The 56,500-nt window shown below is 66.8% G+C and carries 58 protein-coding genes and 1 riboswitch (2 of these 59 only partly in view); of the genes, 33 read left to right on the top strand and 25 right to left on the bottom strand.

What is annotated here, in order from left to right:
• From BST10_RS05570 to BST10_RS05520, 11 genes are all read left to right on the top strand, one after another.
• Positions 1–33, top strand: the final stretch of a protein-coding gene (locus BST10_RS05570) for a single-stranded DNA-binding protein (protein WP_013831228.1). 489 nt of this gene lie to the left of the window's left edge; the window shows 33 of its 522 coding nt (coding positions 490–522); its start codon lies off the left edge, out of view; its stop codon occupies positions 31–33.
• A gap of 35 nt (positions 34–68) precedes the next feature.
• Positions 69–323: a 30S ribosomal protein S18 gene (rpsR, locus tag BST10_RS05565; RefSeq protein ID WP_013831227.1), complete on the top strand. Its 255-nt coding sequence runs from the start codon at positions 69–71 to the stop codon at positions 321–323.
• A 31-nt stretch (positions 324–354) separates the two neighbouring features.
• A complete protein-coding gene (gene rplI / locus BST10_RS05560; RefSeq protein WP_013831226.1) occupies positions 355–813 on the top strand; it encodes a 50S ribosomal protein L9 in 459 nt (152 codons plus the stop codon).
• Positions 814–1,293: 480 nt separating this feature from the next.
• Positions 1,294–2,670: a replicative DNA helicase gene (dnaB, locus tag BST10_RS05555; RefSeq protein ID WP_013831225.1), complete on the top strand. Its 1,377-nt coding sequence runs from the start codon at positions 1,294–1,296 to the stop codon at positions 2,668–2,670.
• A 428-nt stretch (positions 2,671–3,098) separates the two neighbouring features.
• Positions 3,099–4,607, top strand: coding sequence for a GMC oxidoreductase (locus BST10_RS05550; RefSeq protein WP_083036950.1), 1,509 nt, complete (start codon positions 3,099–3,101; stop codon positions 4,605–4,607).
• Between the two features lie 53 nt (positions 4,608–4,660).
• Entirely contained in the window at positions 4,661–5,332 is a 672-nt protein-coding gene (locus tag BST10_RS05545) for a carboxymuconolactone decarboxylase family protein (RefSeq protein ID WP_083036947.1), read from the top strand.
• Positions 5,332–5,802 carry a hypothetical protein gene (locus BST10_RS05540; protein WP_083036944.1) on the top strand — a complete coding sequence of 157 codons (471 nt, stop codon included), beginning with the start codon at positions 5,332–5,334 and terminating at the stop codon, positions 5,800–5,802. The genes BST10_RS05545 and BST10_RS05540 overlap by 1 nt, the downstream gene beginning before the upstream one ends.
• Before the next feature lie 68 nt (positions 5,803–5,870).
• Positions 5,871–6,470: a TetR/AcrR family transcriptional regulator gene (locus BST10_RS05535; RefSeq protein WP_083036941.1), complete on the top strand. Its 600-nt coding sequence runs from the start codon at positions 5,871–5,873 to the stop codon at positions 6,468–6,470.
• Between the two features lie 9 nt (positions 6,471–6,479).
• On the top strand, positions 6,480–7,130 hold the full coding sequence (locus tag BST10_RS05530; protein ID WP_083036937.1) for a carboxymuconolactone decarboxylase family protein: 651 nt from the start codon (positions 6,480–6,482) through the stop codon (positions 7,128–7,130).
• Between the two features lie 277 nt (positions 7,131–7,407).
• Positions 7,408–8,799 (top strand): LAGLIDADG family homing endonuclease, encoded by a 1,392-nt coding sequence (locus tag BST10_RS05525; RefSeq protein WP_083036934.1) that lies wholly within the window; start codon positions 7,408–7,410, stop codon positions 8,797–8,799.
• A gap of 599 nt (positions 8,800–9,398) precedes the next feature.
• A complete protein-coding gene (locus BST10_RS05520) occupies positions 9,399–11,093 on the top strand; it encodes an SIR2 family protein (RefSeq protein WP_133054405.1) in 1,695 nt (564 codons plus the stop codon).
• A 142-nt stretch (positions 11,094–11,235) separates the two neighbouring features.
• Here the strand turns inward: BST10_RS05520 and BST10_RS05515 are convergent, their stop codons facing one another.
• Positions 11,236–11,994 (bottom strand): alpha/beta fold hydrolase, encoded by a 759-nt coding sequence (locus BST10_RS05515; RefSeq protein WP_264079745.1) that lies wholly within the window; start codon positions 11,992–11,994, stop codon positions 11,236–11,238.
• A 907-nt stretch (positions 11,995–12,901) separates the two neighbouring features.
• On the opposite strand from BST10_RS05515, the gene BST10_RS05510 reads away from it, so the two are divergent.
• Positions 12,902–13,159: a DUF3297 family protein gene (locus BST10_RS05510; protein WP_013831223.1), complete on the top strand. Its 258-nt coding sequence runs from the start codon at positions 12,902–12,904 to the stop codon at positions 13,157–13,159.
• A 91-nt stretch (positions 13,160–13,250) separates the two neighbouring features.
• Here the strand turns inward: BST10_RS05510 and BST10_RS05505 are convergent, their stop codons facing one another.
• Together BST10_RS05505 and BST10_RS05500 are read right to left on the bottom strand one after the other, a co-directional pair.
• Positions 13,251–14,264: a CobW family GTP-binding protein gene (locus BST10_RS05505; RefSeq protein WP_041320433.1), complete on the bottom strand. Its 1,014-nt coding sequence runs from the start codon at positions 14,262–14,264 to the stop codon at positions 13,251–13,253.
• A gap of 59 nt (positions 14,265–14,323) precedes the next feature.
• Complete coding sequence (locus tag BST10_RS05500; RefSeq protein ID WP_371869180.1) at positions 14,324–15,802, bottom strand: serine hydrolase domain-containing protein; 1,479 nt, start codon at positions 15,800–15,802, stop codon at positions 14,324–14,326.
• A gap of 173 nt (positions 15,803–15,975) precedes the next feature.
• Between BST10_RS05500 and BST10_RS05495 the strand changes: the two genes are divergently transcribed.
• A complete protein-coding gene (locus BST10_RS05495; protein WP_085975795.1) occupies positions 15,976–16,866 on the top strand; it encodes an alpha/beta fold hydrolase in 891 nt (296 codons plus the stop codon).
• A gap of 144 nt (positions 16,867–17,010) precedes the next feature.
• The gene (locus BST10_RS05490; protein ID WP_083036927.1) at positions 17,011–18,138 is read left to right on the top strand and encodes a mechanosensitive ion channel family protein; all 1,128 of its coding nucleotides are present in this window, start codon (positions 17,011–17,013) and stop codon (positions 18,136–18,138) included.
• Positions 18,139–18,156: 18 nt separating this feature from the next.
• Here BST10_RS05490 and BST10_RS05485 read toward each other — a convergent pair whose 3' ends face one another.
• Positions 18,157–19,161, bottom strand: a complete 1,005-nt coding sequence (locus BST10_RS05485; protein ID WP_235673663.1) for a PE-PPE domain-containing protein — start codon at positions 19,159–19,161, stop codon at positions 18,157–18,159.
• Between the two features lie 244 nt (positions 19,162–19,405).
• Between BST10_RS05485 and BST10_RS05480 the strand changes: the two genes are divergently transcribed.
• A complete protein-coding gene (locus tag BST10_RS05480; RefSeq protein ID WP_013831217.1) occupies positions 19,406–20,386 on the top strand; it encodes a PE-PPE domain-containing protein in 981 nt (326 codons plus the stop codon).
• Between the two features lie 31 nt (positions 20,387–20,417).
• Here the strand turns inward: BST10_RS05480 and BST10_RS05475 are convergent, their stop codons facing one another.
• The 6 genes from BST10_RS05475 to BST10_RS05450 all read right to left on the bottom strand — a co-directional run bounded on the left by BST10_RS05475 (position 20,418) and on the right by BST10_RS05450 (position 27,877).
• A complete protein-coding gene (locus BST10_RS05475) occupies positions 20,418–21,917 on the bottom strand; it encodes a bifunctional phosphatase PAP2/diacylglycerol kinase family protein (RefSeq protein ID WP_083036923.1) in 1,500 nt (499 codons plus the stop codon).
• 126 nt (positions 21,918–22,043) lie between these two features.
• Positions 22,044–23,486: an alkaline phosphatase family protein gene (locus BST10_RS05470; RefSeq protein WP_083036920.1), complete on the bottom strand. Its 1,443-nt coding sequence runs from the start codon at positions 23,484–23,486 to the stop codon at positions 22,044–22,046.
• A gap of 145 nt (positions 23,487–23,631) precedes the next feature.
• The gene (locus BST10_RS05465; RefSeq protein WP_083036917.1) at positions 23,632–24,534 is read right to left on the bottom strand and encodes an MBL fold metallo-hydrolase; all 903 of its coding nucleotides are present in this window, start codon (positions 24,532–24,534) and stop codon (positions 23,632–23,634) included.
• A 280-nt stretch (positions 24,535–24,814) separates the two neighbouring features.
• Entirely contained in the window at positions 24,815–25,576 is a 762-nt protein-coding gene (locus BST10_RS05460; RefSeq protein ID WP_083036914.1) for a DUF1906 domain-containing protein, read from the bottom strand.
• Between the two features lie 118 nt (positions 25,577–25,694).
• Positions 25,695–26,735: an acyl-CoA dehydrogenase family protein gene (locus tag BST10_RS05455; RefSeq protein ID WP_083036911.1), complete on the bottom strand. Its 1,041-nt coding sequence runs from the start codon at positions 26,733–26,735 to the stop codon at positions 25,695–25,697.
• Positions 26,732–27,877, bottom strand: coding sequence for an acyl-CoA dehydrogenase family protein (locus tag BST10_RS05450; RefSeq protein ID WP_083037145.1), 1,146 nt, complete (start codon positions 27,875–27,877; stop codon positions 26,732–26,734). Before BST10_RS05450 ends, BST10_RS05455 begins: the two co-directional genes overlap by 4 nt.
• A 246-nt stretch (positions 27,878–28,123) precedes the next feature.
• On the opposite strand from BST10_RS05450, the gene BST10_RS05445 reads away from it, so the two are divergent.
• Entirely contained in the window at positions 28,124–29,008 is an 885-nt protein-coding gene (locus BST10_RS05445) for a carotenoid biosynthesis protein (RefSeq protein WP_083036908.1), read from the top strand.
• Between the two features lie 49 nt (positions 29,009–29,057).
• Here BST10_RS05445 and BST10_RS05440 read toward each other — a convergent pair whose 3' ends face one another.
• Positions 29,058–29,711, bottom strand: a complete 654-nt coding sequence (locus BST10_RS05440; protein WP_163762392.1) for a TetR/AcrR family transcriptional regulator — start codon at positions 29,709–29,711, stop codon at positions 29,058–29,060.
• A 127-nt stretch (positions 29,712–29,838) separates the two neighbouring features.
• On the opposite strand from BST10_RS05440, the gene BST10_RS05435 reads away from it, so the two are divergent.
• From BST10_RS05435 to BST10_RS05405, 7 genes are read left to right on the top strand one after another with little or no spacing between them, the layout of a single operon-like run.
• Positions 29,839–30,810: an acyl-CoA thioesterase gene (locus tag BST10_RS05435; RefSeq protein ID WP_083036903.1), complete on the top strand. Its 972-nt coding sequence runs from the start codon at positions 29,839–29,841 to the stop codon at positions 30,808–30,810.
• Positions 30,807–31,418, top strand: coding sequence for a VOC family protein (locus BST10_RS05430; RefSeq protein ID WP_083036901.1), 612 nt, complete (start codon positions 30,807–30,809; stop codon positions 31,416–31,418). Before BST10_RS05435 ends, BST10_RS05430 begins: the two co-directional genes overlap by 4 nt.
• Complete coding sequence (locus BST10_RS05425) at positions 31,415–32,857, top strand: aldehyde dehydrogenase family protein (protein ID WP_013831161.1); 1,443 nt, start codon at positions 31,415–31,417, stop codon at positions 32,855–32,857. Before BST10_RS05430 ends, BST10_RS05425 begins: the two co-directional genes overlap by 4 nt.
• 35 nt (positions 32,858–32,892) lie before the next feature.
• Complete coding sequence (locus BST10_RS05420; protein ID WP_083036898.1) at positions 32,893–33,714, top strand: SDR family NAD(P)-dependent oxidoreductase; 822 nt, start codon at positions 32,893–32,895, stop codon at positions 33,712–33,714.
• An 11-nt stretch (positions 33,715–33,725) separates the two neighbouring features.
• Positions 33,726–34,646: an LLM class F420-dependent oxidoreductase gene (locus BST10_RS05415; RefSeq protein WP_083036896.1), complete on the top strand. Its 921-nt coding sequence runs from the start codon at positions 33,726–33,728 to the stop codon at positions 34,644–34,646.
• Between the two features lie 2 nt (positions 34,647–34,648).
• Entirely contained in the window at positions 34,649–35,485 is an 837-nt protein-coding gene (locus BST10_RS05410) for a DUF1906 domain-containing protein (protein WP_235673662.1), read from the top strand.
• Positions 35,485–36,135 carry a hypothetical protein gene (locus BST10_RS05405; protein WP_109559414.1) on the top strand — a complete coding sequence of 217 codons (651 nt, stop codon included), beginning with the start codon at positions 35,485–35,487 and terminating at the stop codon, positions 36,133–36,135. Before BST10_RS05410 ends, BST10_RS05405 begins: the two co-directional genes overlap by 1 nt.
• 39 nt (positions 36,136–36,174) lie before the next feature.
• On the opposite strand, the gene BST10_RS05400 is transcribed toward BST10_RS05405, so the two are convergent.
• The 4 genes from BST10_RS05400 to BST10_RS05380 form a co-directional block, all read right to left on the bottom strand.
• Entirely contained in the window at positions 36,175–37,383 is a 1,209-nt protein-coding gene (locus BST10_RS05400) for a PPE family protein (protein WP_083036893.1), read from the bottom strand.
• An 18-nt stretch (positions 37,384–37,401) separates the two neighbouring features.
• Positions 37,402–37,698 (bottom strand): PE family protein, encoded by a 297-nt coding sequence (locus tag BST10_RS05395; RefSeq protein ID WP_041319195.1) that lies wholly within the window; start codon positions 37,696–37,698, stop codon positions 37,402–37,404.
• A gap of 282 nt (positions 37,699–37,980) precedes the next feature.
• A riboswitch (M-box (ykoK) riboswitch) is annotated at positions 37,981–38,153 on the bottom strand.
• 292 nt (positions 38,154–38,445) lie between these two features.
• Positions 38,446–39,036 (bottom strand): TetR/AcrR family transcriptional regulator, encoded by a 591-nt coding sequence (locus BST10_RS05385; protein WP_163762391.1) that lies wholly within the window; start codon positions 39,034–39,036, stop codon positions 38,446–38,448.
• The gene (locus BST10_RS05380; RefSeq protein WP_083036890.1) at positions 39,017–39,850 is read right to left on the bottom strand and encodes an SDR family NAD(P)-dependent oxidoreductase; all 834 of its coding nucleotides are present in this window, start codon (positions 39,848–39,850) and stop codon (positions 39,017–39,019) included. The genes BST10_RS05385 and BST10_RS05380 overlap by 20 nt, the downstream gene beginning before the upstream one ends.
• A gap of 112 nt (positions 39,851–39,962) precedes the next feature.
• On the opposite strand from BST10_RS05380, the gene BST10_RS05375 reads away from it, so the two are divergent.
• Positions 39,963–40,826, top strand: coding sequence for an LLM class F420-dependent oxidoreductase (locus BST10_RS05375; protein ID WP_083036887.1), 864 nt, complete (start codon positions 39,963–39,965; stop codon positions 40,824–40,826).
• A complete protein-coding gene (locus BST10_RS05370; protein WP_083036884.1) occupies positions 40,823–41,329 on the top strand; it encodes a nuclear transport factor 2 family protein in 507 nt (168 codons plus the stop codon). Before BST10_RS05375 ends, BST10_RS05370 begins: the two co-directional genes overlap by 4 nt.
• Here BST10_RS05370 and BST10_RS05365 read toward each other — a convergent pair.
• Complete coding sequence (locus BST10_RS05365; RefSeq protein ID WP_083036883.1) at positions 41,292–42,164, bottom strand: alpha/beta fold hydrolase; 873 nt, start codon at positions 42,162–42,164, stop codon at positions 41,292–41,294. The two genes, BST10_RS05370 and BST10_RS05365, sit on opposite strands and share 38 nt — an antisense overlap.
• Entirely contained in the window at positions 42,161–42,397 is a 237-nt protein-coding gene (locus BST10_RS05360; RefSeq protein WP_083036882.1) for a hypothetical protein, read from the bottom strand. Before BST10_RS05360 ends, BST10_RS05365 begins: the two co-directional genes overlap by 4 nt.
• A 31-nt stretch (positions 42,398–42,428) precedes the next feature.
• On the opposite strand from BST10_RS05360, the gene BST10_RS05355 reads away from it, so the two are divergent.
• Complete coding sequence (locus tag BST10_RS05355) at positions 42,429–42,593, top strand: hypothetical protein (protein ID WP_205277441.1); 165 nt, start codon at positions 42,429–42,431, stop codon at positions 42,591–42,593.
• On the opposite strand, the gene BST10_RS05350 is transcribed toward BST10_RS05355, so the two are convergent.
• Together BST10_RS05350 and BST10_RS05345 are read right to left on the bottom strand one after the other, a co-directional pair.
• A complete protein-coding gene (locus BST10_RS05350) occupies positions 42,590–43,618 on the bottom strand; it encodes a fused (3R)-hydroxyacyl-ACP dehydratase subunits HadA/HadB (RefSeq protein WP_083036881.1) in 1,029 nt (342 codons plus the stop codon). The genes BST10_RS05355 and BST10_RS05350 overlap by 4 nt on opposite strands.
• Positions 43,619–43,725: 107 nt before the next feature.
• Positions 43,726–44,163: an SRPBCC family protein gene (locus BST10_RS05345; RefSeq protein WP_083036880.1), complete on the bottom strand. Its 438-nt coding sequence runs from the start codon at positions 44,161–44,163 to the stop codon at positions 43,726–43,728.
• A 71-nt stretch (positions 44,164–44,234) separates the two neighbouring features.
• Here BST10_RS05345 and BST10_RS05340 point away from each other — a divergent pair, with 71 nt between their 5' ends.
• Both BST10_RS05340 and BST10_RS05335 read left to right on the top strand, forming a co-directional pair.
• Positions 44,235–44,987, top strand: coding sequence for an SCO6745 family protein (locus tag BST10_RS05340; RefSeq protein ID WP_083036879.1), 753 nt, complete (start codon positions 44,235–44,237; stop codon positions 44,985–44,987).
• A gap of 45 nt (positions 44,988–45,032) precedes the next feature.
• Positions 45,033–46,307, top strand: coding sequence for an amidohydrolase family protein (locus tag BST10_RS05335; RefSeq protein WP_083036875.1), 1,275 nt, complete (start codon positions 45,033–45,035; stop codon positions 46,305–46,307).
• Between the two features lie 8 nt (positions 46,308–46,315).
• On the opposite strand, the gene BST10_RS05330 is transcribed toward BST10_RS05335, so the two are convergent.
• Together BST10_RS05330 and BST10_RS05325 are read right to left on the bottom strand one after the other, a co-directional pair.
• A complete protein-coding gene (locus BST10_RS05330) occupies positions 46,316–47,497 on the bottom strand; it encodes an acyl-CoA dehydrogenase family protein (protein ID WP_013831138.1) in 1,182 nt (393 codons plus the stop codon).
• A 117-nt stretch (positions 47,498–47,614) separates the two neighbouring features.
• The gene (locus BST10_RS05325; protein WP_109559427.1) at positions 47,615–48,175 is read right to left on the bottom strand and encodes a TetR/AcrR family transcriptional regulator; all 561 of its coding nucleotides are present in this window, start codon (positions 48,173–48,175) and stop codon (positions 47,615–47,617) included.
• 125 nt (positions 48,176–48,300) lie between these two features.
• On the opposite strand from BST10_RS05325, the gene BST10_RS05320 reads away from it, so the two are divergent.
• Genes BST10_RS05320 through BST10_RS05310 form a run of 3 tightly spaced genes read left to right on the top strand, consistent with a single transcriptional unit; the run spans position 48,301 to position 52,018 of the window.
• Positions 48,301–48,765 carry a hypothetical protein gene (locus BST10_RS05320; protein ID WP_083036872.1) on the top strand — a complete coding sequence of 155 codons (465 nt, stop codon included), beginning with the start codon at positions 48,301–48,303 and terminating at the stop codon, positions 48,763–48,765.
• Complete coding sequence (locus tag BST10_RS05315; RefSeq protein ID WP_013831135.1) at positions 48,762–49,205, top strand: MmpS family transport accessory protein; 444 nt, start codon at positions 48,762–48,764, stop codon at positions 49,203–49,205. The genes BST10_RS05320 and BST10_RS05315 overlap by 4 nt, the downstream gene beginning before the upstream one ends.
• Positions 49,202–52,018, top strand: a complete 2,817-nt coding sequence (locus BST10_RS05310) for an MMPL/RND family transporter (RefSeq protein WP_083036869.1) — start codon at positions 49,202–49,204, stop codon at positions 52,016–52,018. The genes BST10_RS05315 and BST10_RS05310 overlap by 4 nt, the downstream gene beginning before the upstream one ends.
• Here BST10_RS05310 and BST10_RS05305 read toward each other — a convergent pair.
• A complete protein-coding gene (locus BST10_RS05305) occupies positions 52,015–53,154 on the bottom strand; it encodes an epoxide hydrolase family protein (RefSeq protein ID WP_083036867.1) in 1,140 nt (379 codons plus the stop codon). The two genes, BST10_RS05310 and BST10_RS05305, sit on opposite strands and share 4 nt — an antisense overlap.
• Complete coding sequence (locus tag BST10_RS05300; protein WP_083036864.1) at positions 53,151–53,744, bottom strand: TetR/AcrR family transcriptional regulator; 594 nt, start codon at positions 53,742–53,744, stop codon at positions 53,151–53,153. The genes BST10_RS05305 and BST10_RS05300 overlap by 4 nt, the downstream gene beginning before the upstream one ends.
• Before the next feature lie 77 nt (positions 53,745–53,821).
• On the opposite strand from BST10_RS05300, the gene BST10_RS05295 reads away from it, so the two are divergent.
• Positions 53,822–55,585 (top strand): N-acyl-D-amino-acid deacylase family protein, encoded by a 1,764-nt coding sequence (locus BST10_RS05295; RefSeq protein WP_083036861.1) that lies wholly within the window; start codon positions 53,822–53,824, stop codon positions 55,583–55,585.
• 35 nt (positions 55,586–55,620) lie between these two features.
• Entirely contained in the window at positions 55,621–56,124 is a 504-nt protein-coding gene (locus BST10_RS05290) for an SRPBCC family protein (RefSeq protein ID WP_083036858.1), read from the top strand.
• Between the two features lie 20 nt (positions 56,125–56,144).
• Here BST10_RS05290 and BST10_RS05285 read toward each other — a convergent pair whose 3' ends face one another.
• Both BST10_RS05285 and BST10_RS05280 read right to left on the bottom strand, forming a co-directional pair.
• Positions 56,145–56,441 (bottom strand): type II toxin-antitoxin system RelE/ParE family toxin, encoded by a 297-nt coding sequence (locus BST10_RS05285; protein WP_083036857.1) that lies wholly within the window; start codon positions 56,439–56,441, stop codon positions 56,145–56,147.
• On the bottom strand, positions 56,438–56,500 hold the 3' portion of the coding sequence (locus BST10_RS05280; protein WP_013831127.1) for a type II toxin-antitoxin system ParD family antitoxin. Its footprint extends 189 nt past the window's final position; 63 of the gene's 252 nt are visible here — the last part of the coding sequence; the start codon falls outside the window, past its right edge; its stop codon occupies positions 56,438–56,440. The genes BST10_RS05285 and BST10_RS05280 overlap by 4 nt, the downstream gene beginning before the upstream one ends.

Genomic DNA, 56,500 nt, shown 5'->3' with positions numbered 1-56,500 from the left:
TTCGGCGGCGCCGACGACGAACCGCCCTTCTAGACAACCGAACCACACAGCACGAAAGAGATAGATAGATGGCCAAATCCAACAAGCGGCGCCCGGCTCCCGAGAAGCCGATCAAGACGCGCAAGTGCGCGTTCTGCTCGAACAAGAAGCAGGAGATCGACTACAAGGACACCTCGCTGCTGCGCACCTACATCAGTGAGCGGGGCAAGATCCGCGCCCGGCGGGTGACCGGCAACTGCGTTCAGCACCAGCGCGACATCGCGCTCGCGGTCAAGAACGCCCGCGAGGTCGCGTTGCTGCCCTTCACCTCGTCGGCCCGCTAGCCGACCGTCCCAGCCGAGAAAGTACGAAACGATGAAGCTGATTTTGACCGCTGAGGTGGACCACCTCGGAGCGGCCGGAGACACCGTCGAGGTCAAGGACGGATACGGCCGCAACTACCTGCTCCCGCGGGGCCTGGCTATCCTCGCCACGCGCGGCGCGCAGAAGCAGGCCGACGACATCCGTCGGGCCCGCGAGACCAAGCAGGTGCGCGACCTGGACCACGCCAAGGAGCTCAAGGCGGCCCTCGACGCGCTGGGCCCGGTCACGCTGCCGATGAAGACCGCCGCCGACTCGGGCAAACTGTTCGGTTCGGTGACCGCCGGCGACGTGGTCACCGCCATCAAGAAGGCGGGCGGGCCCAACCTCGACCGGCGGATCGTGCGGCTACCCAAGGCGCACATCAAGGCGATCGGCAGCCACCCGGTATCGGTGCACCTGCACCCCGAGGTCCACGTCGACGTCACGCTCGACGTCGCCGCGGCGAACTAGCATTCCCAGCTGCCCCGGTGGCGCCCTGATCGGCTCCGCCGGGGCGCCGCTGTGCCCGAATCCGGTTAAGGCCGGTTAACTCTGGCTAACTTTTCGGCCGGTGTGAAGTCCTGGTGCTATTTACCCGGTCGTGGAGCGCCGTCTACCTCCGCGTCAGGCAACACGCCCAAGACCGCAACCTGAGCCGACACGCCGAAGAGATTGTCTTCCACAACGACGACACCGCAGTGTGGTGCGCTTACCTGCAGTGATACCTAACCAGCGATGAATGATCCACAGGTCTTCCCCACGGTCCCAAACAAGTGAAGGTCCGGTATGCACACTTCATCCACACCTTTGTGAACAAGGCCGTTTGGTGGCGCCGCCAGCAACGCCTAGCGTCAAGCCGGCACGACGGGACCGGCGATGTCGGTGCCCACGATTACGGTTGGGGCAGCGAGCCGAACAGACGTTCGAGTCACGCTGAGGGAGGTGGGGCGTATGGCAGTGGTCGACGACCGCGGGCACTCTGAGCTCGAGGAGCCGCCGCGCGAGGATGTCGGCCGCCAGCCGCCCCAGGACGTCGCCGCCGAACAGTCGGTGCTCGGTGGGATGTTGCTGAGCAAGGACGCCATCGCCGACGTGTTGGAGCGGGTGCGGCCCGGCGACTTCTACCGTCCGGTGCACCAGAACATCTACGACGCGATCCTGGATCTGTATGGCCGCGGCGAGCCGGCCGACCCGGTGACGGTGGCCGCCGAACTCGACCGCCGCGGCCTGCTGCGCCGGGTGGGTGGCGCCCCGTATCTGCACACGCTGATCTCGACGGTGCCCACGGCGGCCAACGCCGGCTACTACGCCGGCATCGTCGCCGAGAAGGCGCTGCTGCGCCGGCTGGTGGAGGCCGGCACCCGGGTGGTGCAGTACGGCTACGCCGGCGCGGAGGGCGCCGATGTGGCCGAGATCGTCGACCGCGCCCAGGCCGAGATCTACGACGTCGCCGACCGCCGGCTCTCCGAGGACTTCGTGCCGCTCGAAGACCTGCTGCAGCCCACCATGGACGAGATCGACGCGATCGCCTCCCACGGCGGGATCGCGCGCGGTGTGCCCACGGGCTTCATCGATCTGGACGAGGTGACCAACGGGTTGCACCCGGGGCAGATGGTCGTGATCGCGGCCAGGCCGGGTATGGGCAAATCGACGCTGGCACTAGATTTTTTGCGATCGTGCTCGATCAAACACCAGCTGCCGAGCGTCATCTTCTCGCTGGAGATGAGCAAGACTGAGATCGTCATGCGGCTGCTCTCGGCCGAGGCGAAGATCAAGCTCGGGGACATGCGTTCGGGCCGGATGACCGATGACGACTGGACCCGGCTGGCGCGGCGGATGAGCGAGATCAGTGAGGCGCCACTGTATATCGACGATTCGCCCAACCTGACCATGATGGAGATCCGCGCCAAGGCCCGCCGGCTCAAGCAGAAAGCCGACTTGCGCATGGTGGTGGTCGATTATCTGCAACTGATGACATCGGGGAAAAAGGTCGAGTCGCGACAGCAGGAGGTCTCGGAGTTCTCTCGGCAGATGAAGCTGTTGGCGAAGGAGTTGGAACTGCCGGTGGTTGCGCTCAGCCAGCTCAACCGCGGCCCCGAGCAGCGCACCGACAAAAAGCCAATGTTAGCTGATCTACGTGAATCGGGCAGTATCGAACAGGATAGCGACATGGTGATCTTGTTGCACCGGCCCGATGCGTTCGAGCGTGACGACCCGCGCGGCGGCGAAGCGGACCTGATCCTGGCCAAGCACCGCAACGGGCCGACGAAGACGGTGACGGTGGCGCACCAGCTGCACCTGTCGCGGTTTACGAACATGGCGCACTAGAGAGTGCCAGTTGTAGGGTCTCACGCTCCGTGTCATATTCTCAGCGCCGGTGTCATCTCCTTGTCATATGTCTCACCAACGTGTCATGCAGATATGCGCATATGCCGTGAGTGGATGCCGACCCACCGTACTTCTCGGAAAAAGGGGTTTACCTCGGGTCAGGTACGCACCAGCCACCCTTCGCCGTGGTAGTCGCTCCATCGCCAAGAATTACGGGTGGTTGCATTGCGGTCGGCCCCGCCCTAACATTTAGTCGCATGACCAAGGATCGGGGGCGTTCTCGTCGAGACCGCCGGACGCCGCCGGAGATACGGTCTGCGGAAATAGGCCGGAGACGCACTCGATGAAAGCCGGGATGGTTCGTCATCCCAGGGTGACGCGCGGGGTCAGCCAGATTCGGACGAGTCGGTAATCCGTTGGCCAGGAATATGTCCCAGCCCGCCAGCGACTTTGATGCGGTGGTGGTCGGCTCCGGGTTCGGCGGTGCGGTGATGTCCGCACGGTTGGCCGAAGCCGGGATGACGGTACTTGTCCTGGAACGCGGACCGTGGTGGGGCGCGGGCGGCGATTCTCGGGATGCGGAAGTCACCCGACCATTTCCGCGTGGCCTGTCGAAGATGCCCGGATTTCTCCGAGGTTTGACCAGGGCCAACGATCGCGGGCAGCGGGTTTTGTGGTCGCGTCCGACCGGGTTGTTCGACGTGCATCTGTGGCCCGGAGTCACGGTCGTGGTCGGCAGCGGTGTCGGCGGCGGTTCCCTGGTCTACGCGGGATATCAGGCGCGGCCGGCGGCCGGATTCTTCGACCAGTACTTTCCCGATGAGATCTCCGATGCCGAGATGGCGTCTTACTTCGAGATGGTTGAAGCGATCCAGCGCCCGCAATCGTTGCCGTATCCGGTTGCCTCGCGGGAGGTCTTCGCCCGCGGGCTCGCCCGCGCAGGCCTGGGGTCGGCTGAAGCACCCGTAATGGGCATCCAGTTCGGCGACCCCGCTGCTCCACAGTGGCGCAACAACGCGGTCGGCAACCCGCAACAGACGTGCCGGGCCTGTGGTGCCTGCGTCATCGGATGTGAACACACCGCCAAGACCACACTGGATCAGACCTATCTTGCGTTGGCGCGGCGGCACGGCGCCGATATCCGGGCGCTGTGCGAGGTGACCGCGATCGGCGGGACCGACCACCGCTACGACGTGGCATGGCGCGACCACCACCGCGGAACCGATCATGTGATCGTCACACCGCGTCTGGTGTTGGCCGCCGGAACGGTCGGAACGCTGCGCCTGTTGTTCGCCGCCCGCGACACACACCGCAGCATGCCCGCTCTGCCGCCCGCGCTGGGCAAGAACTTCTCCGGTAACGGGGACTATCTGGCGATGCTGAGCCGAGCGCTTCCGGCCACCCATGAGGGGCGGCACGCCATGTTTCAGAACGTGCACCGCCTGGCCGACGGCGGATTCGTCGGCGAGGCCGCACCACCGGTTGCCCAGCTCCCGCTACCGGGACCGGTACGCCGCTGGCTGTCTGAAACCGTGTTTCTGTTCGCGACGGGCCGCGAGCCCGGGATTCGGTTGCATGCCGCCGACGGTGTCCCGTTCGCCCCGGCGTATAAGGCCAGCAACACCGATTTCTATGCGCAGACCGACGCCCGGGTCAAACGCATCGCCGAGGCCTACCAGCCGTCGTGGTTCCGTGGGAACTGGCCCGGCGGACAACGAAGCCGACGATTGGTCACCGTCCACCCGGTTGGGGGCGCGGCGATCGGGGCTTCACTCGACGACGGAGTGATCGACCACTGCGGGGAGGTCTTCGGTCACCCGGGGCTCTTCATCGCAGACGGCTCTATCTACCCGGCCGCCCCCGGGGTGCCTCCGTCGCTGGGGATTGCGGCGATGGCCGAACGGCAGGCCGCGCTGATGATAGGGGTCGGCTCGTGACACCGCCGAAGAGCCGCACCGGGTAAACAGAAACTCTGAAGGGAGAGCTGGACATGCTGTTCACCAAGAAGCCGGCACGAGCCGGCGGAAAACCGATTGGGAAAACCTATACGCTGCGCCAACTGGCCGCAGCTCTCGTGCGGTTCATCCCGCTCGCCCCGCGCGCGGGGCTGGTATGGGGACTGCACCGGATGGATCCGAGCCTGCGGGAGCAGGTCATGCTGACCGTTGCCCGGGCAAACGGCTGCCGGTACTGCAGCTACATCCACCAGGAATGGGCCATCCGCACCGGTGCGTCCGACGACGAAATCGCGCAACTGGAAGGCACCGATCCCGCGGACTTCGATCGTGGCAGGTGGAGCGCGCTTGTCTACGCGAGATCACTGGCCGAAAACGACTTCGGGACGCTGCCGGCTGAGATCGTCGCCGACACGGCCCGCCACCATGACGCCGGTGAGCGCCGCAACATCGAGGCCGTCGCGCTGGTGATGACCATCGTTAACCGATCTGCAAACACCATGGATGCCTTGCTGTGCCGCCTACGCGGTGAACCGGCTTCGCAATCACTGGCCGCCGAACTGATCATCACGGCTGGGCTGTTGACCTTGGGTCCCCTCCTGGTGCCGGCGCTGAGTCTCATTCTGCGCAAGTCGCCGTTGCGGCTGCTTCGCGAGTTCCGCGTCTTCACCGCCGGTCAGGCGCCCGACGACGCGCAGGCCGCCTGATGTCCCACCCCGGGCACGACGCCGCACCGGAGGATGACGTCAGTGTGTCGCTGCGCACGATGGCCGACTGCGAACAGCTGTTCGACCAGTTGGCCGCACCGCCCGAAAACACACTCAAGGGCGTGTTTCGCGGCCGTCTGGCAGCCGTTACCGCTCTTGACTCACTGCCGGGCCGACTGCGACGGGCGATCGCCTACATCACTCCGCATCTGAGGTTTCCGTGGTACGGCAAGGCCTTTGACGGCGACAACGGCGCCAACGTCTGGTTGACCTCGACTGGACGCTTCCAGCGTTTCGGCTACCGCGTGCAGTACGGGGAGCAGGCCGCGCGGCTGTCGTATCAACGCCCGGACAACCCGCGATTCCTGCGCGGGCTGGAAGCAGAGATCCGCAGCATGGCGCCCGACCGCTATCTGTGCCATGCCGCGTTGCGCGGCACGGTGGTGCTGTACTTCACTCTCGAACAGTAGAAAACTCGGTCCTACCCCATCCACCGCCGGCCATCCCACCATAAAACCCAAGCCGAAGGACACCGGCCATCACATCACGACACCGCGCAAGCGACACGCGCACGAAGATCCTCAACAGCGCCGCACGGCGTTTCCGTTCGCAGGGCTACCTGGCCACCACGGTCCGCCAGGTCGCCGACGACGCCGGAATGCTGCTGGGCAGCCTGCAGTACCGCTACGCCAGAAAAGAGGGGCTGCTGATCGCGGTCATGGAAAGTGCGGTCGAGCGCACCACCGATGCGATCCGCCAAGCGATCGCCGGCAAGCACCGCGTCGATGACCGACTGCGCGCAGCGATGACGGCATACCTTGAGACGCTGTGGAGCGGAAACGATGCCCTCTACGTTCTGCTCTATGACTGGCGGTCCCTCAAAGGCGGCGACCGGGAACGGGCCGCGCTGCTCCACGACCGACTCTTCTCGCTCTTTGACGGCCTGTTCTACGAGGCCGCCGGCGCCGGCTTCATCGCCGCCGACATCGACATCCCCACCCTGCGAGATCTGTGGCTGGGGGCGCTGAACTGGACGGCCGACCATCCGCCGAACAAAACCGCCGAACAGATCAGCGACCTGCTCTGGACGATCCTGACAGAAGGCGCCGCCCAGCGCCGGGTTGAACAAGATCAATGACCGAAACCGATGATCGCCGTGCCGCCCGATCGCGTCTTTGACGTCTTCAACAAACGCACCTACACCGTCGCTCAGTTGCGAGCAGATCTGCGGCGGGTCAAATGGAAGATCGGAGCCGATGTCTGGTTGCGCCGCGCAGTGGACCGCCAAACCCGAGAAGCCATCATGCTGGCGGTATCCCACGCCCACGACTGCCGCTACTGCACCTTCATCCACCGCGAATGGGCGCTACGCACCGGCCTTCCGCTCTCGACGATCTCCGGAATCGAAGCACCGGCCGACCCGCAGGAAAAACAGACCCTCGGCTCACCGCATGACCCGCAATGGCTGGCCACCACCTACGCCGAAGCGTTGGCACGCGCCGACTTCGGCCCGGTCTCGCCGTTGCTTCAAACCGCGGTGACGGTTGCATTCGACAGCGCCCACCGCCGCCGCATCGAGACGATCGCCAGGATCATCACGATCTTGAACCGCAGCACCAACACCTTCGATGCCCTGCTGGCGCGACTCTCGCACCAGCCCATCGACAACAGCAGGCTGCGCGATGAACTGGCAGTCTCCCTGTTCGCCTGGACGGTCACCTTTCCCATGTTCGTCACCACCGCACTGATTCGCCGCGAATCTCTCCGCCACGTCCTGCGCAGGTTTCGGCGTTCCTAGACAAGACAATTGCGCTCTTGCGCCGCTCGCTGTCCAGGACCAACCGCCGTACACTACGCACCCGACGCATCTACAGCGAGCTTCGTCGGCGAGCTTGGGCTCGTCGCCTGAAGAAGTGACACAACCTTGAGACAAACCCAGATGACGCCGCGTGAGACAACCTTCATCGCCGCAGTCCACAAGGTCTCAAAATGACACGCGGCCTGAGACCCTACACCAGTACAACCCGGGCATTATTCGTTGTCTTGATGTCGGTGGGCGTCGATAAGTTGTTGGCATGTCGGCAGATAACGACCCACAGACCGCACTGAGTGCGCAAGGCGTAGTGCCCGCGACATCGCATTCTCGGGTTGTTCGGGCAGACAATGGCTCCGAGATTTCACTATCTGAACTGATGGAGACCCGTGGCATACCGCTGCTGTGGTCGATAGACGACCGCAACCGTCTGGTTCACCGGAAAGCGACGGGCCACGTCGAAAAGAAGAGCCGGGAGATGCTCCGGCTTGAGTTGGCATCGGGCCGGCGGTTGGAGCTCGCTTCAGACCAGCAGCTCCTCAAGCTCGAGGGCTGGGCGCCGGTGGCGGAGTTGGTAAAAGGCAGCCGGATTGGTGTTTTGCGGCGACTGGGCACTCCTGTTGACCCTCAGCCGATGGATGACTCGGAGGTGATCCTATTGGCGCACATGATCGGTGACGGATCGTGCGTGCGGCGCCAACCGATCCGTTACGCGTCGGTCGACGAGGCGAATCTTGCGGCGGTGACTGCGGCCGCCGCCCACTTCGGTGTGACACCGATCCGTGACGATTATCCAGCGGCGCGCGTCACTACGCTACGGCTACCGGCCCCGTATCGATTGGCCCGTGGTAAGCGGAACCCCATTGCTGAATGGCTGGATCGCCTCGGCCAGTTCGGGCTACGAAGCTACGACAAGTACATCCCCGATGCCGTTTTCGCACTACCGAGCGAGCAGGTGAGCTTGTTCTTGCGGCACTTGTGGGCCACCGATGGTTCGGTGCGTTGGGACACGAAGACGGCGCAGGGGAGGGTCTACTATGCCTCGACCAGTCGCCAGCTCATCGATGGCGTGGTGAATTTGCTTCTCCGGGTGGGCGTGCAGGCCAGGGTCACGCGGACGAGAAAAGCCGGCTACCGCGATTGCTGGTTTCTGTCGATCGATCGAGCGGCCAATCAAGTCAAGTTCCTCAACGAAGTTGGTGTGCATGGCGCGCGCGGCGTTGCGGCCAAGGAAGTCGTAGCCCAACTGGCAGGCCGGGCCCGGAGACCAGGCACTGATACGATCCCCGTCGAGGTGTGGGATCACGTGAAAACACTCATGGCAGAACGAAACTGGTCCGACAAGGACTTCGCTCTGGCGACCAACACCAGGCTCGACGGCCCGCGCATGTGGACACACTGTCCCGGTCGAACGCGGCTACATCGCCTGTCGAATGTGTTGGCGAGCCCCCTGCTTCACGATCTCGCGACTAACGACATCTATTGGGACAAGGTTGTCAGCATTGCGAGAATTGGCCGCTGTGACGCCCTTAGCTGGATGTTCGGAGGCGACCATCCGGTGGTGGTCGGAGGGGTACCCGTGCGGGACCCAGGTAATCAGACGGCCCAGGCCCCGGCAGCTGCTGCCGCTCGCGCGTTGCAGTCATCCGCCTGAAAGCGATGGACGTGGACGCAGCAGATGTCCTACAGCTGCCTTCGCAGGAGCCCAGGCCATCGCCGCCCCCTGTTGTTGCTTTCTTTGTCGACAACAATCGCACGGCTGACGCCTGTCGCCCCCACCGCGCATACTCCCGCCATGCCGACGGGTTCCCCAGACCGAGGGTCTTGCCACCGATCCGACGTGATCGAGCCAGGCGGCCCAACGATTGCCTAAGGTCTGTAGACGCAACTATCGACGCGTTGGTCGAGGCCGCGGCCTCGGCGGGCAACGTTGAGGTGGTGCCGGCTTCGTTCTCGTGGCACGACGTCGACACGTGGTCGACCGTCGCCGAACTTCGGGGCGGCCGTCTCGCGGACGACGTTGCGACGCTGAACTACTCAACGCTGTTCATCCATCGTCCCCGACAAGTCCCCACCGACGCTACGCTGTGGTCGGACTTGACGACCTCATCATTGTCGAAGGTGATTACGTCACGCTCATTACCGACCGCGGTCACGCACCACTGGTCAAGCATCTCGTCAACGACCTGCCCCACCGGGGATGGGAGGACCCGCTATGAATGCTGCGCGGCGCGACCGCCCCAGTACCCAGCGATGACCGGGCTGCCCCTGAGGCCCATTGCCGAGCTGACCGCGGCGGTGTCCGGCCACGGCCGGTCGGTGGTGGTGCTGACCGGCGCGGGGATCTCCATGCCCGAACCGAGCCGCCTGCCAGGTGCGTGGGCGTGGAAAACAGAGCTGCTGAAGGCGCTCGCCGCCAGGTCCGACCTCGGATTCGACGGATTAGGCCGGTCGGATCTGCGCCAGCACTTGGACGACCTCGCACATCTCGGCGAGACCACCGACATCAAGCTGGAGGCCACGCTGCAGGCGATCGACGATGCCCAGCCCGCACTGGCGCAGCAGCTCGTCGAGTGCGTGATTCACGGCGTACCACCTAACGCCATCCATGAGTATCTCGCCCGCGCCGTCATCTCGGGCGCGGTGCGCACCGTCGTGACCCCCAACTTCGACGAGCTCATCGAAGATGCCGCAGCGGTGTACGGTTCCCCACTCACGCAATGGGTCACTGGCGAGCCACCCCGCCTCGCGCACGTGCTGCACGTCCATGGAACCGCGACCGCAGTGCGCTCGTTGCGGCACACGCTGAACCGCTTCGAGTTGCGGCTGCCGACCGACGAACATCGGCTCGTCGCCGACGTACTGCGCGACGAGGTCGTCGCGCTCGGCTGGTCAGCAACCGATCCCGACATCCTTTCGGCTCTGGCCGAGGGGTCAGGCCCGGTGCGAGTACTGCTCGCGGGCCACGACCCGGCTCCGGAAACGGCCCAGACCCTCGAAGCCCTGGCGCGGCGACGGCCGGTGATCCTGTACCCAGGAGGGTTTGACGCGGCATTCGGCCGGCAACGCTGGCCCAGCCACAGCCGCGAGCAGGACGTCACACCCTCCGGCGTCACGCCGACGCAGAGCGTAATCGATCGATTGAGTGTCCCGCACGCCCGCACCGCGATCGCCCATCTGAGCTTTCGGCACCAGCTCAGGGCTCCCCAGGATCAGGTGGTGCTCGACGCGTGGGCCAGTAGGATAAGGCGCGACGATCCGCACGATGTCCTTGCGTTTCGACGGGCGATGGTCGAACAGCGACAGGCCTCCCGAAAAGTACTGAACGCGGCGCTGATTCAGGCGGCGATCTGCATCATGACCGCTGACCCGCACGACCTCTCGACGCTTGGCGACGTCATCGAGAGAATCGGAGGCGGGCTAAATCCCTTCAAGCGGGTGATCGGCCTGCCCTTCCACGTGACGGCGGTCATGCTGATGGCCAGACGAGGGCGCGTCGATCCGTTCGCCCGTGCGCGCCTGGCCCGCGCTTTGGACGGACTCGGACTAGTCCGGCCCGCCAAGGTGCAGCTGCAGCGTGCATTCGCCTCCCTGGATGCCGACGCGAGTGACATTTGGGTGCGAGGACACCTACATCGGCTGCTCGCCGCGGTCAAAGTCCGGCTAGATTCCACGTGCGACTGGCAATCGGATATCGCGACGGCCCTGGAATTGTTCCGATTCGATAATCGGTCCCTTGAGATGGGCAACGTCTATCGTACCGAAGCGATGTGCCACGTCGTGTCGGGTCGGCTGGGGTGGCGCGCAGATGCAGCGCACAGCCTGGCCATGGCTGAGCACCACTACCGTATCGCCGCGGACGCCTCGGCGTTTGGACTCCTGCGCCTGCAACGCCGCATCATCCGCTTGCCCCTAGCGCTGGCCAGACTGGTGTCCCGGCTCGCATGAGCGCAGCGCACCCCACGCCCTGGAAGTGGGTGCTCTCGGGGCTGCGGGAGCGCCGATCCGGACCGCGACGACGCCGGTTCGCACGGCGGCTCAGCCGCCGTGCTGATAAGCCGCGACATCCCGGGTCGGCCCGTGCGTGCAGTTAAAGGCAACTGCTGCTTCCGATGGTGAACTGGCGGATGCAATCGTTCACCTCGCCAGCCATCTCGGCTGGCAAAGCGTGCGAAGCATTCGGCCACAAGCGGTATCGCCAGCGCGGTACCACTGATTGGATCCGGTGAACCGCCTTACCCGACGCGTGTATTAAGTCGCCCGCCAGAAGGACCTGGACGGGAAGCTGCACGGAGCGCAGCAGATGGCTCCCCGAGAAACGAAGTGGCGGTGTGCGCACGGGCGTTGCAAAGGCAGTGAATCCAGCGACAAACAAACCGGTGAGCATGTCGATGGAGCTGCCCGGTGCGGGGTCGCCGGTCACCCATTCTGCGGCGCGCCTGGCGCGGGCTGACTGTGGACATGTCAGCAGGAGCGCAAGACTTCGCCAGAACTTTGCCGAGAGCCGTGTCACTGTGCTGGCTGGATCGATAAGTGTCAACGTAGCCAACCGATTTGGCGTAAGGGCCGCGGTATGAGTAGCGAGCCAGCCACCACACGAATGAGCGACTAGGTGTACACCGTGCAGACCCAGCCCGGCCAGGACTTCGTCGATGCAGCACGCGCTGTGCGCCGGAGTGGGCATGGGTTTCGACTGGAGGCTTGCTCCGGGCTGGCCCAACATATCCACGGCGTAGAGAGTGAAACTGTCTGCCAAGCCGCCTATCTGCGCCCACCACATGGACGAGGTGAGGAAGAAGCCGTGTATCAGGACGACGGGGACGCCCCGGTCGGGTCCATGCTGGTACACCCGAACGACACCGAACTCCGTTGGGACATCGTGAACGACGTCAGGTAGGGGGCTCAGTGTCCGCACCCCGTCATAAGTTGCCAGATAGTGCCGCCGTGCAGCTGCGTTCTTGAAGCCACCGTCAGCCGAGCCGAACAATGCCCACCTCCAGCCGCAACGAGCGCGTAATCAACGAGGCCACGGTAGGCGGGCTTGCGGATGTCGGCCAATCAGAACGGGGAGGATCAGCGGCATCCGAAGCGCTCCTTCATGCCGCCCAAGTCTTGAGAGACTGCAAGTTCCACGGAACTCGTCCAAACCCGCTGCGGTTCCCCGACATCACCCAATACCGCACCCGAGAGGGGTGAATGTGGTGCTGCACGGTGCTCGATGCGTTCAGCCGCAGGATCGTGGCGTGGTCGATCGACTCGCAGGCGGACCCGACGCTCGTGGTGAACGCGTAAGACGTGGCTAACCCTAACCGCCGGCCTAAGGGATTTCCCGTTTTGTGAGCGCAGCCTCACCCGCGAGACGGATAGACCCACGAACGATCCTGTTTTGGTCGGGTGCCCGGCTGCTGGCACACCGTTCGGTGGAAAGTAGGTGGTGACCATTGCTCCAGTTATGTTGCGGCACAGTCAATTTGCTTAGGAGCGGCAGGGTCCGACGTTGCGAGGATCACCGCCGCAGTATCCGCGCCGCTGGTCCGGGCCGCCGTGTGGGCGTGCTCACCGGTTGGGACGAGGGGTGCCCGCGGCGGGGTATACGGAGGCGAAGTGACAGCCGACTAGCTATCTTGGTGTTATGTCGCGAATGGGCCCGATGCGCGGCCGCCACCGGCCCGCGCGCACCCCTGCTACTGCTGAGTCGCGTAGATTCTTTGAGAATCAAACCCAATCAGCTAACGCAGCATTCAACGGAAGTCACCATGCCCGAGGACCAAAGCACAGACGTTCCACCCAACCAGCTCTCCATCGATCCGCGCAGCGCCTTCTATGACGAAGAGGTGCTGCGCCGCGACGTGGGTATTCGCTTCAATGGGGTCGAGAAGACCAATATTCACGAGTACAACGTGGCCGAGGGCTGGGTGCGCCTCGAAGTCCCAACCGCGAAGGATCGCCGCGGAAATCCTATGATCGTCAAGCTCAACGGCACGGTTGAACCCTATTTCCGGGAACCAAAATAGCGGACTTCCCCAGGGTACTGGCGCGATCAGGGCACACGTTGCCGATGGGCGTCGGTCGCACAGCACAGCAGCCCACGTCGGAGCGTGAGACCTAGATGCTGTAGCGCCGCAGCCGCTGTAACCGCCGCATCCCGGAAGCGGCCACTTTCCCCGAACACGGGCGTAAAGCCTCCGCCATCCGCGCGCGGACATCCTCGGTGTCGAGGTGTGTGCCAATCGCGACGAGGTGGCTGGCTCCGGCGGCCACCGGGGCGGTCATCACGTGCACAGACGTCCCGACCACATTAAAGAGATAGTGGCGCTTGCCGATCGCGACGGTGCCCTTCATCCGGTAGACGCCACGAGGTGGCTGCTCGAGCAGGTCGATGAGTGGTCCCGGGTCAACGGCGCCGTCGCCGACGACGGTGACCGACGTCGCGTGCATGTGGTCGTGGTGCTCATCGTGGGCGCCGAGGGCCTCGTCGAGGAGCAGCTCCCGAAACGACATCTGTCCGGACGCATCGCCGTCGCTGACGTCGTAGAGCAGCCGGGGATCCACACGCCCGGCCACCGCACCCACCACGTGAGCGTGGGGATTAAGTTCGCGTACCCGGGCTTCAACCCGACCAAGGGCCTCGACGCGGGACTCCTCGGCGATCCGATCCAACTTGTTGACCACGACCAGGGAGGCCACCCCGTAGCGCTGCGGCGGGGCCGACCGGGTATCGACGGTGTCGAAGTGTTCCGCTGCATCGATGACGTCGACAACACCGCCGTGGCGTATCCGCTCCACTCCACTGAACCGAATCACCCGCGAGACGTCCGCGGGTTCGGCAACCCCACTGGCCTCGATGATGATCGCGTCGAGCGCGAGCTTCGGGTCGGCCAGCTTCTCCAGCGCGTCGTCCAGCCCGCCCTCATCGGGCAGATGGCAGATGCACCCGCCGGCGATGGATACCGGTTCGTCGACCTGGCCGGTGACTAGGCCGGCGTCGACATTGAGTTCGCCGAAGTCGTTGATAACGACGCCGATTCGTGCACCCGGCGCTCGCAGCACATGGTTGAGCAGCGTGGTCTTGCCCGCCCCGAGATAACCGGTCAGCGCGATGACGGGGATAGCAGGCAGGTTGCGGTCAGCCACCCGGCCATTATCGGTGGCGCCGCCACGGGGTGGCAGCCGGCCCGTCAGCTGCCGTACAGATGCAGCGCCCGGGCGGTCACGGTGGCCACGTCGCCGCTGAGCCCTGCGATCGGCGGACCGCCGCGCTGATGGATCACGTTGGCGAGCACTAGCACGTAAGTGTCCGACCCGGGGTCGATCCACAGCGTCACGCCGGTGAATCCGGTGTGCCCGAAGCTGCCGATCGGAAAGAGCATGCCGCGCGGCCGGGAGTGCGGCGTATCGATGTCCCAGCCGAGACCACGCAGCTCCTGACCGCTGATCGCCGGATAGTTCACGGCGAGCAGGGGATCGGCGCTATTGGTCGACATTGCATTCGCCTGTTGCGCCGCGGCGTTCGCGGCCACCAGCTGGGTGGCGTCGTGCCCGGGTTGCTGGGGTGTGGTCATCACTTCCAGGGTCGATTTCTGTAGCGGAAACGGGCTCGAGCGCCCGGCGAGCCGATCGAGTAGCGCCTGGTCGTACCTGCCGATGTCCCCGGCGGTGGAGAACACTCCGGCGCTGCCGGCCACCCCGCCCATGCGGCGGGCCGTCGGGTCCTGCACGGTGCCACGTAGCAGTTGGTCGTAGGCGGGGTTGATCCCTGGCGTGTCTTCGTCATGCGCCGTCGGCGCGATGCGCGCCAACAGGCCGGTGCTCCAGCTACCCGCTGAGCAGTCGCCGCCGTGAGATGCGCTCGCGTCGAAAACGATGGCCGTACCGCGGATCTGATGTGGACCACAGGCTGTGGAAGCGGGCAGATAGCGGGTGTCGGTCATGCCCAGCGGCGCAAAGATGTTGTCCTGTACGTAGGTGTCCAACGATTGGCCGCTCATCGTCTCGACCAGCGCGCCCAGAATGATGAAACCGATGTCCGAGTAGTGGAACATCTCGCCGGGCCCGAATTCCAGCGGTGCGGTCAGTGCCCGATGCACGCCACCGGATTTGTCGGGATCGGTCAGGCCCCACGGGCCCTGGTGGCTTAAGTCGCCTCCGATGCCCGAGGTGTGGGTGAGCAGCATCCGTAGCGTCACCTGGGCGCGCCGGGGGTCGTTGGTCTCGTAGAACTCGGGCAGGTACGTCTGGACGGGTTCGTCGATCCGGACCCGGCCCTGTTCGTAGAGCTGCAGGACGGCGACGGCCGTGGCGAGGCACTTCGTCAACGACGCGATGTCGAAGATCGTGTCCTCGGTCATCGGCTCGGCGGGGGAGGGGGCGCCGTCGAGACCGGGTTCGTCCGTGAGTTTGCGCGCCCCGAACGCCTGACTGAAGACGGTCGTGCCGGCGTGCCCGATCCGGACCACCGCACCCGGCAGCCGGGGTACCGCAATTGCTTCGTTCATCAGCTGGGAGACCGAAGCGACCAACTCATCGCGAGGTGTGTAGGGGGCGTCGTCACGAGGGATGACCGGCACGGTGGTCGACGGAGTACTGGCCAGCGGCGGTTGACGCACCGCGTGACCGCAGGACGGGGTCGCGGCAAGCGCGAGCGCGATGCTTGCCACCGCGCAAGCCCGCCTGATATGCGATGGCGACACGGTCACAGCATCGACGGTAGCGACGTGAACCAGCACCAGCTGGAGGATGGCTGCATACCGGATCCTCTCGTTACCCTCGATATGTGCCGGAGCCAACGAACACCCCGCCCGCTCGAAGTGACGCCAGTCCGCCAAACCCCATCGTTCTCGATGTCGAGGGCTCCGGTGTGCAGCCCCCGGTGGCCACCAAGGTGCGTCGGGCGTTCTGGCTACTGGAGCGACTCGCGCCCGGTATCGGGTCGCGGTGGGCGGTCGAACTGTGGTGCACCCCCCCGATCATCGAGTCCAGCCTGCGGATGCCGCCCGGCGTCAAGCCCGGCGAGCCACTGGAGGCGTACTGGAACGGGCACCGGATCGTCGGCGAGGCCTGGGGCGAGGGGCCACCGGTCTACCTGGTGCACGGCTGGGGCGGGCGGCGCCCGCACCTCGGCATGTTCATCAAACCGCTGGTCGAGTCCGGGCACCGCGTGATCGCGTTCGACCTGCCCAGCCACAACGAGTCCGATCCGGGCGTCCTCGCCCCCGGCCGCACTACCGCCATCGAGTGCGCCGAAGCGGTCGCCGCCATGATCCGAACGCACGGGCCGGCCCGCGCGGTCGTCGCCCACTCGCTGGGGTCCAATGCGACCGCCTTCGCGGCGTCATGGGGCACGACGGTCGGGCGGTTGGTGTTCCTCGCGCCGATGGGCGAGTTCCCGATCTACCTGGATCTGTTCGCCGCGCGCCACGGCTTCGGCCGGCGGATACGCGCCGGCCTGCACCGGCGTCTGGAACGCCGTATCGGCATGTCGCTGGAGGACACCAACATGGTCCGGATCGCCGAGAAGACCGACTACCCGCCGCTGCTACTGATCCATGACCCCGACGACCCCGAGACGCCCTATGTGACGAGTGAAAAGATCGTCGCGTCCTGGCCGGGGGCACGGTTGATGACGACGCAGGGGCTCGGCCGGCTGGCGCATTTCCGGATCCTGCGGCATCGCCCCGCGATTCGCGCGGGCGTCGAATTCATCGGCTCTGCAAGTGTTTAACAGGTCTAGCCATAGGGAACGAGGAGGCGACTGCGTCTTGGGCCTGGGGAGAGCCTCAACCGCTTAAGCAGCATCGGCGCAGCAACGGCGATCACGCCTGGACTCGCGGCCGATCCGAATCCGACCGAAAGAGGTGATATGGCTATGCCAGACGAACTCGATCGAGGTTCCGCGATCCACCTTGCTGCCACCGCGGCGTGGCTGGCGGGTGCGGTAGCCGGGGCCTGGGCGCTGGGTTGGGCGCTGTATTGGCTGCTGCAGCGCGTCAGCCGGCGTAGCGGCCTCGTCACCGACTTCGCGGCTTTGACCCGAATGCCGGTTCGGGTGATCCTGATGGTGATCGCCGCGCGCATCGCCTTCGAGGCCACCGTCCCGGCATCGGTACCGGCCCGTGGCTGGATCGATCACCTGTTCCGCATCTTGATGATTGCCGCCATGACGTGGCTGTTTGCCGCGTTGACGCTGCTGGCGGAGCGGCGCGCCATCGCCCGCTTCGTGGGCGGTGGATTGCAGGTAAGCGACGCCGATCGGCTGCAGCGGCGGGTCAAGACGCAGATCACCACGCTGCGGCGGCTCGCGGTCGCCGTCGTCGTCGTGCTCGGCGCGGCCGCGGCGCTGATGACCTTTCCGTCCTTCACCCAGATCGGCACGACGATGTTCGCGTCGGCCGGGATCCTCTCGGTGGTCGCCGGCCTGGCCGCGCAGACCTCACTGGGCTCGGTGTTCGCCGGCATGCAGATCTCGTTTTCCGACGCCGTCCGGGTCGGCGACGTCGTCGTGCTCGAAGGCGAGTGGGGCCGCATCGAGGAGATCACGTTGACCTATGTCGTGGTCCAGATCTGGGATGAGCGACGCATGATCCTTCCCACCACGTACTTCACCAAGACTCCCTTCGAGAACTGGACCCGCCGAACGACGGAGTTGCTCGGCACCGTGCAACTCGACGTCGACCTCACGGCACCGGTCGATGCGATGCGCGCCGAGTTGAACCGACTGCTCGCAGCGAGCGACTTGTGGGATGGTCGATCCAGCGGGCTGGTGGTCACCGACGCCGTCGACGGCTACCTGCGCGTGCGGATCACGGTGAGCGCGGCCGATTCCGGTGCGCTGTTCAACCTCAGATGCGCGGTTCGTGAGGGGATGGTCGAGTGGCTGCAACGCACGTACCCCGAGGCTTTGCCGCGCTGGCGCGTCGAGCAACCGCCGGCAAGTGTCCGGAACGGCGATTCCGGTCTGGGCAGTGACACGAAGACTCCGGCCTACGCACAGTAGCCCGTCGACCGAGACGCGTTACGGCTCTACTGGGAACCAGAAGTCGAGGGTGTCCTCGACCCCACCCCAGTCGATGCCCAGCCAGTCGCCGAAGAAGTCCTCGATGTTGCCGAACGCGCTGTAGAAGAACGCCACGACCGAGTAGAAGATGCCTTCCCACCAGCCGCTGTCGATCAGGCCGTGGCTCCAGGCGTTGAGCCAGGCGTCGAACTGGTCGAAATCGCCGGAGATGTCGATGTCGGTGATCATGCCGTCGGTGGTGGCGATGTGGTTGGCCACCTGGTCGGGGGTGAGCCCCAGGTACATCATGTGTTCGTAGAACAACCCCAACGCCGAGGTGGAGGCTGGGTCGGTGACCGGATCGCCGGGGATCGTGTAGTCGGTGACCGTGAACCAGTCGTTCGGGGTCTGCACGCCAGACAGCAGACCCGTGTCGAAAAGGTCGGACGAGGAGGCCCCGCCCATATCCGTCGACGCGGTGTCCGCACCGACCGGGTTGCCGATGAACACGAAGTGCACCAGCTCCGGGTCGATGCCGTCGTGGGCCAGCTGCGCCATCGCGATCGAACCGGCCGTGGCGCCCTGCGACCAGCCGAACACCCACAGCGGGTTGTCGGCGTCGTAGGCGTCCGGATTCGCGTCGAGCTCGGCGTGCACCGCCCGAACGATCTCGGCGGCCCCGACGAAGCTGCTGTGGCCCTGCTGGATGAGGGCAGGGGTGGACAGGACCCGTAGCGGCGCGTCACAGTCGCCGATGCCGACCACACACGAGGTCGGATCATCACCGGCGTCGAACCCCAGCGGCTGCAGGAACAGATCCGCCGCGGTCTGGGTGAATGTCGGCGACGGGGTGGACAAGGTGGTGGGGCCGACGAAGAACGCGGTGCCGGCCAGCAGGTTGATGTCGGCATGCGCGGCGTAGGCCGGCGGGCCGGCGAGCAACCCGCCTGCCACGGTGCCGGCGATCGCGATCGGCGCGAAGGCCTTGGTCAGCATCACTGGTCGCTCCCGTTCGCTCGTCATCGGAGTCACGCTTCGCGCCGCCGCTGCCGCGAGAACTGAAAATCCCACGAGTAAACGAAAAGCGTCGGCTGAGGGCGATCATGGCAAGGGCGCCGCAGCGAAGTCAATGCGGTGTTGCCACGGATGTGCCGGTCACCGGGCGCCGAACCGGTCGCGTCGTCGTTGACTCTCGTGAGACAAGAATGCGATTATCAGCGCTTCATGCTCTTTGGCCGGCCGCTACATAAACCTTAGGTGTGTCGCAATGAACGTAACCAAAGCTTTCGCTCCGATCGCCGTCGCGAGCGCGATCGCCGCCGGCGTGGTGGGAACCCCGGTCGTCCAGACGACGCTCGCGCGGGTGACGCTGCTGTCCGACACCGCCATTTTCGTCGGCGGCACCATGTTGTCCACCCCGTCGGCGACGTTCGCCCAGACCGCGGCGGATCTGTTCCTGCAGCCGCTGGGCTTCGACGCCGGCGACGATCCGACGGTGTGCGTCATCGGTGCCGGCGGCTGTGATGCGCCGCTGCAGGTGCTGACCACCCCGCAACTCATCCTGCAGGGCCACAGCAGCTTCGTCGGGGCCGCCGAGATCGTTCGCGCGGTGCACGCCGAGCTCGACGCCAACCCGGACGCCTACGACGCCGACAACCCGCTGTGGGTGTTCGGCTACTCGCAGGGCGCCACGGCCGCCTCGATCGCCATGACGCAGCTGGCCCACGACGGCATCGACCCGCAGTTGCTGCACTTCGTATTCATCGGTGACCCCTCCGATGCGAGCGGCACCTGGCCGGGCAACGAGAGCGACACGCTGTGGGACCGGCTTTTCGACATGCCGATCCTGAACGGCAACCAGACCCCGAACGACGCGTTCGCGGCAACCATCTACACCTTCCCGGGTGACCCGGTCGCCGACGCGAGTTCCAGTTCGATACTCGGCTTGTTCTACGAGCACGTCATGTACCTGGGGCTCACCCCGGAGCAGGTCGCCGACCACACGGCCATCGCCGACGGTCTGATCACCAACATCGACATATCCGGTGACATCGACCAGTTCAGCGCCTGGCTCGCCGCGTTCGGCAACGGCCTGCTCGACAGCGCCTCGTTGGAAGCCTTCTTCAATTCGCTGGTGGCCTTGGTCTACAACGCCTTCGGCAACATCGAGGGTTTCTTCACCGACTGGATGGGCATCGACTGGGCCGGCGTCGAGGACACCCTCGACGCCTGGTTCCCGATGGTCTGATCAACCGTTCACGGATTGGCCGGCCGCCTGCTCACCGCGGGCTCGGCGGCAGCGGCCGAAAAACCTGCAGCGCGCGGTAGCAAACACTGAATTCGGCTTCTGAACAAGGGCTGTCGACTTCGCCGTCGCGGGCGATCGGCACCGGGCCGTCGGGGGCGGTGAACCGGAAGCGGGGAACCCGCAGCTCGTGGTAGAGCCGGCTGCGCTGCAGCCGCCCGGTCAGCAGGGCCGCGACGATCCGCAGCGTGGACCACGGCCGACCGACCTCGAGGATCCGCACGTCCAACAGCCCGTCGTCCATCCGGTGCCGGACGGCCGGAGCGAAGCCGGCCGGCAGATACACCGAGTTGCCGAGGAAGAACAGCGACGTCTGCAGCGTCTTGTCGTCGTAGGCGATGCGCACCGGCTGTTCGCGACGCAATGTCAACAGCATCGCGTAAGCACTAGCCAATGGTTTGCCGACCTTGTGCTGCAACCGTTCTCGCCGGCGCACGAACGCCGGATAGGCGCCGATGCTGGCGGTGTTGACCACGGTCGCCGCATCGTTGAACCGCACCACGTCGACGCGAGACAGGTCGCCGTCGGCCACGGCCGCAACGGTTTTGGCGGTGGTGTCGCAGCCGATGTCCTTGGCGAAGTGGTTCAACGTGCCGCCCGGGAAGACCGCCAGCGGCAGGTCGCGTTCCACCGCCACCCCGGCCGCCGCGGCCACCGACCCGTCGCCGCCGGCGATCGCCAGCACCTCGGCGGAATCGGCCGCGCGCCGTAACGCCTCGGTCACGTCGTCGTCCGGGCCGAGTTCGATCACCGTGACCGCCGGCAGCGCCCCGCGCACCTGCTCGGCGACCTCGCCCGCCCGTCCGCCGCCGGAGCGGGGGTTGACCACCAAGGTCACGCCGGCGCCGTCGGGACGCGCGGGACAGCGCACCCGCAGCGCGTCGGCGTGTGGCGGGGGCGGCGACGTGATCGGCGGCACCAGTTGCGCGCCGAGCACCGAGATCGCCGCGCCGATGCCCAGGCCGGCGAGCACGTCACCGGGATAGTGGGCGCCGGTGGCGATCCGGGACAGGCCGACCAGGCCGGCCAACCCGGCGATGGGCAGACCCAGCAGCGGACTCTCCAGCCCGACCCCGGTGGCGAACGCCGCCGCACTCGCGGCGTGGCCTGACGGCAGCGAGTTCGACCGCGGCAGCCGATGGGCGCGGCGCAGCAGCGGGACCAGCATCACGTTGGGGCGCGCGCGGGGCCGGATCCGCTTGACCAGCTGGTTGGTCACCAGACTGGTGATCGCCAGGCTGGCCACCCCGCGCGCGGCGGCGCGCCGGACAGTCGGCCGGCCGGTCGCCGACATGACCGCGGCGAGCGCCAGCCACAGTTTCGAGTGGTCGGCGGCGCGGGTCAGCGCCGGCATAGTGGCGTCCAGGAGCCGGCTCGGCGAGTGCGCGATCGCCTCGAACACCTCGGCGTCGAGTTCGCCGAGGCCTTCGGTGATCCGGTGAAGCCCGGAACGTCGCCGTCGAAGCGGCATCATCGGTCGTCGACCACGGCAGTGATTCCTCCGTCCACCGGCGCCGCTGCGGGCGCCGTACCGCAGCCCTATACCCGTTTGGCGATGGCGAAACGCACCATCCGGCCGCCGCGAGAGCGTGGTGAGAAATCAGTCCAGCAGTGCGCTGAAGTCGAGTAGCGACGCCAGGTCGAAGCTGCCCTCGTCGGGGCTGAGCCAGCTGTGGTCGGACAACAGGGTGTCGAACAGCGAGGCCTCGGAACCGCCCGGCGGTGGCGGCAGTGGCGGGTCGGTCGGCGCGATGACTCCCGAGCCGGTCAGGTAGGCGACTCCGCGTGCCAACGTGTCGGTCACGTCCACTACCGCACCGCCGACGAAGTTGTTGACCTGCTGGAGGAACTCGGCCAGACCGCTGATCAGGAAGATGTCCTGGTCGACGATCGACTGCAGGAATTTGTCGATCTCGGTGACGGCCAGGTTGATCCCGTAGGGGATGCTCGTCACCACCGTGCGGATGCCCAGCATGATGTCGTTGCCGATGTTCGGGTAGCCGTACATCGCGATCGCGTCGGACAGCGACTGCTTGAGATCGGTGGGCGTGACGATGCTGTCCAGGATGGCCGGGTCGGTGCTCATCGGGGAGCCGTCGAAGTCGGAGCGCAGCGGCACGCCGAGGAGTTGCAGGATCGTGGGGGTGATGTCGGCGATGGAGTAATTCAGGTTCTGGCTGCCGTCGGTCGCGTCGTGGCCCGCTTGATCGAAGATGACGAACTGCGATGTCTCGTTGGGCGACTGAAAGCCGTGCCCGAAGCCCAGCGACTGCTGGTGACCGTGGTCGGTGGTGATGATGATCGACCAGTTGTCGCCGGTCTCCTGCCTGGCCTGCTCGACCGCGGCCAGGATCTGCTGGATGTTGGCCCCGACGTTCATGACGGCCTGCGCATACTCTTGCGACCCGCCGCCGAACGAGTGTCCGGCCTCGTCGACCTGCACCTGATAGGAGAACAGGAAGGTGTCGATGTCCGGGTTGGTGGTGGTCGCCAGGATCTGGGAGATGGTCGCCGCGGTGACCGCGGCGTCGGTGTCGGCCCAGCTGTCCTGGAACGGGATGAACAGGTTGTTGTCGGCGCCGTAGCCGCCCGCCGCGCCGATGTCGTTGATGTAGTCCCAGTCCGCGATCACCGAGGTCTCGATATCCGGGTTGTGGTATTCGAGCAGGTTGAACACCGTCGGCCACTGGTCATACGGCTCGGGCCGGAACAGGTTGTTGACCACCCCGTGTTTGTCGTCCCACACGCCGGTGAGGATCGTCGACCATGACGGGCCGGAGATCGTGGTGTGGTTGACCTCGCTAGTGGCTCCGGTGATGCCCTGGTCCATCGCCGTCTTGAAGCCGCTGTCGTCGCCGTAGGCGTATTCCAGGATCTTTGAGAGGTTGGTGCCGTCGGTGCCGATCAGCAGCACGTGCTCGGCGGCGAGCAGCCAGTCTGCGGTCAGCGCCGACAGTCCCGACGGCACCCCGACGGCCGCCCCGGTCCCGGCGACCATGCCGGCGACGGTCGCACCACACAGGAACTTCTTGATTGTCGTCACGATCGTGTCCCTCGTCGAAGTTGCGCGGGCCGGCAGGCCAGTTGGGCGAGAGACTAACAGAAACCCAGGAAATCCTCAGCTTATTTGCCGCGGACCTTAATCAATTCATAGCAGCCCGGAGCGCGCCGAGTCGGGCCAGGTGCGGTCAGTAATCCCAGACGGCCGGTACGCACCGGAAGGCGTTGCCGGCGACCCCCACCCGGCACACCGACGGGAACGGCAGGTGGGTGGCCACCAGGGACTCGCCCGTCGACGCCAATTCGCGCAGCAGCCGGATCCGGACGCGAGCGGCCTCCTCGGGGTCGTGTTCGAATCCGTTGTGCCACTCCGGGTTCTCAAAGCCGACCTGAAACACCGCGTCGCCGGCAAAGGTCAGCCGGTCGCCACCGGATGCCAGCCGGACCACGCTGTGCCCGGGGGTGTGGCCGCCGGTGCGGCAGACCAGCACGCCGGGCGCCACCTCGTACTCAGATTCGAACGGGACCAGCCGGGAGCGGTAGTCGTCGAGGAATCGGGTCGCGATTGATTGCAGCGCGGCCGGCACCGGGGCGGGCATCCGGGTGCCCGAGAAATCGGGCGCCTCCCAGAATTCGGCCTCGGCGGCTGCCACATGAATCCGCAGGTCCGGCCGCAGCCGCGCCTTGAGCCCGTCGGCGAGCAGTCCGCCGATGTGGTCCATGTGCAGGTGGGTCAGCACCACGTCGGTCACGGCCGCCGGGTCGATGCCGGCGGCCTCCAGGCGCGCTACGGTCTGCCCTGCCCGCGGGAAGTCCGGGAACTCCATTCCGAGCCCGGCGTCGACGAGGATGGTCTGCTCCCCGCTGCGCACCACGACGACGTTCAGGGGCCAGTCGATCACCTCGGGCGGCAGGAACATGTCGCTGAGCCAATGCGCCAGGTCGGCCGGGTCGACGTTGGTGGCCATCGTCGAGGCGGTGATCGGTAGCACCCCGTCGCTGATCACCAGGACTTCTATGTCGCCGACCTGCACCGCGTAGCGCGACGGAACCAGCTCGGGCTCAGTTCGTAGGGCGTTGTCCAAGCTCATCCTTGCCTCCTCGGTCGTCGGGATCGCACCCGACGAGCATCCCAACCGGAGGGCGCATCTCGAGCCCTTGAAATCGCGTAGTCCAGCCCGCGGCGGGCGGGGCGTCGAGGGGGCTGCGGTAGATTGGCCGTCGACCGACTACAAGACAGGAGCCGACTCATGGCGTCAGCGAGCCTGGGCGTCTGGACGTCCATTGCGTGCGTGGTGCTGCTCACCCTGGGCCTCTTCTTGACGACCAACCAGTAGCCGAGCCGGCGGCAGCGTCTACCGACCGACTAAGTCACGGGTGCAGGTTCCACTGCCCGCAGTCCTGGGCCAACACGTCGTTGACGTCGACCTCGATCCCGCCCACTATCGGGCCCGGGGTTGACGCGGTGCTCACGATGCGCTGGAAGAGCACCGCCCCCGGGAATCGTTGGCCGCGCGACCAGGATCGGGTCTGCCACGCCCAGCGGTGGCCCGGGGTGCGCGAGTTTCCGATGACACCGTCGGCTGCCGCCCACTGGCAGGCGTTGACGCCGCCGTAGATCCCGGTGCGCTGTACCCCCAGTACCGAGTTGATTCCCCGGAACCACTGCAGCGCAACGTTATTCCAGGTATCGCGGTTGATGTCGTCGTCGACGCTGAAGAAGATCGGTGCACTGCGACCACCGCCGGCCGCGGTGTGGATGTTCCAGGCGGTCTGGGCGTCGGCGACGCCGCCGGCGTAGCCGCGGGTGAAGTCCGACGGTGCCGTCCCGCCGGGCTTGCCGTACTGGAAGTTGCTGACGATCACCAGCCCGGCAGCGGTCAGCGACTCGGCGTAGGGCCGGGTGATCGGCTTGGCGCCGAAGTTGGAGCCGGGCCGCGACGTCGACACGTAGTTGATCACCCCGGCATGGCCGGCGGCCCGGATATCCTGCGCCGGAATCTGGCGCATCGCGTAGTCGATCAGCGTGGGAGCGGCGGCCGAGGCCCGGGGCGCGCCGGCGCCGGCGGCCGCCGCGCCGAACCCGGCGAGCGACGCCGCGGAGCCGTACCGCAGCGCATCACGGCGGGACACGGGGCGCCGAGTCGGGTCGATCCTCGGGAAATCCGGCACCGGGCGATGTTAACAATGTTGCTGGTGTTAACGATGGAGCCTCGCCGCGGCGAGGCCGACGCCGGGGCGATCGCGGCGGTCAATCGGCGATCAGGCGCCACAGCCCGTCGGCGCCGGCGGCCAGGGCGGCACGGGTGACCTGCTCATCCCAGTGGTGGACGGATCCGAACTCCGACCGCCACGCCAGCGCGGCACGGGTGTACTCGTGCAGTCGGTGTTCGACAGTGGTGCCGATGGCACCGAGCACCTGGTGGGCATTGCGGACGGCGACCGACGCCGCGTGCCCGGCACACGAGCGCGCCACCGCAACGGCGAATGTGACATTGGGCCCCGCCCAGTCGCTGCGGACCGCCGCTGACAGCGCGGCCTCGGTGGCCGCCCGGGCCAACGCAGCCTCGGCGGCGATGTCGGCGATCAGCTGCTGGACGGCTTGAAATCTCGACAGTGGGCGGCCGAACTGGGTACGTGCGGAGGCGTGCTCGACTGCCAACTCCAGGATCTTGTCGAGCGCGGCGCAGACCTGGATCGACCGCACCAATGCGGCCTTCAGGTGTAGTTGCGCAACCAGTTCCGCGCGTACGGGTGTTCCCGCCAGTGCCGCGGTGTCGGCGGAGACGGTGTCGCGGGGCTCACCGATCAGATTGCTGCCCGGAATGATTCGCAGATCGGCGCAATCCACGTCGGCAAGCAGCTGGGTGTCGTCGTGTCGCCAGATGACCACGATCCGCTCGGCTGTCGACGCCCACGGCACCGCCGTTGCGGTACCGGTCTCATCGAAGACACAGACGGTACGTGCGGTCAGCGCGATGGGCGCACCGACCTTCTCGAGCAGCCAGCAGGCCAACAGATCGTGTTCGGCAAGCGGGACGCGAACGGCGTTTCGCGCTGCCGCGGCGATGAGTTCGGCGGCCGCGTACCAGCTGGCCCCGCTTCCCCCGGATTGTTCGGAGCCGGTCAATCGCACCAAACCCAGTCGATCGAGGCCGGCCCACAAGTCGGTGTCGCGCCGGATCGGCGCGGTCGGCGGATGCGCCGCGCGGTAGTCGGCGAACACCGCGTTCATCATGTCGACCAGATCGGCATCGAGCTCTGCTGCACGATCGGGGCGGGAGGCGTTCATCGCAGCCCCAATCCGCGCGCGATCACACCGCGCAGCACCTCGTTGGTGCCGCCACGCAGGGTGAAGCCGGGCCGCTGGTCGACCGCTTCCGTGATCAGCTGATGGGATGCCTCGCCGGTGCGGTCGCCGGCGCGCAGGTCTGCGAAATCGGCGACATCGCCCTCGGTGGTGGTGCCGAGCACCTTGACCACCGCGGCCGCAACCTCGGCGGGCTCCTTGCGTTCCAGCGCGCCTGCCACGGCGGTGGACATCTGGTGCAGCCCGGCGATCCGAGCCAGCAGCCGGCCCAGCCCAGCGTCATGGGACAGCCGATCGTTGGCCATGTCGTCGGTCACCGCGGCCAGCAGCGTGAACGTGGAGAGCAGCCGCTCGGGTCCGCTTCGTTCGAAACTGAGTTCCGAAGTGACTTGACGCCAGCCGTCGCCGATCTCGCCGAACACCATGGCGTCGGGCACGAAGGCGCCGTCGAGGACGACCTCGTTGAAGTGGTGACCGCCGTTCATCGAGACGATGGGCCGCACCTCGACGCCGGGGCCGTCGAGGCGCACGATGAACTGGCTCAGCCCGGCGTGGCGATGCTGCGGGTCGACCGGTGCGGTGCGTGCCAGCACGATGAACGCGTGAGCGCGGTGCGCGCCGGACGTCCAGACCTTGGTGCCGGTCAACCTCCAGCCGCCGTCGACCTGCTCGGCACGGGTCCGCACGCTGGCCAGATCCGAGCCGGAGTCGGGCTCGCTCATCCCGATACCGAAGAAGCACTCGCCGGCGGCGATCGCCGGGAGGAATTCGCGCTTCTGTGCCTCGGTCCCGTGCTTCAGCAAGGCCGGCACGATCTGCCGGTCAGCGATCCAGTGCGCGGCCACCGGAGCGCCGCCGGCAAGCAGCTCCTCGGTGACCACGAACCGTTCGAGGAACGAGCGGCCCTGTCCGTCATATTCTTTCGGCACGGTCATGCCCAACCAGCCGCGAGCCGCCAAGGCGCCGGTGAAGGTTTCACTCCAGCCGCACAACCAGGCGTCCACCGACGGGGTGAAAGCGCCGGCCGCCAGCTGCTCGGCCAGGAAGGCGCGGACCTCGGCTCGCAGGACCGCAGTGTCGGCCGGATCGCCGGCGGCCGGGGGAACCAGGCGCGGCAGCGCCATCAGTTGCGCTGCCACGTCGGGATGCGGCGCTGCTGCTCGCCGTCGTGATGGGCCGGCCTGCGCATGGCTGGAATACCTCGCTTCTTGCTGTTGCGGTGCCCACGGTAGCCGCACCGAGGTGCCGTGCAGGTTCGACGCCGACGCAGCCGGCTCGCGACGGGTATCCGGGATCCCCACCCGGCCCTCGCGAGCCGTGCCAAACTCATCTCCGCTGCAGGTGGGGCCAGACAGTTGAGGGAGACCACGATGACCGACGGCACGACGATTCCGGGCGAACAGACGTCTTCGCGGACCCGATGGCTGGTGCCGGCCGGCTGGTGTCTGGTCGCGATCTGGCTCGCCGCGACGGTGACGGGCGCGTTGGGCACCGGGTCGCCGATAGAGGCCGTCGCCCAGGCGATCTACGGTGGCGCGCTGGCGCTGTTCGTGGTGTTGCACACGCTGACGCTGTACCGGCCCGCCGGCGCCGCCGCGTACTTCGTCCTTGCCGTCGCCGTGTCGTTCGGTCTCGAGGCGTGCAGTGTGGCGACCGGTTTCCCGTTCGGCTTCTATATCCATCACATGGAAGGTCCCCGCGCGCTGGGGGTGCCGTTCACCGTGGTCGTCGCCTGGGTGATCCTGGCCTGGTTGGCCTGGAACCTGGCCCGCGTGATCGTGGGGGACGACCAGAATCGTCGGCTGTCGGTGGTGGCGACGCCCGTCGTCGCCACCCTGATCCTGGGCGGATACGACCTGGTGATCGATCCGATCGGGGCCTACGTGCGCGGCCTGTTCTCCTACGGGTCACCCAACGGCGCGCTGGGCGTGCCGCTGAGCAACTACTTCGGCTGGGTGCTCACCGGGTGGGTGCTGTTCCAGCTGTTCGCGTTGGTCGAACGGCGGTGGCGCCGGGACTCGGCACCCGCACGCGTTCGCTCGACGCTGGTGATGCCGATCGTGGTCTGGCTCGGACTGGCCCTGCAGGTGAACCTGGAGATGCTGCGTGTCGGTGACGGCTCGGCGACGATCCAGGGCGGCCGGTCCGTTCCCTTCTCCGACATCTATGCGACCTGCGTTGCGACAACATGGTTCACGATGGTGCTGGTGGTCGCCATCGCGGCAGTACGGCTATGCCAAAGCAGGACGGACTAACCGATCACGGTGGTACGCGGCATGCGATAAGTCAGCAGTGCGCTCACCATTACCGGTCCGACACCGGCGCCTGCCACAGGCCGGCGATCGCGTCGACGAGGCTGCGGCCGGCGCGCGGCCAGTCCGGACGCGGCCCGTTGCCGTCGTCGGCGAATCCACGTTCGATCTCCGCGCACGTGTACATCAGCACGGTCCGCATCATGATGTTGCGTTCGGATCGGACGTGTCTGGGTAATTCGGGAATGCCGTGGCCGATGCGGTCGATGACGTGTCGCAGTGACTCGGATTCCAGGGCGCTCTTGGTGACCACGCGCCGATATGTCGGATCGGTCATCACCTGAGCGGCGAATCGCGCGTACCAGGTGGGCGCGGGCAGCGACGCCAGATGGTCGGTCAGCGGCTGCACCAGGCACCCCACCCAGTCGCGCAGTCCGGCCGAATCGTCGGTGTCGGCGACCTGGGCGGTGCGCAACTCCTCGATGTGCCCGGCGTGGCTGGCCTCGATGGCGCGCACCAGCTCTTTCTTGGTGCCGAAGTGGTAGGCCACCGCGGCGTTGTTGCCTTGGCCGGCGGCCTCGACGATCTGCCGATGGGTAACAGCTTCCACACCGCGCTCGGCGATGAGCCGCTCTGCCGCGGATAACAGCGCCTCCCGGGTGCTGTCGGCGCGGGTGGACCGCGGGCTGCGCACGGGTGGGGGCATGAGTTCAGTCAACATCGCCCCCTTGACCTAAGTCAAACGTTTTACTTAAATGGACCGACAGTCACAGGCCGGTTCGCCCGTGGGGCCCAGAGCTCATGTACCGGCTGCGCGCGGTGAGGAGGATGCGTTGAGGCCGACGCCGACGCCCGAAGCTGCCGCCCGCCCGGATCACGACGCGCCGCTGCTCGGGTCCGGCAGCCCGTTGGAAGCCGCCACGCTCGGTGCGCTCGACCATCTCCAGCAGGTGCTGACGCTGCAGCCGGCGGGCGCGGATCGCTTTCGCGCGGACAGCGAACCCGGCAGGTTCGGCCGAATCTTCGGCGGCCAACTGGTCGCCCAGGCGCTGACCGCGGCCGCGGCCACCGTCGCCGAACTGGCCCCGCACTCGATCCATGCGATGTTCCTGCGGCCCGGGGACTCGGCCGCGCCGCTGGACATCGCCGTCGACCGCACCCGCGACGGGCGGACGATGTCGGCACGACAGGTGGTCATCCGGCAAGCAGGACGGGTGTTGGTGACCGCGATGGTGTCCTTCGACACGAACCCCGAGTGCTCCGAGGCCGTCACCGTCGAGGGGTCGGTGACGGCACCGGAAGCTCTTCCGCTGCTGCAGCACTGGGCGCAGCAGGCGCCGCGGGAGCTCGCCGGATCGGCAAGCACGTGGGTCGACACGCCGCCGCCGCTGGAGATGCGCATCGCCGACGCGCCGATATTCCTCGGCGGCACCCAGGCCGGCGGCGCGCGCTCGTTGTGGATGCGGCTGCCACGGCCGATCGACGGCGGGCCAGGGGCTCATGCGGCGATGCTGGCCTACGCAAGCGACTATCTGCTGGTGGACACGGCGTTTCGCGCCCATCCCGAACCTGTCGGTTACCGCACGCATCGTGGCCTGACCCTCGATCACACGATCTGGCTGCACCGTCCGGTGCGATTCGATCAGTGGCATCGCTACACCCAGCAGATCGTCGCCGCCGCCGGCCACCGCGCGGTGGTGAACGGAACCATCATCGACGCCGCGGGCCGACATGTCGCCAGCACCGCTCAGGAAGTCCTGGTCCGGCCGATCGCCGAGTTGCCCGAACAAGGCGACACCGCGTGACGGCCGACCCGCATCCGTTGTTCGAACACCGTTGGCCCGAAGGAGAATTCCGGCTCTTCCAACTGGGCTTCGTTGTCCCTGATCTATTGAGTGCGGCGGCCCGGTGGGTGAAGGTCTTCGGCGTGGGGCCGTTTCACATCATGCCGCGAGCGCAGAGCCGCTGCCGGTACCGCGGCACCGATGCCAGCGTCGATGTCCACATCGGTGTCGCTCAGGCCGGACCCGTGCAGGTCGAACTCATCCGCGACCACACCGCGAACCACTCGGTGTTCGCCGAGATGGCCTCGCTGCACGGCGACAACCAGTTCGGCTTCCATCAGGTGTCCACGCTCACCCGCGACTACGACGCCAAGCTCGCCCACTACCTCGATCAGGGCTACGAACTGGCGTGCGAGTTCACCAATCCCGGTCAGCGGGTGGCGTTCATCGACACCTTTGCCGAATTCGGCTTCTTCACCGAGATCGTCGAGGACAAGCCCAGTTTTCGAATCAACCTCGCCACTATCGCGCGCACCTGTGAGACCTGGGACGGCACGGATCCGATCCGGCTGCTGACCCGCGACGGCTATCGCACACCAGATGAACCATGGAAGGACGAAAACCAGTGAGCAGCACCATCGAGACCGAACCAGTGGTGGCCGGCGGCGGGATCATCCCGGTCTTCAACCCGTCGACCGAAGAGCAGATCGCCGAGGTCCCCGATTCCGACCAGGCCGCCGTCGACGCGGCGGTGGCCCGGGCGCGGGAGAGCTTCGAATCCGGGGTGTGGCGCAAGCTGCCGGCCGCCCGGCGCGCCGAGATCATGTTCCGCGCGGCGGAGATCATCAAGGAGCGCACCGCCGAGCTCGCCGAGATCGAGTCCCGTGACAACGGCATGACCGCCATGGGCGCCAGCCAGATCATCAAGGTGTCCCAGGAGATGCTGACCTACTACGCGGGCTGGGTCGGAAAGATCCACGGTGAGTCGGCCAACCTGGTCTCCGACGGTCTGCTCGGCCACTTCGAGGAGTATCACACCTTTACCCAGCTCGAGCCGGTCGGCGTCGTCGGCCTGATCATCCCCTGGAACGGACCGTTCTTCGTCGCGATGCTCAAGGTGGCGCCGGCGTTGGCGGCGGGGTGCAGCTGTGTGCTCAAGCCCGCCGAGGAGACACCGCTGACCGCGCTGAAGCTGGAAGAGATCTTCCGCGAGGCCGGCCTGCCCGACGGCGTCCTCAATGTCGTGACCGGCTACGGCGAGACCACCGGTGCGGCGCTGACCGCGCACCCGGACGTCGACAAGATCTCGTTCACCGGATCCACTGAGGTGGGACGGCTGATCGTCAAGGCGGCCGCCGGCAACCTCAAGCGCCTCACCCTGGAACTCGGCGGCAAGTCGCCGCTGATCATGTTCGACGACGCCAACCTCGACAAGGCCATCATGATGGCCGGCATGGGTCTGCTGGCCGGCTCGGGCCAGAACTGCTCGTGCACCTCGCGGATCTATGTCCAGCGTGGAATCTACGACCAGGTCGTCGAGGGCCTGGCCAACTTCGCCCAGATGTTGCCCATGGGCGGCAGCGACGACCCCAACTCGGTCCTCGGTCCGCTGATCAGTGAGAAGCAGCGCCAGCGCGTGGCGGGCATCGTCAACGACGGCGTGGCCGCCGGCGCCGAGGTGATCACCGGCGGCAAGCCGATGGATCGCCGCGGCTACTTCTACGAGGCCACGATCATCACCAACACCACACCGGATATGCGGCTAATCCGCGAAGAGATCTTCGGCCCGGTCGGCTCGGTGATTCCGTTCGACGAAGAGGAAGAGGCGATCGCTGCTGCCAACGACACCGAGTACGGGCTGGCCGGGGCGATCTGGACCGAGAACCTTGGCCGCGCTCACCGTGTCGCGAATCAGCTTCGGGGCGGCCAGATCTGGGTGAACTGCGCATTGGCAGCCGACCCGTCCATGCCGATCTGCGGGCACAAGCAGTCCGGTTGGGGCGGCGAACGCGGCCGTAAGGGGATCGAGGCCTATTTCAACACCAAATCGGTCTACATCAGTCTCTGACCGACCGTGACGGTGAGCCCACCGGGAGGTGGCTAGTGGTACTGCGCAAGGACGCGTCGGCCCTTGACGGCCGCGTGGCCGTCATCACCGGCGGCGGTTCCGGTATCGGCCGCGGGATCGCCGAGACGTTCGCGGAATTCGGTGCCCGGGTGGTGATCTGGGAGAAAGACCCCGAGACCGCCGAGCTCGCTGCGGCCGCGGCCGGCGGCCTGGCGTGTGCGATCGATGTCCGCGACGCCGATCAGGTCGATGCCGCGCTGGCCACCACCATCGCCGAGGCGGGTGTGCCGACGGTCCTGGTCAACAACGCCGGCGGGGTGTTCGCCTCCCCGCTGCTGGAAACCGCCGCCAAGGGGTGGGAGACGCTGATCCGCTCCAATCTCACCCATGTTCTGTTGTGCACGCAGCGCGTCGCGCAGGCTCTGGTGCGCCGGGGCGAGCCCGGGAGCATCATCAACATCGCCAGCATCGAGGGCACCCGCGCCGCACCCGGCTACGCCGCCTACGCGGCGGCCAAGGCGGGTGTCGTCAACTTCACCAAGACGGCGGCTTTGGAGTTGGCTCCCCACGGCATCCGGGTCAACTGCCTGGCCCCGGACCTCACGCTCACCGAAGGCATCGAGCGTGTCGGCTCGGCCGAGATGCTCGCTCACGCCGGCTACATGATCCCGATGGGACGGCCCGGGCATGTCGATGAGATGGCGGGTGCGGCGGTGTTTCTGGCCGGCGATCTGAGTACCTACGTCACCGGCCAGACGCTGCACGTCGACGGTGGGACGCACGCGGCAGGCGGCTGGTATCACCACCCGGGCACCGGCGAATACCTCCTCGGTCCGCCGCGGCCCAAACCACAATGAGAGGAACCCGCATGCGGTTCGCGTTCACCTACCCGATCATCACGCATCCGTGTGACCCGGAACTGGTCTCCCCGCAAGGAGTGACCGCTGTGGCGCGGGCCGCAGAAGCCGCCGGCTTCGGCGCGATGGGCTTCACTGATCATCCCGCTCCGACTCAGCGCTGGCTCGATGCAGGCGGACACGACAGCCTGGATCCCTTCGTGGCGATGGGGTTCGCCGCCGCACACACCCGAACGCTGCGCTTCATCCCGAACGTCGTCGTCCTGCCCTACCGCAATCCGTTCGTGGTCGCCAAATCGGGTGCGACGCTGGATCTGCTTTCCGGGGGCAGGTTCACCCTGGCGGTGGGTGTGGGCTACCTCAAGGGTGAATTCGCCGCGCTGGGCGTGGATTTCGAGGAGCGCTCCGCCCTGGTGGAGGAGAGCCTGGACGTCATCCGGGCGATCTGGACCGGTGACGACGTGTCGTTTCAGGGCCGTCACTTCAATGCCAGGGGCGTCACCGCGCATCCGCGCCCGGTCAGCAGCCCGCATCCGCCGATCTGGATCGGCGGCAACACCGGGAAGGCGCGGCAGCGGGTCGCCACCCGGGGCGACGGGTGGGCGCCGTTCGCTGCGCCGCCGGGCCTGGCCAGCACGGCTCGCACCGCCGCGATGGATTCCATCGAAGCGCTGGCGGCGGGAGTCGATGACCTGAAGCGCCGCTGCGACCACGCGGGCCGGGACTGGTCGGCCATCGACATCTGCTTCTCCAATCTCGCCGGCGGGCGGCTCGGCTACGACGACTTCGACGCGGGCGCCTACCTGGAAGGCCTGGGCCGGCTCGCTGACGTCGGGGTCAGCTGGGTGCAGGTCGCGCTTCCCGGCGACAGTCTTGGGCGCGCGATCGAGGCGATAGCGCAGTTCGGGGAAGCGGTGATCAACCATGTTTAGCGATGCGCCGGCCTGCTGGTGGCGCGCCGGACGCCGACGGCGGCTACCCTTCCGGTGTGACGCGATCGGTTTCCCGCCGCGAAGCCCTGCGGTACGGCGCGCTGCTGGCACCGGCATTGGCGGTCCCCGGTTTCTTCGCGGCAACAGCCGTTGCGCCGAAGGCTGCGGCCGAGGGGCTGCAGCTCATCGATTTCGCCCACCGGCTGGTCGAGCCCGAGCGGATCAAGGCGGCCGGCTTCGCCGGGGCGCTGGTCTACGTTTCGGAGCTGCGGCCCGGCGCCACCTTCGACTTCAAGCCCGTCACCCGTGACTACGCCGACCGGCTCCGCGCCGCGGGCCTGCAGATCGTCAGCTGCTACCAGTTCGGCAAGCCGGGCTGGCCGGATTCGCCGTCGGATTTCACCGGCGGCTACGACGGGGGCGCCGCGGACGCCCGCACGGCGCTGCGGCTGCACACCGCCGCCGGGGGTCCACCGAGCGCGCCGATCTTCTTCAGCGTCGATGAGGACATCGACGCCAAGACCTGGAAGAAGCTCGCGGTCCAGTGGTTTCGCGGCATCAACTCGGTGCTGGGGGCAGCGCGCACCGGGATCTACGGCGGTGCTCGGCAGTGTTCCTGGGCGATCGCCGACGATGTCATCGGGCACTCGACCAGTGCGGGCCACCGGTGGGCGTGGCAGACCCGGGCGTGGTCGGGCGGCGAACGCGAACCGGCTGCCGTGCTCTTCCAGCGGGAGATGGTCACCGCAACCGACCCGGGTTTCCTGATCGACGACATTCACGTCGACGTGGACGACGTGTTGGCGGCCGATTTCGGCCAGTGGGAGCTGGTGCGCTGATGGAATGGGACGCGGCGCGGGTGGCGCGATGGTCCGGCATGCTCGGCTTCGCGCTCCCGGTTGTGACGCTCGCGGTGTATCCGATCTGGTCGTTCCCCGGCACCCAGAAGCTGGCCACCGAGGTGGCCTGGTGGGCGACCCAGCATCACGATCGACTGGTCGTGACGATGCTGCTCAACACGGTCGGTGTGACGCTGTGGCTGGTGTTCGGCGGGGCGGTGTGGACACTGCTGCGAGATCGGCTGCCGGTGAGATCGGTTCTTGCGCCGTGCTTCGCCGCCGGCTTCATCGGCTGCGTGACCCTGCTGCTCAGTGGGTTCACCGCGTTCGACATTCTGCTGTACCGATACCACAGCCCCGAAGCGGCCGCGCTGCTCTACGACCTGGCGTTCGGTCTGCTGGCCATGTCCGGTCTGCCCACCGTGGTGGCACTGGGGGCGTTCGCGGTCGCGGTGTACGTCCACGGGGTGCTGCCGCGATACACCGCCCACCTCGCGGTCGCCGCTGCCGCGGTACATCCGCTGTTGCTGCTGGCGTTCATCGTCGGCACCGGACCGCTGTCGCTGGAAGGGCTTTCGATCACCGCCATGCCGGCGTTCTTGTTCGCCTGGATCCTGGGAACCGCGCTGGGGATGCCACGCAGGCCGTAGCTGTCGGCTCCTCGGCTCGCCCAAGCCGCGCCGCTGTACCTACCCGACCACCACTGGACGCGGCATCACGGTGAGCTTGGTGCCATAGCGCGGCGTGCCGAGGCCGAAGCTGCCGCTACGTCCGCCACCGTTCGGGAGCATCGGAGGCGGCATGGCGGTCACCGACCTGCTGTCCGGGGCGACCGTCCAGCCGCTGGCTGTTCCGGCACTCGGCGCAGCCGCCGGGACGGCCGTTCCCCAGCTCGGTGGCGCGGACAAGGATCCGACCAGGGTCGCTCTGCCCACTCCGGCCGACACCGGGGAGCCTGCGCCCCCGACCGCAGCTCCGGCAGCGCGGCCGGCGGTCTCGGCCGACGCCAGTGTCATACCTGGCGCGGAGCTGAGCCCGCCACCGGTGAGGGCGGCCGTGCCGCCCTCCATGCCGCGGGCCAGAAACCCGAGCGTAGCCAGACCCGCGAAGCCCTCGAGGTTCCCGCCCGGGTCGAAGATCCCGGTTGCGGCGATCGTGTTCCACAGCTGCGCGTTGATGTTCAGGCCCGAGCCGTCGTCGTGGCCCCAGGTTCCGTCGAAGAGGCCGTCGAAGAACTTCGTCCAATGCCAATCTGGGTCCGTCGGCCTCGTGCCCTCTGCCGGCGACGCCATGCTCCGCAATGCGCTGGGCACCTGGGAGTGCGCATCTCCGGTGTCGGCTGGGAGGGCGCCAGAACTGCTCTCGTCGTCTGAACTGGTGGTCTCCGGTGCTACCGCGAACGGAACCAGTTCGGTGGCGGATGCGGCAGCGGCGGCGTAGCTGTACATCGCAACGGCGTCCTGCGCCCACATCTGCGCGTAGCGGGCTTCGGTCGCCGCAATCTCCGGTGTATTCAATCCCAGAGCGTTGGTCTTGACCAATGCCGCCAACATCACTCGATTGGCTGCGATCGCCGGCGGCGGCACCGTCATGGCGTAGGCCGACGCGTAGGCATCGGCGGCGGCGTAGGCCTGCGCTGCGGTCTGCTCCGCCTGTTCGGCGGTGACGCTCATCCAGCTGATGTAGGGCTCGGCGGCCGCGGTCATCGCCGACGCCGAGGGACCCCACCAACCTTGGCTGACCAGGCCCGCCACAGACCATTCGAAAGATATTGCTGCAGAACGTAATTCTGCCGCCAACAGGTTCCATGCCGCCGCAGCGGACAGCATCGGATCGACACCCGGACCGGCGTACATGCGTGCGGAATTGACTTCCGGGGGAACTGCTCCGTAATCCATTATCAGTAAACCCTTTCGCTAGATCGAGATGGCGTTGGCGGCGTCGGTCGCTGCGTAGGACTGCGCGTTGCGCTGCAGCATGATCACGAACCTCTCGTGCACCACAGCGGCGCGCTTGCTGATCGCCTGGTACATCTGGGCATGCCTGGCAAACTGAGCGGCGGTCAGTGCAGAGACCTCGTCGGCGGCCGCCGGAACCACCCCGGTTGTCGGCCCGGCGGCGGCCGTGTTCTGCGCAGCCACCGCGTTGCCGATGCTGCTCAGTTCAGCCGCTGTCGCGGTGAGTTCTTCGGGAAGTGCAGACACAAAAGACATCGAAACTCCTTATGAAATAGCGAATAACGTTGCGAGGGAACAAAATTCGCACGCTGGAAACCGCGCTCGGGTCAGTGGCCGGGGAGCGCGGGTACGGTATGGCGCGAGCCGAGTCAGAAAGTGAAAGCGGCGCCGCGAACGGGTTCGAGCGAACTGGTCGTCGAACTCGGATAAGGACTATCGTCCGGACTCAATGTCACTCTCACCTCCTCACGGCCAGGGCACACGGGGATGCCGGCGCAGCATGCACATCAGGGAGAGCCGGGCCGACGACACCGCCGGCCGGCACCCCTCTCGTCAGAGTTTCGGCACTGCACGCCGTATCCGGCCAGAAGCCGGAAGCCACTTGGGCTCAACCCTTAAGCCGGGAAGAGCTGTCCTGACCCTGGGCGTCTCTCGACGTTGGAGGTCAGTGGCCTGTATCCGTACAGACGCCTCACCTAGCGAGGTGCGTTCGCCGCCATGTTGGCAGCAACAGTGCGCGGAGTCAACTCGACCGGCGTGGCGTGACTGTCGCGCCGGACCAATCTGGGCATGGAAACCCGCTGGAAGGCACCGGATTTCGTAATGAAAATGATGTGCCTCGCCGAATCCGACGTTGGCCCCATGGAGTGCTTGCCGAAATACGTTGGATATCAGTCTTGTTCGCAAGAGCCGGACTCTCGGAGCGGAGAGGCGCCCCCGTTGAGTCCGCGTAGAACTCGCTGTGCGCGGTGTGAAAGTGCGCTATGCATCGGTAGCACCAAGCTAGGTTTTGCGCCAGGGCGCCAGCAGCAGTTGGCACGCGCGGCGCATGTCGGTTTCGGCTTGCGCCGGTGTGGTCTCACCCATCACCGCCCACGACAAGACGCCGTAGGCGCACTGCTCGACCAGCAGCGCGAGCTGGGCGTCCTGCGATGCGGGGCGGGTGATCCCGGCGACCGACAGGATGATCTCGCGCAGATTGAAGTCGCCGGCCGCTCCGGACTCGGCTCGCCGGGCATTGACCGAAGTGATCATCGCGCGGGCCAGCCGGGGGCGGGCGAGCATGGACCGGCAGATGCCGGCCATGAGTTCGCTGATATCGGCTGCCGGACATCCGGTCGCCGGCTCCGGCGGGGTGACGGATCGGGTGTAGTGCAACAGCAGCGCGCTGAACAGGTGATGTTTCGTCGGGTAGTAGCGATAGACAGTGGTGATTGAAACGCCGGATTGATCCGCCACAGCCTGCATCCGGACCGCCTCCAGCCCGTCGCGGGCGCCCAGTCGGGCGGCGGTGGCGAGAATCCGTTCGCAGCGCCGTCGTTGGGCGGCCGTCCTGGGAGTCGCCGGCTCGCGATCAACCGGTGGGCGGGGCATCGGGGTCCGGGATGGGCGCGCCACCGAGCAGCTTCTGCATCATCCGATGGGACGCGAGCACGGCTGCGGCCCGGTCGGGCGTGGCGCGCAGCGCGGGATTCCCGGCATGAGCCGAGACGACGTGCACCGGGCCGTGGGGGAGCTGGGCCAGTCCCTCGCGGGCGACATCGGCCGGATCGGACACCGGCATCCCGGCGATATCGAAGTTGAGCCCCACCCGCTGCATGGCCGGTGTCCTGGTGACGCCGAGCACCAGTTCGAGCACATGCACGTTGTGTTCGCGCAACTCCAGCCACAGGCCTTCGGCGTAGATCCGGGTGAACGCCTTCACGCCGCCGTACACGCTGTGTCGCGCCGAGCCCTGGTAGCCGGTGAGCGAGCCGACCAGCAGCACGCCGCCGCGCCGGCGAGCACGCATCGGGCCGGCGAAGTGATGGATCAATGCCAGCGGAGCCGTCACGTTCAGGTCGATCACCTGCTGGAAGGCCGCCAGGTCGCCGTCGAGGAACTCTGCGCTGTGGGTGTTGGCCCCCGCGTTGTAGATCAGCAGACCGATCTCGAGATCGGTTGTGGCAGCGAAGATCTGCGCGCGGCCATCCGGATCGGTCAGGTCCACGGCCAACTCGTGGACCTGCCCGCCCAACTCGCGGCAGCGTTCGGCGGTGTCGTGCAGTGGCCCCGATTTGCGGGCGATCAGGACCAGGTTGACCCCGGCCCGGGCCAGCAGTAGGGCGAACTCCGCGCCGACGCCCTCCGAACCGCCCGCGATCACGGCCCAGGGCCCGTACTGGCCCCGCCACTCACCGCTGGACACGCGCCGCCTCCATAACTAAAATTGATTCCAGTTTTTCTGAAGACTACCTCAGCCATCAGGCGCAACGAAAGTGCAGGAAGCCATTGCGGTACGACCAAGCCAGGGCCTGTCGATGAGACTCGGCCTGTTCACGCCGGTGGTGATCCAGATCCCCGGTACCGCGTCCGAGTGGGAAGCCGACGGCGGAATCGACGACGTCGCCGAGATCGGAGCGACCGCCGACGACCTGGGATTCGCCCACCTCACCTGCTCGGAACACGTCGCGGTGCCCGTCGAAGTGGCGGCTGTACGCGGCGCGACGTACTGGGACCCGTTGGCCACCTTGTCGTTTCTCGCCGCACGCACCCGACGGATCAGGCTGGTCACCTCTGTGCTGGTGCTCGGCTACCACCACCCGCTGGAGATCGCCAAGCGCTACGGCACCCTCGACCGGGTCAGCGCCGGTCGGCTGACGCTCGGGGTGGGCGTCGGTTCACTGCGGGAGGAGTTCGACCTGCTCGGCTGCGCCTGGGAGGATCGCGGCGCCCGCGCCGACGACGCGATGAAGGCACTGCGCGCGTCGTTGTCGACCAGCCGGCCCGCATACCACGGCGACTACTACCGATACGACTCGCTGATCGTGGAGCCGTGCGCGGTGCAGCCGCGGGTGCCGATCTGGGTGGGTGGCCGAACCAGGCGCTCGCTGCGGCGCGCGGTCGAACTGGGCGACGGCTGGACGCCGTTCGGCCTGACGGTGGACGAGATCGCGAAAATGCTCGGCTCCGTCGATGTTCCCGATGACTTCGCCGTCGTGCTGGCGACACCGCCGCTGGACCCGATCGGCGCCCCGCAACACGCCACGGACCAGATCGAGCGGCTGGCCGAAGCGGGGGCGACGGATGTCAGCTGTGTGATCTCGGCGCAATCCGCGGGGCACTTCTGCAACCAGCTCGCAGCACTCGCGCAGCTGACGAACCTGGCCGGGGAAGGATCGTGACCGACCAACGGCTCGCCGACCTCGAACGTCGGCTGCAGCGCATCGAAGACGAACGCGCGATCGAGCGAATGATCGCCTCCTACGGCCCCCTGGTGGATGCCGGCGATGCCGGCGCCACCGCCGCCCTGTGGTCCGACGACGGCGTCTATGACGTCGAGGACTGGCTCATGCAGGGTCGCAGCGACGTCGCCGCGATGGTTCGCTCGTCGGGACACCAGAATCTGATCAACCGCGGCTGCGTGCATTTCCTCGGCCCGGCTGTGGTCACCGTCCACGGCGACGACGCGGTCGCGGTATGCGCGTCGACGCTGTTGGTCAAACGCGAGACCGGCTATCAGGTGGCGCGCGGGGGCGCCAACTATTTCCACCTCAGGCGCGAGTCCGAAGCGTCCTGGCAGATCGTCAAGCGGATCACCCGGCGCCTCGACGGCAGCGCCGAAAGCCGCGCCCTATTGGCGGACGGAGTTATGGGACGGATTCGAGAAACTCGCGCACCAGGTTGACGAGCTCGTCGGGCCGGTCGTAGGTGACGATGTGCCCGGCACCGGCGATGGTGGCGAGGCGGGAATCCGGGGTGGCAGCATGGGCTTTCGCCAGTGCTCCCGCACCGACCAGCGGATCGTCGGCGCCGCGGACCCACAGGGTCGGCACGGCCAGTCGCGGCAACTCGGGCAGCAGATTCAGTCGCATCGAGCGCGGGCCGTAGGACTCGATCTGCCAGTCGTCCAAGGCCTTCTCGCCGTATCGGTGCTTGGCGCGGGCCTCACCCACCGCCGCGGCCATGATCTCCTCGAAATCCGGGGTCTGTTCTCCGGCAGTCAGATTGGCGACCATGGACCGGCGGATGGCGCCGGGAAAACGGGCCAGGCACCAGGTGCCGGCGCGCAGCAGGCCGGGGGTCCGCATGACCAGCCAGGTCAGCAACTGCGCCGGGCGTTTGGCGTCGAGTCCGCCGGGCCCGATCGCGACCAGGGAGCTGACGCGCTCTGAATGCTCGAGGGCGAAGCCGGTGGCGATCCCGGCGCCCAGTGACAGCCCGATCAGCGCCACCTGCGGTAGCCCCAATGCGTCGAGCAACTCGTGCAGGAAGCGGCGGAAGAACGCGTCGTCGAGCACGCCGCGCCAGGGCCTGCTGGCCCCGTGGCGGGGCAGATCGATCAGATACACCCGGAAGTCGGCGGCCAGCGCCGGCGCGACACGTCGCCACACCCCGTGGGCGGTATCGAGCATCGCACCGTGCAGCAGCAGCAGGGGCGGCCCGGTATCGCCGGCGCGGTAGACCCGCACCGGGCCGCCGCACACCGTCAGGTCGGTGTGGTTGTCGAACAGGTCGGTCACGGTGGTCTCCGCCCGCCGGCGGCCCGCCGCAACATCCGCACATAGATCGACCATGAACTGTGTGGACCGCGTGAATTCAGCGCTGTTGCCGCCGTGTCCAGTGCATCCTCGATGGGCGCGTCGTGTAGCGGACGAAAGATCAACGGCCAGCTCAGCACGGTCCATCCGGCGGTAACGGCGACCAAGGGGTGGCGCAGCTCGTAGCCGGCGAGGCCGGCTATCAGTGCGCCCACCTGCTCGAGGCTATCGACGGTGCACCCGGCTGTGCACATTGTTGACTCGCATCGCGCTCCCGACTTCGTCGGCCCCGACTGTTCACCGGCGGTATTGGCCGAGGCCGACACACTGGACCGGCGCACCGCCGAAGCGCTGGGCGCCTTCCTGGCCCGGTTCCCGGCCGCCGACGTGGCCCGCAGGCTGCTCGATTAGCGGAAGCGGACGTTCAGCGTCGCCAGGCCGAAGATCTTCTTGTCACCGGATTTCGCGCCGACCAGGATGACGCCGGTGCGGGTCTCGGGATCCAGCGACTTGATCTTGCCGCTGAACTCGATGTCAGCGCCCTCCTTGGCCGACACGACCGCCGGCGCCGACAGCCGCACCGCGTAGCGGGTGACCGCGCCGGGATCGCCGGTCCAGGCGGAGGCGAAACCGGCTCCCAGCCCCATGGTCAGCATGCCGTGGGCGATCACGTCGGGCAGCCCGGCCAGCTTGGCGATCTCCTCGTCCCAGTGGATCGGGTTGGCGTCCCCGGCCACCCCGGCGTAGTTCACCAGGTCGCCGCGCGACAGCCGGGTGTGGCGCACCGGCAGCGGGTCGCCGACCTTCAAACCGTCGAACGACGGTGTGGCCGGGGTGCGGGTCAGGCCGCCGTCGGCGATGCGGATCTCACCTTCGGGCCGCACCGTCTTTTCGTAGGCGGCCTCGGATTCACCGATGCCCAGGATGTTGACGTCGTGCATCATCGCGTTGTGCACGGCCGTCTTGATGGCCGGGTCGATGTCCTCGGCGGTCACCCCGACGACGGTGGTGTGCAGGGTGTGCACCCGCTCGCCGGCGGCGTCGGTGAAGGTGTTGGTGACGGTGATCAGGTCTCGGCCGGCGATCCGGCGCACCGACGTCAGCTCGACGTCGATCTTCAGCTCGTCTCCGGCGACGATCGGCCGGTGCTGCTCGAAGACCTCTTCGGTCTGCATGTAGGTGTCATAACCGACGACCACCGACTCGAACATCTCGCGGTTACAGCTCATGCCGGGGGTCGAGGTGAACGTCAGCGGCGCCACCACCTCGGGGTAGCCCATCTCCGCGGCCGCCGCGACGTCCCAGTGGGCCGGGTGATAGTCCTGCACCGCGCGGGCGTACTCGCGGACCTTCTCGCGGCCGACCAGGTAGGTGCCGTCCATCTGGTAGTAGTGGCCGACGCGTGCTTCCATCGGCGATGCCTGTGCTGCGGTCATGAATGGACTCAACCGTTCTGTCGGTGTGTTTGCTGCGCCCGACCCAAGCACCCTAGCGCGCGGACTCGGCGACCGGAGATCCCGTGTCCCCGGCCGGCCCGAGCCGATTAGGTGAGCAGCGGCGCCAGCATGCGCCAGCGGCGGTGCCGATGGGCGAACATCAGCCGGATGAACAGCCGAGTGCCCAACCCCTTGAAGCCGTCGTCGGTTTCGATCTCATCGGTGTAGCTACAGCGCTGCTCGTCAATGGGCGTGAAGGTGAGGCGATGGTTCCAGGTCCGCACCGGGCCGCCGTGCTCGTTGGTGTAGATCATCAGATCCTCGAGTTCTTTGACCTCGAGGTGATGCGTCCAGGACGGGATGACGCCGAACCACCACAGCCGCGCCGATGCGCGGGTCCCCACCTCGATGCGATCGGGCGCTGCCAGCGAAGGCATGGTGAGAGCCGGTGCGAGGACGAATTGCATCAATTCGGGCTTTCGCGCCAGAGCGGCGGCGCGTTGCGCCGGAATCGGTAGTTCAGTGCTGAGGGTGACTGTGCTCATCTGCTGTCAGCCTAGCCAGAGCCGCACGAGCCGGGGGATACTCTGCCAATTGCGTTAGAAGGAGCCGAACCATGAGCGACATCGAGAAGTCGGCCGCAGCCACCGGGGCGGCGATGGAGCAGGCCGTCGCGGTGTTCATGCTGCACCCGGAGACCTTCGCGGGCAGCATCGCCGCCGGCTATCAGAATCCGCTGGCCGGCTACGTCGCCGGGCGCGGCGGCGTGCTGGGCGAGGCCACCGGTGACGCCGTCGGTGCGGTGTTCGCGGTGTTCGAACCGACCGGACTGAGCTCGATGTGGGACGAGGGCATCGCGGTGCGCGGCGCTGCCGCTGCGGCGCAACAATATTGGAGCCAAACGGCCGAGTTCGGGCGCAAGTACCTCTCCGGCGCCCAGGGCCTGGATCGGATCGCCGCACTCGGGGAGAAGGTCATCGCGGCGACACCGCCGGCGGGCCTGCCATTGTTCGCCGGCTGGCGGGCGATGCCGTTGGCCGACGACGCCGCCGCGCGGGCGCTGCAGGTGATGTTCGTGCTGCGAGAACTGCGCGCCGGTGTGCACTTCAACGCGCTGACCATCTCCGGCATCACCCCGGTCGAGGCGCACATGCTCAACAAGGGGCCGCAGTACGCCACGATGTTCGGTTGGCCAGAGCCGTTCACCGACGGCGCCGACAAGAAGGACCGCTACGACCAGATCGAACAGCTCACCAACCGGCGGATGACGGAACTGTTCGCCGCCGCCCTGGCGCCGGACGAGGCCGCGGAACTGGCCCGGTTGAGCACCGCCGCGCTCGCCGTGTTGCAGGCCGCCGTTCCGGGCTGAGCTACGCCGAGCCGATACCCGATCTGGTGGAGAACTGAGGACAACATGGCTGACACCTGGAACAGCATCGACCGCTACGTCGTCATCTCGACCGACACCCACGCCGGAGCCGATCTCTACGATTACAAGCCGTATCTCCCGGCCGCGCTGCACGACGAGTTCGACGCCTGGGCCAAGGTGTACAGCAGCCCGTTCGACGACTTGATCGTCGCCACTGCCAACCGCAACTGGGACCACGACCTACGCATCACCGAGATGGACGCCGACGGCGTCGCCGCGGAGGTATTGCTGCCCAATACCGTTCCGCCGTTCTTCCCGACCACACCCAACATCACGATCAGCCTGCCGCGGACGCGCGACGAATTCGAGAAACGCTGGGCCGGGGTGCAGGCCCACAACCGGTGGCAGATCGACTTCTGTGCGATGGCACCGACCCGGCGCCGCGGATTGATTCAGATCTTCCCCAACGATGTCGAGCTGGCGCTCAAGGAAATTCGCTGGGGCGCCGAGCTGGGGTGCTTCGGTGGGGTGCTTATCCCGGCGGTCTCGGCGGGCGACCCGCAGGTGGCCCCGCTGTTTCACACCCGCTATGAACCGATCTGGGCGCTGTGCGCGGAGCTGGACCTGACAGTGGTGCAGCACGCCGGGGCCGGCAGTCCCGAGATGCCGATGGATCAGCCGGCCTCCAACGCCGTGCTGATCACCGAGATGGCGCTGTGGGCCCAGCGCACCCTGAGCCACCTGATCCTCGCCGGGGTCTTCGAGCGGCACCCGGCGCTGCGGTTCGTGCCGACCGAGCAGGGCACGCTATGGGTGCAGCAACAATTGATGATGCTCGACGCCATGGTGCCCACGATGAAGACCGATGCGCACAACCGTACCTACGGGATGTTCGGCGGGTCGTCCGTGGACGAGATGACCATGCTGCCCAGCGAGTACGCCCGCCGGAACTGCTATCTGGCCAGCGAGCTGATGCCCTATGACGCGACGACGATCGACTTCCTGGGTGCCGATCACATCATGTGGGGCAGCGACTATCCGCACGAGGAGGGCTTCTCGCCGCATTCCAAGCTGGCCATCCGCTGGGCGCTGCATGACCGGTCCGAAGAAGAGTGCCGAAAGATCCTGGCCGGAAATGCGGCTCGCCTGTACCGCTTCGACCTCGACGCGCTGGCCCCGGTGGCCGCCAAGATCGGACCCACGGTCACCGAAGTGGCGACACCGCTGGGTGACACCGGCTATCGCGCCCCGGCGGCCTTCGGCTATCGGCCGTTCGAGGGCGGGCTGGCCCTGAAGCGGTTGGCCCCGGCACGCGATTAGCTTCCGCGTCAGATCATCGCCCGTAGCAGGCCTTCCGGCTCGACGCCCAGCGAGCTCAGTGCCGAGGCGTGGAACGTGGTGCCCGGCACATGGATCGCGTGATTGAGCCCAGCATGTGCGTCACGCCAATACCGTTGCAGCGGTTTGTCCATCCGCAGCGCGTTGCCACCGGAACGGGCGAAAATCTGATCGACCGCCATCACGGCGCGCCACACCGCGCGAACCTGGGTGCGGCGTCCCGCGGCGCGGTCGGCGAAGCTGATCTCCTTGCCGTCGGCCACCATGTCGTAGATCCGGTCGGCGTTGGCCAGTAGTTCCTGGCGGGCCGCGTTGATATCGGCGGCCGCCTCGCCGATCGCGTACATGACGTACGGGTCGTCTTTGATAGCAGTCCCGGTGGCGCTCACCCGTTCCCGCTGGTAATCCAGATGGGCGGCCAGTGCGCCCTCGGCGATGCCGATGACCGCCGAGGAGATGCCGAGCGGAAACATCGTCGACCATGGCATCAGATACAGCGGGTTGGTCATGCCGGCTTCACGCTGAGCGCTGCCGTCCATCACCTTGAGACCGTCCATGGTGCGGTAGCCGGGGACGAACGCGTCCTGCACGATCACGTCCTTGGAGCCGGTCCCGCGCAGCCCCACCACATCCCAGGAGTCGTCGACGATCTCGTAGTCGGCGCGGGGCAGGATCATGTGCAGGATGGCCGGTGGCATGACCGGCACACCGTCGGCGTCGGCGACTATGGCACCGAGAATGATCCAGTCGCAGTGGTCGGTGCCAGAACTGAACTGCCAGTGACCGTTGAACAGGTAGCCCCCGTCGACCGGTTTGGCCACGCCCTGCGGAGCATACGGCGAGGCCATCCAGGTATCGATGTCCTCGGCCCACACCTCGTCGCCGACCCGCGGATCCGCGTAGGCCAGCTGGTAGGGATGCACGCCGACCACGCCCGCAACCCACCCGGCCGACGGATCCAGTGCCGCGGTAGCCATCACGGTCTCGGCCCACTCGCGGGGATGCGCTTCGTATCCGCCGTGTTTGGCGGACTGCAACAACCGGATCGACCCCGCGCTCTTCATGGCCTTGACCGTCTGATCGGTCAGCCGGCCGATCTTCTCCGCATCGCCGGCCTGCTCTCGCAACTGGTCGGCGATTCCCATCAGCCGGTCGATCACCCGCTCGCCCATGGTCTGACCCTTACGTCGGGGACTTCAAAAACGATGGTCCGCTGCAGATGATGATGTCACCGTTGGCGATTGGTGTCCGGAGAAAACGGCTGGTGTCCGGAGAAAACGGCAGTGAGTTCAGCCGATCGCCACACCGCGCTCGAATATCCGAATGAGCGACGGCACGATGCTGTGGCGCGGCACCGTGCCGTGTGCCGCTTCACTACAGGCCTTGACCAGCAGGCCGAACAGCGCGATCCGAATCCATTCCGGGGACAACTCCGGGTCGAAGACACCTTCCCGCTGACCGCGGATGATGAGTTCGAGGATCGGCGCGGAATCGGGCAGCTGTTCGGCAGGGATGTCCCGCAGCACGGCGGGATCGGCGAACAGGAACACGATCCGATCGCTCTCGGGCGCCAGCGTGGTGATCACCCGCCGCATCGCGTCGAGAGCCGGGCCTTCAGCGGTGGCCGCGGCCCCGATGATGCCGCGAATGACGCGGATCGAATCCAGGGTGGCCTCGTGGATCAGCCGGTCCCGGTCGGCGAAATAGCGGTGCAGCGTCGAGCGTGCGACCCGGGCGGCCGCGGCGATCTCGGGCAGCGTGGCGGTGCGATCTCGGGCCAGCACCGCCGCCGTCGCCTCCAGGATTGCCGCCCGTGTGCGTGATTGCGAACCAGTGAGCATCGGATCCATGCCACCCAGCATACGCACAGCTCCGTCTGTTTATGAGACGTTGACGTCCGATTAATAGAAATATATTCTTTGAAGTCGGACGATCAACTCTATGGCTGCTGGGCGAGGACGGGGCGGGTGGCGCGATGAGCTGGGACATGTTCGGCACGAACTGGCGGCTGTTCGGTGATCTGGCGGCGGTGGCCTTCGCGGCGATGTTGTGCTTTGCGACCGGGGCGTTCTGCTATGTCCGCCGATTGCAGGACCGGACACCGCCGCCGATCAGCGAAGGAATCGGAGCCCGCAAAGCCGTGCTGGTCAAGGTGCGCAAGCGCGAGCCGTTGTCATCGCAGGAACTGGAGTTCGCGGGCCGGGTCATCGCCGATCAACGAACGCCGCTGGCGTTCTGCATCCCCGCCGCGATCTTCTCGCTGGGCTGCTTTTATGTGCTGGGCAGCCTGGAGCAACTACACGGCGCCACGCCGTCCGAGCGTACTTTCCTCGGGGTGATCCCGATGCTCGGGTCGTTCAACGTGACTGCGCAGTTGGTGCGGGTGGTGAAGCTGAAGAAGCGCCTGCCGGCGGCAGCACAGCAGCGGGTCGGCGAGTGAGTGCCCGTTCGCCGCGCGGGTCGCTGCTGGCGCGCGCCTGGCTGCCACTGGTCGCGGTGATCGCGGTCAGCATCGGCGCGCTGGGCATGTGGAAGGTTCACCAGATATCCGCTCCCGGGCCGGTTTTGACGGTCAATCCGCCCCAGGCTCCCGAACAGTTCACCCCCAAGAAGCTCAGCTATGAGGTGTTCGGTTCGGAGGCCGACGGCGCCTTGGTGTCCTACCTCGACATCGACGGTCACCCCCACACCGTCGAGGTGGACGCGCTGCCGTGGCGCCACCAGGAGACCACGATGCTCACGGTGGTTTCCGGCAGCATCTCGGCGCAGGTGCGCGGCGACCACGTGGGCTGCCGGATCCTCGTCGACGACGTGGTCCGCGACGAGCACACCAACACGAGGGCGAACGCCGACATCACCTGCCGGGTCAAGTCCGCATGAGTCAGCCACGCTCGCTGCCGGCCCGGGTGGTCCGCGCGTTGTCGGTACCCATCATCATCTTCTGGGCGCTGCTGGCGGTGGTGACCAATACCTTTGTGCCGCAGGTGGAGCGGGTGGCCGAGGAACTCGCCGGGCCGATGGTCCCGACCTATGCGCCCTCGCAGGCCGCGATGCTGGCGATCGGTGAGAAGTTCCAGGAGTCCGACTCGACCAGCATGACGATGCTGGTACTGGAGGCCGATCGCCCGCTCGGGGACGCCGACCACCACTACTACGACGCGCTGGTGCGCACCCTGCAGTCCGACACCGACCACGTCCAGTACGTCATGGACACCTGGGGCAAACCGATCACCGCCGCCGGTGCCCAGAGCCTCGACGGCAAGGCCGCCTATGTGTTGCTGCGGCTGGCCGGAGATATCGGTCAGCTGGAGGCCAACGAGTCCGTCGCCGCGGTGCGGCAGACCGTCGCGGCCTCGGACCCGCCGCCGGGCCTGACGGTTTACGTCAGTGGCGCGGCACCGCTGGCGGCCGACACCGTGGCGACCGCCAACCGGAGCCTGAACAACATCACCATCGCGACGATCTTTCTGATCATCTTCATGCTGTTGGTGGTCTACCGCTCCTACATCACCATGCTGGTGCCGCTTTTCGGGGTGCTCATCTTGATGCTGGCCGCCAAGGGTGTCATCGCGACACTCGGTCACTTCGGCTACATCGAACTGTCGTCGTTCGCGGTGAACCTGGTGGTGGCGTTGACCCTGGGCGCCGGAACCGATTACGGCATCTTCCTGATGGGCCGCTATCACGAGGCACGCCTGAACGGCGAAAGCCGCGAGGACGCGTTCTACACCGCCTACCGCGGCGTGTCGCACGTGATCCTGGGTTCCGGGCTCACCATCGCCGGTGCGGCGTTCTGCCTGAGTTTCGCGCGGCTGAACTACTTCAACACCATGGGGCCGGCGGTGGCGATCAGCATGGTGTTGACGGTGACCGGAGCGTTGACGCTCGGGCCGGCGGTGCTGAGCGTGGGCAGCCTGCTCGGGTTGTTCGATCCCCGCCAGCAGGTCAAGGCACGGCTGTATCGCCGCATCGCCACATCGGTGGTGCGCTGGCCCAAACCGATCCTGACCGCCAGCGCCGCGCTGGTCACGGTGGGGGCGGTCTTCGTGCCGACCTACCAGGTCAGCTTCGACGACCGCACCTACCAGCCGCATGACTCCGCCGCCAACCTGGGTTTCGCGGCCGCGGACCGGCATTTCCCGCAGAGCAAGCTGTTCTCCGAGATGCTGATGATCGAGTCGGATCACGACATGCGCAACTCCGCGGACTTCATCTCGCTGGACCGGGTGGCCAAGGCGCTGATCCGGCTGCCCGGGGTGGCCATGGTGCAGAGCATCACCAGGCCGATGGGGCGCGCACTCGAACACGCGTCGCTGCCCTACCTGTTCACCATGCAGGGCAGCGCCAACGGCCAGCAACTGCCGTTCACCCGCGAGCAGAACGCCAACACCGACAAACAGGCGCAAATCATGGGCCACACCGTCGAGGTGCTGCAGACCACGATCGCGCTGACCCAGAAGCTGGCCGAGGAGATGCATTCCACCGTGCTCACCATGGCGGAGATGCAGGCGCTGACCGAACAGATGGATGAGGAGATCGCCAATCTGGACGACTTCATGCGCCCGATCCGCAGCTATTTCTATTGGGAACCGCACTGTTACGACATTCCGGTCTGCTGGGCGTTCCGGTCGCTGTGGGACATGATGGACAGCGTCGACAAGCTGGCCGAGAACATCAAGAACGCGGTGTCGTCGCTGGAGGTCGTCGATTCGCTGCTGCCGCAGTTGGTCACCCAACTCAACATCATGGCCGACGACCAGATCGCGTTGCGGTCGCTGATCGTCAACACCTACGGCAGCTCGGACATCCAAGCCCGCAACACCGATGAGACATTCGACGACATGATCAACGTCGGCAACGACTTCGACGCCTCCGGCAGTGACGATTTCTTCTATATCCCCCGGCCGGCGTTCGACAACGAAGACATCAAGACCGGGATGCAGTTGATGATGTCCCCGGACGGCAAGGCGGCCCGATTCATCGTCACCCACGAGGGCAACGCCATGGGCCCCGAGGGCATTGCCCATGTGGAGAAGTTCCCCGACGCCATCAAGATCGCGCTGAAGGAGACCTCATTGGCCGGCGCGAAGATCTACATCGGCGGCTCGGGTTCGAACAACAAAGATATCCAACAGTATTCGCGGTCGGATCTGTTGATCGCTGCGATTGCAGCTTTCGTGCTGATCTTCCTGATCATGCTGGTCATCACCCGAAGCCTGGTGGCGGCCATGGTGATTCCCGGCACCGTGGCGTTCTCCTATGCCGGGGCGTTCGGGCTGTCAGTGTTGATCTGGCAGCATCTGATCGGACTGCACCTGCACTGGCTGATCCTGCCGCTGACGTTCATCATCCTGGTGGCGGTCGGCTCGGACTACAACCTGCTGCTGATCGCCCGGCTCAAAGAGGAGCTTGGGGCCGGGCTCAACACCGGCCTGATCCGGGCGCTGGGCAGTACCGGCGGTGTGGTGACGTCGGCGGGCCTGGTGTTCGCGTTCACCATGCTTGCGATGCTGGCCAGCGATCTGCGTACCATCGGCCAGCTGGGTTCGACGGTGTGCATCGGCCTGCTGCTGGACACCTTGATCGTGCGGTCGTTCATCGTGCCGTGCCTGGTGCGGATCTACGGCCCGTGGTTCTGGTGGCCGACGATCGTGCGGCAGCGACCGCTGCGGCAGCGGGCGAACGCCCCCTAGAACACCCGCTGTTCGCTGAGGACATCTGCGAAGGCCGCCAGGTCGGCGACGAAGAGCGCGGGCTGCTCGAACGCGGCGAAATGCCCGCCGCGGTCTGCGACGGAGTAGTGAACGAGATTGTAGCGATGCGCGGCCCACGCCCGCGGGGTCTGCAGCATCTCGTAGGGGTACACCGCGTACCCGGTGGGCACGTCGACCCGGCCGGTCCACTTGCCGAGCGGGCCCGTTCCCGCCTGGGTGGATTCGCAGTACAGCCGGGCCGCCGAGGTCGCCGTCGCCGTCAGCCAGTAGAACATCAGGTTGTCGATGAGCCGATCGGCGCTGATCGGCATACCGTCGCGGGTGTCGCACCAGGCGTGGAACTTCTCCAGAATCCAGCCGGCCAGCCCCACCGGCGAGTCGTCCAGACCGAAGCCCAGCGAATGCGGCCGGGTGGCTTGCTGATTCAAATAGGCCATGCCGTCGGTCATCCGTTGGGCCGCGGCGGCGACCGCGGCCTGCTCGGTCTCGGTCACGGCGGCCAGCAACTCCGGGTCGTCCCGGTCGGGCGGTGCGAAGCACATGTTGGTGTGGATGGCAGCGACCCGATCTGCGTAGTGTTTGCCGAGGTGGCGGGTGACGATGGCACCCCAGTCGCCGCCCTGCGCGACGTACCGGTGGTAGCCCAGTTGTGCCATCACGTCGGCGACCGCGGCCGCCACCGCCGCGGAATCGACACCGCGCTGCCGGGTGGGCCCGGAGAAGCCGTACCCGGGCATCGAGATGACCACGACGTGGAAACGGGGACGCAGCAACGGTATTGCGTCGAGGAATTCGACGATCGATCCGGGCCAGCCGTGGGTGATCACCAGCGGAATGGCATTCGGGCCGGTCGCTCGGGCATGCAAGAAGTGCACCCGCTGCCCGGCGGCCTCGGTGACGAACGAGCCGATGGCATTGACTTCGGCTTCGACGCGGCGCCAGTCGTAGCGGTGCAGCCAGTGCTCCACCACGGCCTTGAGGAAGGTCTGGTCGGTGCCGTACTCCCAACCCGCGCCCTCGATCTCGGCCGGCCAGCGGGTGTTGGCCAACCGATGACGAAGGTCGTCGAGGTCGCGCTCCGCCACCTGGAGCACCAGCGGTTCGGGACCGATCACCGCCGGGCCCCGCTCAGCCCGGCGACGATGTGGTCGCACACGAAGCGGCGCACAGCGCGGGGACTGTCCAGGTTCACCCGCATGGGCGGCAGCAACTCGAAGCTGAACAGCAGCCGCACGATCCATTCGCCGGCGCGGCTCGCGTCGAGGGCCTCGCTGACTTCGCCGCTGCATTGGGCGGCGCGCACCAGCGGCGTCCACAACTGCACCGAGCGGCGCATCAACTCATCGCCGCCGTGTTCGAGCAGCAGCACCAGCACACTCTGGTTGATCGCGCGGGGCTCGGCGGTCGATCTGCGGCGATGCGCCGAGATCAGCACCGCCGCGGCCGCGACCTGCTCGGCCAGGCTCTGCTGCCGGCTCACCTCGGCGGCCATGGTCTCGATGAACACCGAGGACAGCTGTTCCAGCGCGGCGGCGATGGCGTCGTCGCGAGTCCCCAGGATGTTGTGCACCGTGCCGCGTGAGACGCCGGCCGCCTCGGCGACGGCGGTGAGGCTGAAGCGGCGAGGCCCGAGCTGTCGCAGGGTGTCTGTCGCCGCGGTGAGCAGCGGCGATGGCAGCGTTCGAGATCCTGCAGCGACGGGCACTTGCACACATTAACGAAATGTGTACAAATTGATCAACATCTTTCTTCGCCGCGCTCGGTACTTCGAAGGAGACGGCCGTGTATGACCTCGTGATCACCGGTGGCACCGTCGTCGACGGGACCGGGGCCGACCGCTATCCGGGCGACATCGGTATCCGGGACGGCAAGATCGTGGCGGTCCACCGCCGCACCGGAGCCGATGATCCCGGTTTGACCGGTGCGGCAGCGGAGACGATCGACGCCACCGACCGCATCGTCGCCCCCGGATTCGTCGACATCCACACCCACTACGACGGGCAGGTCAGCTGGGACAGCCTGCTGGAACCATCCAGCGGGCACGGCGTGACGACGGTGGTCACCGGCAACTGCGGCGTGGGCTTCGCCCCGGTGAAGCCGGGCCGCGAGGAATGGCTGATCAAGCTGATGGAGGGCGTCGAGGACATTCCGGGCACCGCGCTGACCGAAGGCATCACCTGGGGATGGGAGAGCTACCCGGAATACCTCGACGCACTCGATCGGCAGAACCTGGCCGTCGACGTCGGCAGTCAGGTGGCGCACGGGGCGATCCGCGCGTATGCCATGGGTGAGCGCGGCGCCCGCAACGAGCCGGCCACCTCCGACGACATCGCCGTGATGAGCAGGCTGGTGCAAGAGGCGATCGAGGCTGGGGCGCTGGGCTTTTCGACCTCACGCACGCTGGCGCACCGCGCGATGGACGGCGAACCGGTGCCGGGCACCTTCGCCGCTGAAGACGAACTGTTCGGGCTGGGCCGCGCGATGGCCGCCGGCGGTCAGGCGGTGTTCGAACTCGCGCCGCAGGGTGCGGCCGGTGAGGACATCGTCGCACCGAAAAAAGAGCTCGAATGGATGCAGCGCCTCAGCGCCGAGATCGACCGCCCGTTGTCGTTCGCGCTGATTCAGGTCGATGCCGACCCGAACCTGTGGCGCGAACAGCTCGACGTCTCCGCCGCCGCCCACCAGGCGGGCAGTGCGCTGTATCCGCAGATCGCCGCCCGGCCCTTCGGCATGCTGCTCGGCTTCCCCGGGCACCACGGGTTCACCCACCGCCCGACCTACCGCCGGCTCAAAGAACAGTGCAGTCGCGAGGAACTGGCGCAGCGGCTCGCCGAGCCGGCGGTCAAGGCCGCGATCCTGGCCGAAGACGACTTGCCCGTCGACACCTCGCTGCAGTTCGACGGGATGTTCGCGCTGGTGCAGCACTCGCTGCACCGCATCTACGACCTGGGAGACCCGCCGGACTACGAGCCGACCCCGGACCGTTCGGTGGCCGCGATCGCGGCGGCGCGCGGCGAGGACCCGCTGTCGACGCTGTATGACCTGATGCTGCGCGACGACGCCGGCGCGATGCTGATGCTGCCGTTCTTCAATTACGCCGACGGCAACCACGACGCGATCCGCGAGATGCTCACCCACCCGGCCGGCGTGCTGGGCCTGTCCGACGGCGGCGCGCACTGCGGAATGATCTGCGACGCCTCCTATCCCACGTATCTGCTGACGCACTGGGCCCGTGACCGGCACCGCGGGGACAAACTGCCGTTGGAGTACGTGGTGCGCAAGCAGTGCCGAGACACCGCACAGCTGTTCGGCCTGACCGATCGCGGCGTCATCGAGCTGGGCAAGAAGGCCGATATCAACGTGATCGACATGGCGGCGCTGACCCTGCACCCGGCCCGGATGGCCTATGACCTGCCGGCCGGTGGCCGCCGGCTGCTGCAGGGCGCCAGCGGTTATGACGCCACGATCGTCAACGGTACCGTCACCCGACGCAACGGCACCGACACCGGCGCCCGCCCGGGCCGGCTGGTGCGCGGCGCACGCTGAATCACGAAGCACGGAAAGGAAATCCCTTGGCCCGGATGTATCCCTGCGAGCAAGTCGATCTCGGCTTCATCGACCAGGCGCCGCAGCGGTTCAGCAACAGCGTCGAGCTGGCCGTGACCCCCGAGCAGGTGTGGGAGGTGCTCGCCGACGCCGACGCCTGGCCGCGCTGGGCGTCGGTGATCACCAACGTGACCTGGACCAGCCCCGAGCCGCACGGTGTCGGGACCACCCGCCTGGTTGACATGCGCGGCGGCATCGTCGGCGACGAGGAATTCCTCGCCTGGGAACCCTGCCGGCACATGGCGTTTCGGTTCAACGCCAGCTCGACATCGGCGCTGGCGGTCTTCGTCGAGGACTACCGCATCGAACCGACTCCACAGGGCTGCCGGCTGACCTGGACCCTGGCCAATCGGCTCACCGGCCCGGCGAAGCTGTTCTCCCCGGTGAGCGGCCCGTTGATGAACCTGGCGTTTCGCCGGTTCCTGTCGAATCTCCGCCGCTACACCGACCAGCGGTTTGCGACGGTGCAGCGCGGGTAGGGGTGCGGAGACTGCGAGCTTCAGAGATGCCGCTCGGTGTCCATCCGTTGGTGCAAGACCCGAACTACGTCGACGACGGCGTCGGCAGTCAGTCGATAGAACAGCGTGTGGGATCCGGCCGATAGTTTGCGATAGCCGGGTCGGATCTCGTCACAGGTTCGGCCGATCCGTGGATTCGCGGCAAGACGTTCGATCGCGTACTGGAGCTCGCGCAGGTACTCTTCGGCCTGGTCGACGCCCCAGCGGTCCGCGGTGTAATCCCAGATCTGTTCCAGATCTGCTCGCGCGGCAGGTGAGAGCAGGTATCGAACAGTCACCGGATACGCGACGCATCCGTCCGCTTGCGGTCGAGGAAGGCATCGAAGTCAAACGGCGT

The sequence above is a fragment of the Mycolicibacter algericus DSM 45454 genome, assembly GCF_002086455.1.
In the GTDB taxonomy this organism is placed as follows: Bacteria; Actinomycetota; Actinomycetes; order Mycobacteriales; family Mycobacteriaceae; genus Mycobacterium; species Mycobacterium algericum.
This window is presented reverse-complemented; position numbering and strand designations above follow the sequence as displayed.

What these genes read in the sequence shown, in the direction of transcription:
- rpsR (WP_013831227.1), top strand. Translation starts at nt 69, where the DNA reads ATGGCCAAATCCAACAAGCGGCGCCCGGCTCCCGAGAAGCCGATCAAG.
- rplI (WP_013831226.1), top strand. Translation starts at nt 355, where the DNA reads ATGAAGCTGATTTTGACCGCTGAGGTGGACCACCTCGGAGCGGCCGGA.
- dnaB (WP_013831225.1), top strand. Translation starts at nt 1,294, where the DNA reads ATGGCAGTGGTCGACGACCGCGGGCACTCTGAGCTCGAGGAGCCGCCG.
- BST10_RS05550 (WP_083036950.1), top strand. Translation starts at nt 3,099, where the DNA reads ATGTCCCAGCCCGCCAGCGACTTTGATGCGGTGGTGGTCGGCTCCGGG.
- BST10_RS05545 (WP_083036947.1), top strand. Translation starts at nt 4,661, where the DNA reads ATGCTGTTCACCAAGAAGCCGGCACGAGCCGGCGGAAAACCGATTGGG.
- BST10_RS05540 (WP_083036944.1), top strand. Translation starts at nt 5,332, where the DNA reads ATGTCCCACCCCGGGCACGACGCCGCACCGGAGGATGACGTCAGTGTG.
- BST10_RS05530 (WP_083036937.1), top strand. Translation starts at nt 6,480, where the DNA reads ATGATCGCCGTGCCGCCCGATCGCGTCTTTGACGTCTTCAACAAACGC.
- BST10_RS05525 (WP_083036934.1), top strand. Translation starts at nt 7,408, where the DNA reads ATGTCGGCAGATAACGACCCACAGACCGCACTGAGTGCGCAAGGCGTA.
- BST10_RS05520 (WP_133054405.1), top strand. Translation starts at nt 9,399, where the DNA reads ATGACCGGGCTGCCCCTGAGGCCCATTGCCGAGCTGACCGCGGCGGTG.
- BST10_RS05510 (WP_013831223.1), top strand. Translation starts at nt 12,902, where the DNA reads ATGCCCGAGGACCAAAGCACAGACGTTCCACCCAACCAGCTCTCCATC.
- BST10_RS05490 (WP_083036927.1), top strand. Translation starts at nt 17,011, where the DNA reads ATGCCAGACGAACTCGATCGAGGTTCCGCGATCCACCTTGCTGCCACC.
- BST10_RS05485 (WP_235673663.1), bottom strand. Translation starts at nt 19,161, where the DNA reads ATGACGAGCGAACGGGAGCGACCAGTGATGCTGACCAAGGCCTTCGCG.
- BST10_RS05480 (WP_013831217.1), top strand. Translation starts at nt 19,406, where the DNA reads ATGAACGTAACCAAAGCTTTCGCTCCGATCGCCGTCGCGAGCGCGATC.
- BST10_RS05475 (WP_083036923.1), bottom strand. Translation starts at nt 21,917, where the DNA reads ATGATGCCGCTTCGACGGCGACGTTCCGGGCTTCACCGGATCACCGAA.
- BST10_RS05465 (WP_083036917.1), bottom strand. Translation starts at nt 24,534, where the DNA reads ATGAGCTTGGACAACGCCCTACGAACTGAGCCCGAGCTGGTTCCGTCG.
- BST10_RS05455 (WP_083036911.1), bottom strand. Translation starts at nt 26,735, where the DNA reads ATGAACGCCTCCCGCCCCGATCGTGCAGCAGAGCTCGATGCCGATCTG.
- BST10_RS05450 (WP_083037145.1), bottom strand. Translation starts at nt 27,877, where the DNA reads ATGGCGCTGCCGCGCCTGGTTCCCCCGGCCGCCGGCGATCCGGCCGAC.
- BST10_RS05445 (WP_083036908.1), top strand. Translation starts at nt 28,124, where the DNA reads ATGACCGACGGCACGACGATTCCGGGCGAACAGACGTCTTCGCGGACC.
- BST10_RS05440 (WP_163762392.1), bottom strand. Translation starts at nt 29,711, where the DNA reads ATGCCCCCACCCGTGCGCAGCCCGCGGTCCACCCGCGCCGACAGCACC.
- BST10_RS05415 (WP_083036896.1), top strand. Translation starts at nt 33,726, where the DNA reads ATGCGGTTCGCGTTCACCTACCCGATCATCACGCATCCGTGTGACCCG.
- BST10_RS05410 (WP_235673662.1), top strand. Translation starts at nt 34,649, where the DNA reads ATGCGCCGGCCTGCTGGTGGCGCGCCGGACGCCGACGGCGGCTACCCT.
- BST10_RS05405 (WP_109559414.1), top strand. Translation starts at nt 35,485, where the DNA reads ATGGAATGGGACGCGGCGCGGGTGGCGCGATGGTCCGGCATGCTCGGC.
- BST10_RS05400 (WP_083036893.1), bottom strand. Translation starts at nt 37,383, where the DNA reads ATGGATTACGGAGCAGTTCCCCCGGAAGTCAATTCCGCACGCATGTAC.
- BST10_RS05395 (WP_041319195.1), bottom strand. Translation starts at nt 37,698, where the DNA reads ATGTCTTTTGTGTCTGCACTTCCCGAAGAACTCACCGCGACAGCGGCT.
- BST10_RS05385 (WP_163762391.1), bottom strand. Translation starts at nt 39,036, where the DNA reads ATGCCCCGCCCACCGGTTGATCGCGAGCCGGCGACTCCCAGGACGGCC.
- BST10_RS05375 (WP_083036887.1), top strand. Translation starts at nt 39,963, where the DNA reads ATGAGACTCGGCCTGTTCACGCCGGTGGTGATCCAGATCCCCGGTACC.
- BST10_RS05350 (WP_083036881.1), bottom strand. Translation starts at nt 43,618, where the DNA reads ATGACCGCAGCACAGGCATCGCCGATGGAAGCACGCGTCGGCCACTAC.
- BST10_RS05345 (WP_083036880.1), bottom strand. Translation starts at nt 44,163, where the DNA reads ATGAGCACAGTCACCCTCAGCACTGAACTACCGATTCCGGCGCAACGC.
- BST10_RS05340 (WP_083036879.1), top strand. Translation starts at nt 44,235, where the DNA reads ATGAGCGACATCGAGAAGTCGGCCGCAGCCACCGGGGCGGCGATGGAG.
- BST10_RS05335 (WP_083036875.1), top strand. Translation starts at nt 45,033, where the DNA reads ATGGCTGACACCTGGAACAGCATCGACCGCTACGTCGTCATCTCGACC.
- BST10_RS05330 (WP_013831138.1), bottom strand. Translation starts at nt 47,497, where the DNA reads ATGGGCGAGCGGGTGATCGACCGGCTGATGGGAATCGCCGACCAGTTG.
- BST10_RS05325 (WP_109559427.1), bottom strand. Translation starts at nt 48,175, where the DNA reads ATGGATCCGATGCTCACTGGTTCGCAATCACGCACACGGGCGGCAATC.
- BST10_RS05320 (WP_083036872.1), top strand. Translation starts at nt 48,301, where the DNA reads ATGAGCTGGGACATGTTCGGCACGAACTGGCGGCTGTTCGGTGATCTG.
- BST10_RS05310 (WP_083036869.1), top strand. Translation starts at nt 49,202, where the DNA reads ATGAGTCAGCCACGCTCGCTGCCGGCCCGGGTGGTCCGCGCGTTGTCG.
- BST10_RS05290 (WP_083036858.1), top strand. Translation starts at nt 55,621, where the DNA reads ATGTATCCCTGCGAGCAAGTCGATCTCGGCTTCATCGACCAGGCGCCG.